The organism is Escherichia sp. GZ89 (genome assembly GCF_019366485.1).
Classification (GTDB): domain Bacteria; phylum Pseudomonadota; class Gammaproteobacteria; order Enterobacterales; family Enterobacteriaceae; genus Escherichia; species Escherichia fergusonii.
The window spans coordinates 805,242-862,912 of record NZ_JAEOHX010000001.1 but is presented as its reverse complement, the minus strand read 5'-3'; the positions used below and the strand labels follow the sequence as shown (position 1 = coordinate 862,912).

At 47.1% G+C, this 57,671-nt stretch carries 56 protein-coding genes and 2 pseudogenes (2 of these 58 cut by a window edge); 32 read left to right on the top strand and 26 right to left on the bottom strand.

Going from position 1 to position 57,671, the window contains the following annotated elements; translation table 11 throughout:
- The 12 genes from K0335_RS04160 to K0335_RS04105 all read left to right on the top strand — a co-directional run.
- On the top strand, window positions 1–688 hold the 3' portion of the coding sequence (locus K0335_RS04160) for a metal-dependent hydrolase (RefSeq protein ID WP_000480263.1). Its footprint begins 110 nt before the window's first position; 688 of the gene's 798 nt are visible here — the last part of the coding sequence; its start codon lies off the left edge, out of view; its stop codon occupies window positions 686–688.
- 293 nt (window positions 689–981) lie between these two features.
- Window positions 982–2,415, top strand: a complete 1,434-nt coding sequence (gene ptsG / locus K0335_RS04155; protein WP_000475694.1) for a PTS glucose transporter subunit IIBC — start codon at window positions 982–984, stop codon at window positions 2,413–2,415.
- A 335-nt stretch (window positions 2,416–2,750) separates the two neighbouring features.
- The gene (hinT, locus tag K0335_RS04150; RefSeq protein WP_002431499.1) at window positions 2,751–3,110 is read left to right on the top strand and encodes a purine nucleoside phosphoramidase; all 360 of its coding nucleotides are present in this window, start codon (window positions 2,751–2,753) and stop codon (window positions 3,108–3,110) included.
- Between the two features lie 2 nt (window positions 3,111–3,112).
- Window positions 3,113–3,487, top strand: a complete 375-nt coding sequence (locus K0335_RS04145; protein ID WP_000086289.1) for a YcfL family protein — start codon at window positions 3,113–3,115, stop codon at window positions 3,485–3,487.
- A 13-nt stretch (window positions 3,488–3,500) separates the two neighbouring features.
- Window positions 3,501–4,142, top strand: coding sequence for a penicillin-binding protein activator LpoB (lpoB, locus tag K0335_RS04140; RefSeq protein ID WP_000590813.1), 642 nt, complete (start codon window positions 3,501–3,503; stop codon window positions 4,140–4,142).
- Window positions 4,123–4,935, top strand: a complete 813-nt coding sequence (gene thiK, locus K0335_RS04135; protein ID WP_219393740.1) for a thiamine kinase — start codon at window positions 4,123–4,125, stop codon at window positions 4,933–4,935. The genes lpoB and thiK overlap by 20 nt, the downstream gene beginning before the upstream one ends.
- A gap of 21 nt (window positions 4,936–4,956) precedes the next feature.
- On the top strand, window positions 4,957–5,982 hold the full coding sequence (gene nagZ / locus K0335_RS04130; protein ID WP_219393739.1) for a beta-N-acetylhexosaminidase: 1,026 nt from the start codon (window positions 4,957–4,959) through the stop codon (window positions 5,980–5,982).
- A gap of 23 nt (window positions 5,983–6,005) precedes the next feature.
- Window positions 6,006–6,548 (top strand): alpha/beta hydrolase YcfP, encoded by a 543-nt coding sequence (gene ycfP / locus K0335_RS04125; RefSeq protein WP_000587924.1) that lies wholly within the window; start codon window positions 6,006–6,008, stop codon window positions 6,546–6,548.
- Between the two features lie 240 nt (window positions 6,549–6,788).
- Window positions 6,789–8,093, top strand: coding sequence for an NADH-quinone dehydrogenase (ndh, locus tag K0335_RS04120; protein ID WP_002431502.1), 1,305 nt, complete (start codon window positions 6,789–6,791; stop codon window positions 8,091–8,093).
- Between the two features lie 169 nt (window positions 8,094–8,262).
- Complete coding sequence (locus tag K0335_RS04115; RefSeq protein ID WP_104917359.1) at window positions 8,263–8,802, top strand: glycine zipper 2TM domain-containing protein; 540 nt, start codon at window positions 8,263–8,265, stop codon at window positions 8,800–8,802.
- Between the two features lie 202 nt (window positions 8,803–9,004).
- Window positions 9,005–9,643, top strand: coding sequence for a leucine efflux protein LeuE (gene leuE, locus K0335_RS04110; RefSeq protein ID WP_000457150.1), 639 nt, complete (start codon window positions 9,005–9,007; stop codon window positions 9,641–9,643).
- A gap of 165 nt (window positions 9,644–9,808) precedes the next feature.
- Window positions 9,809–10,057, top strand: coding sequence for a GlsB/YeaQ/YmgE family stress response membrane protein (locus tag K0335_RS04105; protein WP_000512150.1), 249 nt, complete (start codon window positions 9,809–9,811; stop codon window positions 10,055–10,057).
- A 52-nt stretch (window positions 10,058–10,109) separates the two neighbouring features.
- Here the strand turns inward: K0335_RS04105 and yoaJ are convergent, their stop codons facing one another.
- Genes yoaJ through K0335_RS04090 form a run of 3 tightly spaced genes read right to left on the bottom strand, consistent with a single transcriptional unit; the run spans window position 10,110 to window position 11,356 of the window.
- Window positions 10,110–10,184: a protein YoaJ gene (gene yoaJ / locus K0335_RS04100; RefSeq protein ID WP_072271652.1), complete on the bottom strand. Its 75-nt coding sequence runs from the start codon at window positions 10,182–10,184 to the stop codon at window positions 10,110–10,112.
- 2 nt (window positions 10,185–10,186) lie between these two features.
- On the bottom strand, window positions 10,187–10,285 hold the full coding sequence (locus K0335_RS04095) for a YoaK family small membrane protein (RefSeq protein WP_001219351.1): 99 nt from the start codon (window positions 10,283–10,285) through the stop codon (window positions 10,187–10,189).
- Window positions 10,286–10,315: 30 nt separating this feature from the next.
- The gene (locus K0335_RS04090; RefSeq protein ID WP_219393738.1) at window positions 10,316–11,356 is read right to left on the bottom strand and encodes a sensor domain-containing diguanylate cyclase; all 1,041 of its coding nucleotides are present in this window, start codon (window positions 11,354–11,356) and stop codon (window positions 10,316–10,318) included.
- A 195-nt stretch (window positions 11,357–11,551) separates the two neighbouring features.
- Between K0335_RS04090 and K0335_RS04085 the strand changes: the two genes are divergently transcribed.
- The gene (locus K0335_RS04085; RefSeq protein WP_000761968.1) at window positions 11,552–11,809 is read left to right on the top strand and encodes a DUF333 domain-containing protein; all 258 of its coding nucleotides are present in this window, start codon (window positions 11,552–11,554) and stop codon (window positions 11,807–11,809) included.
- Between the two features lie 18 nt (window positions 11,810–11,827).
- On the opposite strand, the gene K0335_RS04080 is transcribed toward K0335_RS04085, so the two are convergent.
- The 3 genes from K0335_RS04080 to K0335_RS04070 all read right to left on the bottom strand — a co-directional run bounded on the left by K0335_RS04080 (window position 11,828) and on the right by K0335_RS04070 (window position 13,971).
- Entirely contained in the window at window positions 11,828–12,175 is a 348-nt protein-coding gene (locus K0335_RS04080; RefSeq protein ID WP_001025382.1) for a DUF488 domain-containing protein, read from the bottom strand.
- Window positions 12,176–12,229: 54 nt separating this feature from the next.
- Window positions 12,230–13,417, bottom strand: a complete 1,188-nt coding sequence (locus tag K0335_RS04075) for a CynX/NimT family MFS transporter (RefSeq protein ID WP_000099315.1) — start codon at window positions 13,415–13,417, stop codon at window positions 12,230–12,232.
- A gap of 107 nt (window positions 13,418–13,524) precedes the next feature.
- A complete protein-coding gene (locus K0335_RS04070) occupies window positions 13,525–13,971 on the bottom strand; it encodes a DUF441 domain-containing protein (protein ID WP_000460717.1) in 447 nt (148 codons plus the stop codon).
- Window positions 13,972–14,175: 204 nt separating this feature from the next.
- Here K0335_RS04070 and yoaI point away from each other — a divergent pair, with 204 nt between their 5' ends.
- Entirely contained in the window at window positions 14,176–14,280 is a 105-nt protein-coding gene (yoaI, locus tag K0335_RS04065; protein WP_032242820.1) for a small membrane protein YoaI, read from the top strand.
- Here the strand turns inward: yoaI and K0335_RS04060 are convergent.
- The 5 genes from K0335_RS04060 to yeaG form a co-directional block, all read right to left on the bottom strand.
- Entirely contained in the window at window positions 14,240–14,791 is a 552-nt protein-coding gene (locus K0335_RS04060) for a YbaK/prolyl-tRNA synthetase associated domain-containing protein (RefSeq protein WP_000141321.1), read from the bottom strand. The two genes, yoaI and K0335_RS04060, sit on opposite strands and share 41 nt — an antisense overlap.
- A 42-nt stretch (window positions 14,792–14,833) precedes the next feature.
- Window positions 14,834–16,324 (bottom strand): diguanylate cyclase DgcJ, encoded by a 1,491-nt coding sequence (dgcJ, locus tag K0335_RS04055; protein ID WP_024256461.1) that lies wholly within the window; start codon window positions 16,322–16,324, stop codon window positions 14,834–14,836.
- Between the two features lie 182 nt (window positions 16,325–16,506).
- The gene (locus K0335_RS04050; protein ID WP_180492035.1) at window positions 16,507–17,853 is read right to left on the bottom strand and encodes a GGDEF domain-containing protein; all 1,347 of its coding nucleotides are present in this window, start codon (window positions 17,851–17,853) and stop codon (window positions 16,507–16,509) included.
- A gap of 278 nt (window positions 17,854–18,131) precedes the next feature.
- Window positions 18,132–19,415: a YeaH/YhbH family protein gene (locus tag K0335_RS04045; RefSeq protein WP_000219697.1), complete on the bottom strand. Its 1,284-nt coding sequence runs from the start codon at window positions 19,413–19,415 to the stop codon at window positions 18,132–18,134.
- A gap of 112 nt (window positions 19,416–19,527) precedes the next feature.
- A complete protein-coding gene (gene yeaG / locus K0335_RS04040) occupies window positions 19,528–21,462 on the bottom strand; it encodes a protein kinase YeaG (protein ID WP_001019857.1) in 1,935 nt (644 codons plus the stop codon).
- A gap of 435 nt (window positions 21,463–21,897) precedes the next feature.
- Between yeaG and mipA the strand changes: the two genes are divergently transcribed.
- Both mipA and K0335_RS04030 read left to right on the top strand, forming a co-directional pair.
- Window positions 21,898–22,644 (top strand): scaffolding protein MipA, encoded by a 747-nt coding sequence (gene mipA / locus K0335_RS04035; RefSeq protein ID WP_000163785.1) that lies wholly within the window; start codon window positions 21,898–21,900, stop codon window positions 22,642–22,644.
- 89 nt (window positions 22,645–22,733) lie between these two features.
- Window positions 22,734–23,588 carry an aldo/keto reductase gene (locus K0335_RS04030; protein WP_219393737.1) on the top strand — a complete coding sequence of 285 codons (855 nt, stop codon included), beginning with the start codon at window positions 22,734–22,736 and terminating at the stop codon, window positions 23,586–23,588.
- A gap of 47 nt (window positions 23,589–23,635) precedes the next feature.
- Here the strand turns inward: K0335_RS04030 and K0335_RS04025 are convergent, their stop codons facing one another.
- The 8 genes from K0335_RS04025 to rluE all read right to left on the bottom strand — a co-directional run bounded on the left by K0335_RS04025 (window position 23,636) and on the right by rluE (window position 31,479).
- A complete protein-coding gene (locus K0335_RS04025) occupies window positions 23,636–24,757 on the bottom strand; it encodes a cupin domain-containing protein (protein WP_002431504.1) in 1,122 nt (373 codons plus the stop codon).
- 89 nt (window positions 24,758–24,846) lie between these two features.
- On the bottom strand, window positions 24,847–26,307 hold the full coding sequence (gene phoQ, locus K0335_RS04020; RefSeq protein WP_000735365.1) for a two-component system sensor histidine kinase PhoQ: 1,461 nt from the start codon (window positions 26,305–26,307) through the stop codon (window positions 24,847–24,849).
- Window positions 26,307–26,978 carry a two-component system response regulator PhoP gene (phoP, locus tag K0335_RS04015; RefSeq protein WP_001265485.1) on the bottom strand — a complete coding sequence of 224 codons (672 nt, stop codon included), beginning with the start codon at window positions 26,976–26,978 and terminating at the stop codon, window positions 26,307–26,309. The genes phoQ and phoP overlap by 1 nt, the downstream gene beginning before the upstream one ends.
- A 166-nt stretch (window positions 26,979–27,144) precedes the next feature.
- Window positions 27,145–28,515, bottom strand: a complete 1,371-nt coding sequence (purB, locus tag K0335_RS04010; protein WP_000423737.1) for an adenylosuccinate lyase — start codon at window positions 28,513–28,515, stop codon at window positions 27,145–27,147.
- Window positions 28,516–28,518: 3 nt separating this feature from the next.
- A complete protein-coding gene (gene hflD, locus K0335_RS04005) occupies window positions 28,519–29,160 on the bottom strand; it encodes a high frequency lysogenization protein HflD (RefSeq protein WP_001297479.1) in 642 nt (213 codons plus the stop codon).
- Window positions 29,161–29,194: 34 nt separating this feature from the next.
- Window positions 29,195–30,301 (bottom strand): tRNA 2-thiouridine(34) synthase MnmA, encoded by a 1,107-nt coding sequence (gene mnmA / locus K0335_RS04000; protein WP_219393736.1) that lies wholly within the window; start codon window positions 30,299–30,301, stop codon window positions 29,195–29,197.
- A gap of 53 nt (window positions 30,302–30,354) precedes the next feature.
- Entirely contained in the window at window positions 30,355–30,816 is a 462-nt protein-coding gene (gene nudJ, locus K0335_RS03995) for a phosphatase NudJ (RefSeq protein WP_000476093.1), read from the bottom strand.
- A 9-nt stretch (window positions 30,817–30,825) separates the two neighbouring features.
- The gene (rluE, locus tag K0335_RS03990) at window positions 30,826–31,479 is read right to left on the bottom strand and encodes a 23S rRNA pseudouridine(2457) synthase RluE (RefSeq protein WP_046083206.1); all 654 of its coding nucleotides are present in this window, start codon (window positions 31,477–31,479) and stop codon (window positions 30,826–30,828) included.
- Window positions 31,480–31,650: 171 nt separating this feature from the next.
- Here rluE and icd point away from each other — a divergent pair, with 171 nt between their 5' ends.
- Window positions 31,651–32,901 (top strand): NADP-dependent isocitrate dehydrogenase, encoded by a 1,251-nt coding sequence (gene icd / locus K0335_RS03985; RefSeq protein ID WP_046083205.1) that lies wholly within the window; start codon window positions 31,651–31,653, stop codon window positions 32,899–32,901.
- 113 nt (window positions 32,902–33,014) lie between these two features.
- Here icd and K0335_RS03980 read toward each other — a convergent pair.
- A pseudogene (locus tag K0335_RS03980) lies at window positions 33,015–33,611 on the bottom strand (tyrosine-type recombinase/integrase); the annotation flags it as partial.
- A 92-nt stretch (window positions 33,612–33,703) separates the two neighbouring features.
- Here K0335_RS03980 and K0335_RS03975 point away from each other — a divergent pair.
- Window positions 33,704–34,495, top strand: a complete 792-nt coding sequence (locus K0335_RS03975) for a PhzF family phenazine biosynthesis protein (RefSeq protein ID WP_024256460.1) — start codon at window positions 33,704–33,706, stop codon at window positions 34,493–34,495.
- A gap of 337 nt (window positions 34,496–34,832) precedes the next feature.
- Here K0335_RS03975 and K0335_RS03970 read toward each other — a convergent pair whose 3' ends face one another.
- Both K0335_RS03970 and K0335_RS03965 read right to left on the bottom strand, forming a co-directional pair.
- Entirely contained in the window at window positions 34,833–35,429 is a 597-nt protein-coding gene (locus K0335_RS03970) for a glutathione S-transferase family protein (RefSeq protein WP_024256458.1), read from the bottom strand.
- 238 nt (window positions 35,430–35,667) lie between these two features.
- Entirely contained in the window at window positions 35,668–38,937 is a 3,270-nt protein-coding gene (locus K0335_RS03965) for an inverse autotransporter beta domain-containing protein (RefSeq protein WP_001005012.1), read from the bottom strand.
- 382 nt (window positions 38,938–39,319) lie between these two features.
- On the opposite strand from K0335_RS03965, the pseudogene K0335_RS22415 reads away from it, so the two are divergent.
- Both K0335_RS22415 and K0335_RS03955 read left to right on the top strand, forming a co-directional pair.
- A pseudogene (locus tag K0335_RS22415) lies at window positions 39,320–39,463 on the top strand (hypothetical protein); the annotation flags it as partial.
- Between the two features lie 625 nt (window positions 39,464–40,088).
- Window positions 40,089–40,805 carry a YebC/PmpR family DNA-binding transcriptional regulator gene (locus tag K0335_RS03955; RefSeq protein ID WP_000532935.1) on the top strand — a complete coding sequence of 239 codons (717 nt, stop codon included), beginning with the start codon at window positions 40,089–40,091 and terminating at the stop codon, window positions 40,803–40,805.
- A gap of 95 nt (window positions 40,806–40,900) precedes the next feature.
- Here K0335_RS03955 and pliG read toward each other — a convergent pair whose 3' ends face one another.
- Window positions 40,901–41,302, bottom strand: a complete 402-nt coding sequence (gene pliG, locus K0335_RS03950) for a g-type lysoyme inhibitor PliG (protein WP_000693754.1) — start codon at window positions 41,300–41,302, stop codon at window positions 40,901–40,903.
- Window positions 41,303–41,669: 367 nt separating this feature from the next.
- Here pliG and K0335_RS03945 point away from each other — a divergent pair, with 367 nt between their 5' ends.
- The 8 genes from K0335_RS03945 to K0335_RS03915 all read left to right on the top strand — a co-directional run bounded on the left by K0335_RS03945 (window position 41,670) and on the right by K0335_RS03915 (window position 51,392).
- Window positions 41,670–42,971 (top strand): M20 family metallopeptidase, encoded by a 1,302-nt coding sequence (locus K0335_RS03945; RefSeq protein ID WP_000773432.1) that lies wholly within the window; start codon window positions 41,670–41,672, stop codon window positions 42,969–42,971.
- 387 nt (window positions 42,972–43,358) lie between these two features.
- Window positions 43,359–46,097 (top strand): autotransporter outer membrane beta-barrel domain-containing protein, encoded by a 2,739-nt coding sequence (locus tag K0335_RS03940; protein ID WP_104920517.1) that lies wholly within the window; start codon window positions 43,359–43,361, stop codon window positions 46,095–46,097.
- Between the two features lie 185 nt (window positions 46,098–46,282).
- Window positions 46,283–46,528 carry a cell division-associated protein YmgF gene (gene ymgF, locus K0335_RS22595; protein WP_001038935.1) on the top strand — a complete coding sequence of 82 codons (246 nt, stop codon included), beginning with the start codon at window positions 46,283–46,285 and terminating at the stop codon, window positions 46,526–46,528.
- A 133-nt stretch (window positions 46,529–46,661) separates the two neighbouring features.
- Window positions 46,662–48,248 (top strand): ABC transporter substrate-binding protein, encoded by a 1,587-nt coding sequence (locus K0335_RS03935; protein WP_000626975.1) that lies wholly within the window; start codon window positions 46,662–46,664, stop codon window positions 48,246–48,248.
- Window positions 48,248–49,222 carry an ABC transporter permease gene (locus K0335_RS03930; protein WP_000984493.1) on the top strand — a complete coding sequence of 325 codons (975 nt, stop codon included), beginning with the start codon at window positions 48,248–48,250 and terminating at the stop codon, window positions 49,220–49,222. Before K0335_RS03935 ends, K0335_RS03930 begins: the two co-directional genes overlap by 1 nt.
- The gene (locus K0335_RS03925) at window positions 49,212–50,024 is read left to right on the top strand and encodes an ABC transporter permease (RefSeq protein ID WP_000966652.1); all 813 of its coding nucleotides are present in this window, start codon (window positions 49,212–49,214) and stop codon (window positions 50,022–50,024) included. Before K0335_RS03930 ends, K0335_RS03925 begins: the two co-directional genes overlap by 11 nt.
- Window positions 50,018–50,791, top strand: coding sequence for an ATP-binding cassette domain-containing protein (locus K0335_RS03920; RefSeq protein ID WP_000950215.1), 774 nt, complete (start codon window positions 50,018–50,020; stop codon window positions 50,789–50,791). Before K0335_RS03925 ends, K0335_RS03920 begins: the two co-directional genes overlap by 7 nt.
- Window positions 50,792–50,804: 13 nt before the next feature.
- Window positions 50,805–51,392, top strand: coding sequence for an ATP-binding cassette domain-containing protein (locus K0335_RS03915; protein WP_219393735.1), 588 nt, complete (start codon window positions 50,805–50,807; stop codon window positions 51,390–51,392).
- 371 nt (window positions 51,393–51,763) lie between these two features.
- Here K0335_RS03915 and minE read toward each other — a convergent pair whose 3' ends face one another.
- From minE to minC, 3 genes are read right to left on the bottom strand one after another with little or no spacing between them, the layout of a single operon-like run.
- On the bottom strand, window positions 51,764–52,030 hold the full coding sequence (gene minE / locus K0335_RS03910; protein WP_001185664.1) for a cell division topological specificity factor MinE: 267 nt from the start codon (window positions 52,028–52,030) through the stop codon (window positions 51,764–51,766).
- Between the two features lie 3 nt (window positions 52,031–52,033).
- Window positions 52,034–52,846 (bottom strand): septum site-determining protein MinD, encoded by an 813-nt coding sequence (gene minD / locus K0335_RS03905; RefSeq protein ID WP_219393734.1) that lies wholly within the window; start codon window positions 52,844–52,846, stop codon window positions 52,034–52,036.
- A 23-nt stretch (window positions 52,847–52,869) separates the two neighbouring features.
- Window positions 52,870–53,577 (bottom strand): septum site-determining protein MinC, encoded by a 708-nt coding sequence (gene minC, locus K0335_RS03900; protein WP_000072531.1) that lies wholly within the window; start codon window positions 53,575–53,577, stop codon window positions 52,870–52,872.
- Window positions 53,578–53,701: 124 nt separating this feature from the next.
- Between minC and K0335_RS03895 the strand changes: the two genes are divergently transcribed.
- The 4 genes from K0335_RS03895 to K0335_RS03880 form a co-directional block, all read left to right on the top strand.
- A complete protein-coding gene (locus K0335_RS03895; protein WP_000882813.1) occupies window positions 53,702–53,995 on the top strand; it encodes a YcgL domain-containing protein in 294 nt (97 codons plus the stop codon).
- A gap of 50 nt (window positions 53,996–54,045) precedes the next feature.
- Window positions 54,046–54,705: a fumarylacetoacetate hydrolase family protein gene (locus tag K0335_RS03890; RefSeq protein ID WP_000284290.1), complete on the top strand. Its 660-nt coding sequence runs from the start codon at window positions 54,046–54,048 to the stop codon at window positions 54,703–54,705.
- 102 nt (window positions 54,706–54,807) lie between these two features.
- Entirely contained in the window at window positions 54,808–55,254 is a 447-nt protein-coding gene (locus K0335_RS03885) for a YcgN family cysteine cluster protein (RefSeq protein WP_200754458.1), read from the top strand.
- A gap of 466 nt (window positions 55,255–55,720) precedes the next feature.
- Window positions 55,721–57,671 carry the 5' portion of an inverse autotransporter beta domain-containing protein gene (locus tag K0335_RS03880; protein WP_104920520.1) on the top strand. Its footprint extends 1,607 nt past the window's final position, so 1,951 of the gene's 3,558 nt are visible here — the first part of the coding sequence; it begins with the start codon at window positions 55,721–55,723; its stop codon lies beyond the right edge, outside the window.

Sequence of the window (57,671 nt, the reverse complement as noted above, 5' to 3'; positions counted from 1 at the left end):
CCTTGCGGTTGCCACAACATTACCGGGTTACCTTCATATGCGAGATCTGGTTGGCGAACGCGATAACGTTGTCTTTTCTTGTGGAGTACATCCGCTCAACCAGAACGATCCTTATGATGTTGAAGATTTACGTCGCCTGGCGGCAGAAGAGGGCGTTGTGGCTTTGGGTGAAACTGGCCTTGATTATTACTACACTCCAGAAACTAAAGTTCGCCAGCAAGAGTCATTTATTCAACATATTCAGATCGGTCGGGAGCTTAACAAACCCGTTATTGTGCATACACGAGATGCAAGAGCCGATACGCTGACAATTCTGCGCGAAGAAAAAGTGACGGATTGCGGTGGCGTACTACACTGTTTTACAGAGGACAGAGAAACGGCAGGTAAGTTGCTGGATCTAGGTTTTTACATCTCTTTTTCCGGTATTGTGACCTTCCGTAATGCTGAGCAGCTACGAGATGCTGCCCGTTATGTACCGCTGGATCGCTTATTGGTGGAAACCGACTCGCCGTATCTTGCTCCGGTACCGCACCGGGGTAAAGAAAACCAGCCAGCCATGGTGCGTGACGTTGCAGAATATATGGCCGTATTGAAAGGTGTTTCTGTGGATGAACTGGCGCAGGTCACCACTGAAAACTTTGCCCGCCTGTTTCACATCGAACCGTCTCGCCTGCAATCTGACCAATAATTGACTTATTTTAGTCCTCGTAATTAATACATAAAACGAGTAAAGTTCACCGCCGTAATTTGCGCGGTGAATAACCGCACTGAAACATTCAGACATGTTTTTTGTCCGTTTGTGCATCTTTGCTGGTTACGTGAATTTGAAACGTGATAGCCGTCAAACAAAATCTTACTGATTTATTTTACTCTGTGTAATAAATAAAGGGTACTTAGATGCCCTGTACAGGGCGAGGTTCTCCCCCCTCGCCAATGCGTGAGAACGTAGAAAAGCACCAATACTCAGGAGCACTCTCAATTATGTTTAAGAATGCATTTGCTAACCTGCAAAAGGTCGGTAAATCGCTGATGCTGCCGGTATCCGTACTGCCAATCGCAGGTATTCTGCTTGGCGTCGGTTCGGCAAACTTCAGCTGGCTGCCAGCAGTTGTGTCACATGTCATGGCAGAAGCAGGCGGTTCCGTTTTTGCAAATATGCCGCTTATTTTCGCTATCGGTGTGGCCCTGGGCTTCACCAATAACGATGGCGTTTCGGCGCTGGCCGCTGTTGTTGCCTATGGCATCATGGTCAAAACCATGGCTGTGGTTGCGCCGCTGGTTCTGCACTTACCCGCTGAAGAAATTGCCGCAAAACACCTGGCAGATACTGGTGTTCTTGGGGGGATTATTTCCGGTGCGATTGCAGCGTACATGTTCAATCGTTTCTACCGTATCAAGTTGCCTGAGTATCTTGGCTTCTTCGCGGGTAAACGTTTTGTACCGATTATCTCTGGTCTGGCTGCTATTTTCACCGGTGTGGTGCTGTCCTTCATTTGGCCACCAATCGGTTCTGCAATCCAGGCATTCTCTCAGTGGGCTGCTTACCAGAACCCGGTAGTCGCGTTCGGTATTTATGGCTTTATTGAACGCTGCCTGGTGCCATTTGGTCTGCACCACATCTGGAACGTACCTTTCCAGATGCAGATCGGCGAATACACCAACGCTGCAGGCCAGGTTTTCCACGGCGATATCCCGCGTTATATGGCGGGTGACCCGACTGCGGGTATGTTGTCTGGTGGCTTCCTGTTCAAAATGTACGGCCTGCCAGCGGCTGCAATTGCTATCTGGCATTCAGCTAAACCAGAAAACCGCGCGAAAGTGGGCGGTATCATGATCTCCGCCGCGTTGACCTCGTTCCTGACCGGTATCACCGAGCCGATCGAGTTCTCCTTCATGTTCGTGGCGCCGATCCTGTACATTATCCACGCGATTCTTGCAGGTCTGGCATTCCCAATCTGTATCCTGCTGGGTATGCGTGATGGTACGTCGTTCTCTCACGGTCTGATCGACTTTATCGTACTTTCTGGTAACAGCAGCAAACTGTGGCTGTTCCCGATTGTTGGTCTCGGTTACGCGATTGTTTACTACACTATCTTCCGCGTACTGATTAAAGCGCTGGATCTGAAAACTCCGGGCCGTGAGGATGCCACTGAAGATGCGAAAGCAGGTGCTACCAGCGAAATGGCACCAGCACTGGTTGCTGCATTCGGTGGTAAAGAAAACATCACCAACCTTGACGCTTGTATTACTCGTTTGCGTGTAAGCGTGGCTGACGTGTCGAAAGTTGATCAGGCAGGCCTGAAAAAACTGGGCGCAGCTGGCGTGGTTGTTGCTGGTTCCGGTGTTCAGGCTATTTTCGGTACTAAATCCGATAACCTGAAAACTGAAATGGATGAATACATCCGTAACAACTAAGCAGTAGGACGTTGGGGAGACTAAGGCAGCCGAATGGCTGCCTTTTTTAATATTTGAGCATCTACCAGATTTGCGCGGTGGGCTGAACAGGTCGTTCATATACTTTGCAAAGAGAAGTTTTTGTTTACTGGGTCACATGAAGAGAGCGTATTTACCTTGTTCTGTTCGAATTAAACGAAAGAAATGGTTATAAGAACACCGGTGAACAGACTTTCTGCTTAAAAAATCGGGGCTTAAGGTTGAAAGGGCGGGAAGAAGTCGCTCATACTCTATACTCGCATTATGGTTAGCGTAGCATGGCGCAACGCAGTGACTCTTTGAAGAAGGAAAATGTCGTGGCAGAAGAGACAATATTCAGCAAAATTATTCGTCGTGAAATCCCCTCCGATATCGTATATCAGGACGATCTGGTGACCGCATTTCGCGATATCTCACCGCAGGCTCCTACCCATATTTTAATCATCCCTAACATTCTGATCCCCACGGTTAATGACGTTACCGCTGAGCACGAACAGGCGCTGGGGCGCATGATTACCGTCGCAGCGAAAATTGCCGAACAGGAAGGTATTGCCGAGGATGGTTATCGCTTAATCATGAATACCAATCGTCATGGCGGGCAAGAGGTGTACCATATTCATATGCATCTGCTCGGTGGACGAGCCCTCGGCCCAATGTTGGCACATAAAGGTCTGTAATAATGTCCAGAGGATGCATTGCGCTATCTGTGATTTTTATGCTTCTGGCGGGCTGCCGATCGCATCCGGAAATTCCGGTTAATGACGAGCAGACGCTGGTAATGGAATCCACTTTACTGGCTGCAGGAGTGACGGCGCAAAAACCAGAGCTAAAAACGTCGGATATCCAGCCTTCTGCATCCTCAACACTTTATAACGAACGGCAAGAACCTGTAACCGTCCATTATCGGTTTTACTGGTATGACGCCAGAGGACTGGAGATGCATCCTCTGGAAGCGCCGCGCAGCGTGACTATACCGGCACGTTCGTCGGTAACGTTGTACGGCAGCGCCAGATATCTTGGGGCGCACAAAGTCAGACTTTATCTTTATTTATAAGGGGTGAAACTTGATGATAAAAATCAATCGCTACGCCATAGTTGCCGCGCTGGCGATGTTCCTCGCCGGTTGTACATTGCAACGAGAACCTGCACCAGTCGAAGAAGTAAAACCTACACCGGAGCAGCCAGTGCAACCACAACCACCTGTAACCACCGTGCCATCTGTGCCGACGATCCCGCAACAACCAGGGCCGGTAGAGCATGAAGACCAAACAGCTCCGCCAGCACCGCATGTCAGACATTACGACTGGAATGGGGCGATGCAACCAATGGTTGGTAAAATGCTGCAGGCTGATGGCGTAAGCGCCGGTAGCGTCCTGTTGGTGGACAGCGTCAACAACCGGACTAACGGTACGCTGAATGCGGGTGAAGCTACAGAGACCTTACGCAATGCTCTGGCGAATAACGGTAAATTCACCTTAGTGTCTGCCCAGCAACTTTCGATGGCAAAACAGCAGCTTGGTTTATCACCTCAGGACAGCCTTGGAACCCGGAGCAAGGCGATAGGTATTGCACGCAATGTAGGTGCTCATTATGTGCTTTACTCTAGTGCGTCTGGCAATGTCAACGCACCAACCTTACAAATGCAACTGATGCTGGTACAGACCGGCGAGATCATCTGGTCAGGTAAAGGTGCAGTACAGCAGCAATAATTCGCTAACGCGCGACGAGATACTGTCGCGCTATTTCCCGCAATATTATCTTGTGGAGTCCTGCCAGTGTGGGCTTAGCGGCAGTAGTGTTGTTATTGAAAATGATGAGCAGCGCTTAGTTTTGCGCCGTCCGCATGATCCCTCATCAGCTGAATCAATATTTCTGCGCCAGTATCATGTGCTTTCCCGTCTGCCAGAAACGCTGGCACCAAGGCCTCGGTTGTATCGCCCTGGATGGATGGCAGTCGATTATCTCGTGGGAGAAGTGCCTTCCTGCCTGCCAGATACCAACGAACTTGTGTGTTTACTGTATCATCTGCATCAACAACCGTGTTTTGGCTGGCGGATATTGCTGTTACCCCTTCTGGAACAATACTGGCAGGGAAGTGATCCTGCACGTCGCACGCCGTTGTGGTTACGTTGGCTTAAACGTTTACGTCATGTTCGTGAACCGCAACCATTACGATTAAGCCCATTGCATATGGATGTTCATGCCGCAAATCTGGTAATTACTGCAAAAGGACTGCGGTTGATTGACTGGGAGTATGCTGGTGATGGTGATGTGGCGTTGGAGCTGGCTGCGGTTTGGGTTGAAAAGGAACAACAGCAACGGGCACTAGTTAACGATTATGCGCACCTTGCCAGGATAGACGCCGGGCAGTTGTGGCGTCAGGTTAGACGCTGGCAACCATGGCTACAGATGCTGAAAGCAGGGTGGTTTGAGTACCGCTGGCAACAGACCGGCGAAGAACACTTTATCAGGCTGGCCGATGAAACCTGGCATCAGTTTTAATAGAAGAATAAGGAGAGCAGTGTGGGTCCAGTAATGTTGGATGTCGAAGGTTATGAACTGGACGCGGAAGAGAGAGAAATATTGGCACATCCACTGGTTGGTGGGCTGATTCTCTTTACGCGTAATTACCACGATCCGCAGCAATTACGTGAACTGGTACGGCAAATCCGCGCGGCATCACGCAATCATTTGGTGATTGCCGTGGATCAGGAGGGCGGTCGTGTACAGCGTTTTCGCGATGGTTTTACGCGATTACCTGCGGCCCAATCTTTTGCTGCACTGCTGGGGATGGACGAAGGGGGCAAACTGGCACAAGAAGCCGGTTGGCTGATGGCTAGCGAAATGATCGCCATGGATATTGATATCAGCTTTGCTCCAGTGTTGGATGTCGGGCACATCAGCGCGGCAATTGGTGAGCGTTCGTATCATGCTGATCCGCAAAAAGCGCTGGCGATAGCGAGTAAATTTATTGATGGTATGCATGAAGCAGGGATGAAAACGACCGGCAAACATTTCCCGGGACATGGTGCTGTGACGGCCGACTCGCATAAAGAAACGCCGTGTGATCCTCGTCCAGAAGAGGATATCCGTAATAAAGATATGTCGGTATTTAGTCAGTTAATCCGCGAAAATAAACTCGATGCCATTATGCCCGCTCACGTAATTTACAGTTCGGTTGATCCGCGCCCGGCAAGCGGTTCATCGCACTGGCTTAAAACCGTTTTGCGCGGAGAGCTTGGATTTGATGGTGTGATTTTTTCAGACGATCTGTCGATGGAAGGGGCAGCAATTATGGGGAGTTATGCCGAGCGTGGGCAGGCTTCACTTGATGCCGGTTGCGATATGATCCTGGTCTGCAATAATCGTAAGGGAGCAACCAGTGTTTTAGATAATCTGTCGCCGATCAATGCGCCACGTGTTACACGTTTGTATCATAAAGGTTCATTTTCGCGTCAGGAACTGATGGACTCGCCGCGCTGGAAAAACATTAGCGCCCAATTAAATCAGTTGCATGAACGCTGGCAGGAAGAGAAAGCAGGTCACTAACCCTGACTCAAGGTGAGGATGCGATGATAATTTATTTACACGGTTTTGACTCAAACAGTCCGGGTAACCACGAAAAAGTTTTGCAACTGCAATTTATCGACCCGGATGTCAGGTTGATAAGCTACAGCACCCGTCATCCAAAACATGACATGCAACATCTGCTGAAAGAGGTGGATAAAATGTTGCAGTTAAATGTGGATGACCGGCCACTGATTTGTGGTGTCGGATTGGGGGGATACTGGGCGGAAAGAATTGGTTTTTTGTGTGATATCCGCCAGGTAGTCTTTAATCCTAACCTGTTCCCCTATGAAAATATGGAAGGCAAAATTGATCGCCCGGAAGAGTATGCTGATATTGCCACCAAGTGCGTGACCAATTTCCGTGAAAAAAACCGCGATCGCTGCCTGGTGATTCTGTCACGTCATGATGAGGCCCTTAATAGCCAGCGTTCGGCAGATGAACTTCATCACTTTTATGAAATTGTCTGGGATGAAGAGCAGACTCATAAGTTCAAAAATATCTCACCGCATTTGCAGCGTATCAAAGCGTTTAAAACCCTCGGCTAAAACAGTCAAAAATGTTGCTATGAAACCAGTCTTCGGACTGGTTTTTTTGATCTAACCACATACCTTTGACTATCTTTTCAGCAAGAAAACTTGATTCATATCAATTTTGGTATGACCAATGCACCATTCGTGTTATTCTCAAATGCGAGGAACGTTTTCATTAGCGTAACCTATTGTTAATTAAAGGCTATTTTAATAACTTTTAGTTAACAATTGGTTAATCATTTTAAGGGGGTCACGTTGACTACGCCATTGAAAAGAATCGTGATTGTCGGCGGAGGCGCTGGCGGACTGGAACTGGCAACGCAGTTGGGTCATAAACTGGGGCGCAAGAAAAAAGCGAAAGTTACGCTTGTTGACAGAAACCACAGTCATTTGTGGAAGCCGCTGCTGCACGAAGTGGCGACGGGGTCTCTGGATGAAGGAGTAGATGCCCTGAGCTACCTCGCTCATGCCCGTAATCATGGGTTTGAGTTCCAGCTAGGCTCAGTGAAAGATATCGATCGTGAAGCGAAGACCATTACCATTGCCGAACTGCGCGATGAAAAAGGTGAATTGCTGGTACCGGAGCGCAAAATTGCTTATGACACACTGGTCATGGCACTGGGAAGCACCTCCAACGATTTCAACACACCAGGTGTTAAAGAGAACTGCATATTCCTTGATAACCCGCATCAGGCTCGTCGCTTTCATCAGGAGATGCTGAATCTGTTCCTGAAGTACTCCGCTAACCTTGGCTCTAACGGCAAAGTTAATATTGCTATTGTTGGTGGTGGGGCAACCGGGGTTGAGTTATCCGCAGAACTGCATAATGCAGTAAAACAGTTACATAGTTACGGCTACAAAGGGCTAACGAACGAAGCCCTGAACGTCACGCTGGTTGAAGCAGGAGAGCGCATTCTGCCTGCTCTGCCGCCACGAATCTCCAGTGCCGCGCATAACGAACTGACCAAACTGGGTGTGCGAGTGTTGACGCAAACAATGGTAACCAGCGCGGATGCTGGTGGCTTGCATACCAAAGATGGCGAATATATCGAAGCAGACCTGATGGTTTGGGCAGCGGGCATCAAAGCACCAGATTTCCTCAAAGATATTGGTGGCCTGGAAACAAACCGTATCAACCAACTGGTGGTTGAGCCGACGTTGCAAACCACGCGCGATGCAGATATTTATGCAATTGGTGATTGCGCGTCCTGTGCTCGCCCGGAAGGAGGCTTTGTACCGCCACGCGCTCAGGCGGCCCATCAAATGGCAACCTGTGCGTTACAGAATATTCTGGCACAAATGAACGGTAAGCCCCTGAAAAGTTACCGTTATAAAGATCATGGTTCATTGGTTTCGCTGTCAAACTTCTCGACAGTCGGTAGCCTGATGGGCAACCTGACCAAAGGTTCTATGATGATTGAGGGGCGAATTGCTCGCTTTGTGTATATCTCGCTTTATCGTATGCACCAGATTGCCCTTCACGGTTATTTCAAAACCGGATTAATGATGCTGGTGGGTAGCATTAACCGCGTTATTCGCCCACGACTTAAACTTCATTAATCTGCTGGTCAGACGGTGATGAATCTGCATCACCGTCTGACTCATCACTTGAGAAGAATCTCAAACTGCGGGTGATTTTAACCAGCTCATCTTTTTTCATCCTCTGTCTCATTGGCTTCTGTTATTTCTGGTTGCAATATTGTTACAACCAGAAAATAGGAGGTATCCCGTGAATAAATCAATGTTGGCGGGGATAGGGATTGGCGTAGTTGCTGCGCTGGGCGTGGCGGCGGTAGCCAGTCTTAATGTCTTTGAGCGTGGCCCGCAATATGCACAGGTTGTTTCTGCCACTCCTATTAAGGAGACGATTAAAATCCCGCGTCAGGAGTGCCGAAATGTGACGGTCACCCATCGGCGTCCTGTTCAGGATGAAAATCGTATCGCAGGTTCAGTGTTGGGGGCTGTCGCAGGTGGCGTTATTGGTCATCAATTTGGCGGTGGGCGAGGTAAAGATGTCGCGACTGTTGTCGGAGCATTAGGTGGGGGATATGCCGGAAACCAAATTCAGGGATCATTACAGAATAGTGATACTTACACCACCACCCAACAGCGCTGTAAAACGGTTTATGACAAATCGGAAAAAATGCTCGGTTATGACGTGACCTATAAAATAGGTGATCAGCAGGGCAAAATTCGCATGGATAAAGATCCTGGCAGCCAAATTCCACTCGATAGTAACGGACAGTTAATTTTGACTAACAAAGTATAAAAAAGCTGTACTCTGCAATTTGGCCCCTCATTCGCTCAGGCTGAGGGGCTTTTTTTCATCCCTTTTCCAGGAGTGTCTATACTTCCTGCTACGTATTGCGTTGCTGCATGGGTAATTCACCTGATTTTTCTTTCTATCAGAGTATGCATTGGTTAGCATATCGCCCTGCAGTTACGCATGGTTTTTTCAGGAAGAGGTTAACGTGTTCGCTGAATTCGGAGTTCTGAATTACTGGACTTATCTGGTTGGGGCAATTTTTATTGTATTAGTGCCGGGGCCTAACACGCTGTTTGTATTAAAAAATAGTGTCGGCAGTGGTATCAAAGGTGGCTATCTCGCTGCGTGTGGTGTATTTATTGGCGATGCGATATTAATGTTCCTGGCGTATGCGGGCGTCGCAACACTCATTAAAACCACACCGTTATTATTTAATATCGTTCGTTATTTGGGCGCATTTTATCTGCTCTGGCTGGGAGCAAAAATTCTCTATGCCACCCTTAAAGCAAAAGGCGGAGAAACAGCCAGCGAAGATGTGCATTTTAGCGCTATTTTTAAACGTGCATTAGTTCTCAGCCTGACCAATCCGAAAGCGATCCTTTTTTATGTGTCGTTCTTTGTGCAGTTTATTGATGTCAATGCGCCACATACCGGGCTGTCATTCTTTATTCTGGCGACGACGCTGGAAGTGGTTAGCTTCTGCTATCTGAGCTTCCTGATTATTTCCGGTGCCTTCGTTACACAGTATATTCGCACGAAGAAGAAACTGGCGAAGGTAGGAAACTCGCTGATTGGCTTAATTTTCGTCGGATTTGCCGCCCGCCTGGCAACCTTGCAGTCGTAATTCTCATCTCCGTTAGAAAAGGATGGCGGTTGTTCCGTCATCCATCATTCGTAAAACAAATAAATTATTTAAGTGATATTCATCACAGATATTTTTTTTTCAACCTTGTGCTATTCTTGTTTACGGCGACTAACCCGCTAATGGATAACAACAAGTGAGGAAATTATGGGCATTCTGTCATGGATTATTTTTGGTTTGATTGCTGGTATCCTGGCGAAATGGATCATGCCAGGTAAAGATGGTGGTGGCTTCTTTATGACCATCATTTTGGGGATTGTAGGTGCTGTTGTTGGTGGTTGGATTAGTACTTTCTTTGGCTACGGGAAAGTTGATGGCTTTAACTTCGGCAGCTTCGTGGTCGCCGTAATTGGCGCGATAGTTGTGCTGTTGATTTACAGGAAAATCAAAAGCTAACAGAAACGAAAAAAGGCTACCAGGTGTAGCCTTTTTCAGAAAACAGGGATGATCACCACCAACCCAGTTCAGTACCCAGGACGACGATCATCGCGACGCCCATCATAATAATCGTTGTTTTTTTCACCTTTACGCTCCCGGAGTTGCATAGCCGCCAATAAAAAACCACGCCAGAAATACAATAGCCGTGATGAATATGACAACGGGGAACATTATACCAATTCTCATGGTTCCACCTGAAGAGATACTGAGGACGCGTCAGGATAGCAGGGCTTCGTGAACGACAAAAGGAGTTTTCGCCCGCTGTTTTTTATCTTCATACATAACACGATCAGCCGCATTCAGTGCTGAATCTATATCTGTTATGGATGGATCAACTTCCAACACCCCCATACTGGCGCCAGGATAATAAAACGCAGCATCGGGAAGATAGTACTCACCGCGAATCTGTTGCTGAATGCGCATTTTCATCTGTTGACGTAGATTCAGTGAGTCATCATTTTTAATTTCAGCCAGGCAGGCGAGCAAAAACTCATCGCCACCAAGACGTCCGAGGATATCGTATTTATCGGGAATCGCCTTCAGACGTTCACCGATCTCAATTAAAAATCGGTCACCTGTACTATGACCAAAGCGATCATTTATTTTTTTGAAATTATCCAGATCGATGTAAGCCAGCAACACGTTGCGACCAAGTTTTTGTGCCAGTGTAAACAGTGTTGGTAAATGCTCAAAAATCGCCCGACGATTGGGTAAACCCGTTAGTGCATCCGTACAGGATTGCTGAACCAGTGCGGTATTAGCTTCATGCAGTTGCGTGACCAGCGATTCTTTCTGAATGTACTGTGCGATTAAACCGGCAAACAATTGTAAGACCTGCTCAGCGCGTTCACTCCAGGGCTTTTTCTCACTACTGGCGGCACATAAAGTACCGTAAAAAGAGCCATCTGGAAGATGTATTGGCGTGCTGAGAAAAGTGGTGATACCCAAAGTCGTTGCGGCGATACAATCCTTCCAGCGAACATTAACTTCATCGCTGTAAAAGCAGTTCTCATCAATCGCACGTTTACACAGTGAGTTATCCCACATTACAGAGTAATCCTCCGGGATACACATCTGCTGGCTATTATGGGCAAACAGAATATGCTGCAAGCGGGCATCAACATCGACTTTTGTCAGATACGTTGACTCCATATCGGTAACCATTTCAAGCATCTCAAGAAGCTGGCGGACCAGGCTTTCAAGTGATTGTTCTGAGGCTAATGATTGCGATACACGAGCGAGGATTTTATCCGACACGATTCTCTCCAGAGGGTGCCAAAGATTGTGCTGAAAATTTCAGCTTTGCTGACATGATAAAACATAAGCAACAAATATAATACCTGGCAAAATATTCATAAGGTAATTATATCTGGACGTTATGCTGAAAATTGATAGTGCTAAGAATCAGGCCGCGATACCCTGACAATCAAAAATCAGGAAGAGGAATTACCCATGAAATTAGCATCACTGGTATTGCCATGTGCATTACTACTATCTGCCTGCTCAACCGCGAATCAGCCTGAAGCACCAAAACCCCCCGTTGTTGGCATAGCGAATCCTGCATCGGTTTATTGTGATGAGAAAGGTGGTACACGGATTATCGTCAAAGAAGCCGCAGGGGAACGGGCAGACTGCAAGTTGCCCACAGGTGAAATTCTGGATGAATGGGATTTATGGCGTCGGGACCATCAGTCATCAGTAAACGAATGACTGATGACCGACCGAAAATTACAGAGTACGTAACCATTGAGCCAGCACAATCGCATGATTCTGCTGGCTATTTTTGGCGGAGTAGAGCAAGGTTAACGTTTGCTGGCGAGCGATTTTGGCCAGTCGTTCTCCTTCGTCTTTATGGCTTGCCAGTTCTTCCCGGTAAAGTTCACTAAAATGAGCGAAATCGATCTGTTCGGCGTGAAATAATTTGCGTAGCTCCGTGGATGGCGAGACGGTTTTATCCCACTCATCTAAAGCCAGATCCGTCTTTTTGATTCCACGAGGCCAAAGTCTGTCTACCAGCACCCGATAACCGTCGCTTTCTGATTTTGGGTCATAGACACGTTTGCACTGAATATTCATTTGTCACTCCTGATACCTTTTTACGGCAGACTAAACTATAGCAATAGCGAATGTTCACGATGCCTGGATTTCCTTGTCACGCCCGGCATACAGACCAAAAATAGCCATAATGGTTGAAAGCGCAGCGACAGCGATCAACGGGATATGCCAGTCGCCACTGCTGTCATGAATTTTACCCATTAGCGGCGGCCCACAAGCGGCTAACAGATAACCAACGGATTGCGCCATTCCCGAGAGTGCCGCCGCCTGATGTGCTGAACTGGCACGCAGGCCGATAAATGTCAGGCCGAGGATCATGGTTGCACCGGAGCCAAAGCCAAAAAGAATCGTCCAGAAGATAGCTTGCCCAGGGATAAACCACAGGCCAGCGGCGGCAACGGCACACATTAACGAGACTATAACCGCCACGCCGCGTTGATCCTTTACATGGTGAAGAAAAAGCGGGATCAGAAAACCTGGTGCTGCGGTTGCCAGCTGTAACAAACCATGGATTGAACCAGCCTGTGCCTCACTGAATCCTTGACTGAGTAAAATTGCCGGAAGCCAGCCAATAATAACGTAATAGATGAGTGAGTTAATGCCGAGAAAAAGTGTAACCTGCCAGGCAAGCGGAGAACGCCATATCCCACGTGGTTGCAGTGCCGGGGAATTTCCCAGCGAGGCGTTGTTCTGACTTTTCCATTGCGGCAGCCAGACGATAAAGGCCATTAACGGAAAAAACATCAGCATCAGCAATGCGCCACGCCAGCCAAAACCATGCAGTGCCAGCGGAACCACCAGTGTAGATCCTATTGCCGCTGCTGCGCCCATAGTGAGCGAATAAGCGCCTGTCAATTTGGCAACATACCCGGAAAAATCACGTTTAATCAGGCCAGGTAAGAGCACATTCCCCAGTGCAATTCCACAGCCAATAATGGCTGTGCCACAAAACAACAATGCCGCAGAGGGTAATGAACGAATAGCAATACCTGCGCAGATAAGCAGCAAGGCGGCAAACAGACTTCGCTCCATACCCCAGCGACGTGCTATCGATGCGGCAAGTGGAGACACCAGGGCAAATGCCAATAAAGGCAGGGTAGTCAACAGGCCGGTCTGGGCAGTTGTAAGACCGTAATCTGCACGAATCGCCTCCAGTAAAGGCGCTGCGCCAGTAAACGTTACGCGAAGAGTTGTGGCGATCATCAGCATTCCGGCAATCAAAAGAAAACCGTTTTTGCCACGTTGTATTGATGAAGAGGACATCGTCTTCCCATGAAATCAGTTGAGACATACCTTAACTACGGCAGTGGCTGACCCGCTGCGAGTTTTCGGAGGTATGACATAATTGGTTTGATTTGGCTAATCGAATGCTACTGTTTTCCGACAATAAGCGAGACCAGTCCTGCAGCAATCAACGGGCCAACGGGAACACCACGAAACAGTGCTACGCCAAGAACCGTACCCACAAGCAGACCGGCGACCAGTTGTGGCTGGCTGCCCATAAGAGTGACGCCACGACCGCCCAGCCAGGAAACAATCACCCCAACCGCAATTGCGACCAGTGATTTCCAGTTAAAAAATGAGTGAATTAACGTTGAGGGGGGCAGTGAGCCACTGGCGATAGGTGCCATTACGCCAATGGTCAGAATAATTATCCCAATCGTCAGGCCTTGTTTTTCGATCCACGGAAAGAAGGTACTCAGAGGCGTTACGCGTACGATAATCAGAACCAGAATTGAAACTGCGACAGTGGTGTTATGGCTAACAAAGCCCAGGGCAGCTAATCCCAACAGGATCAGCAGGGTGACATCAAACATCGTGGTTTCCTTGCCAAAATAATAAGCCTGCTTACTTTACAACTGTTGGCAGGCTTATTCAGATTTTTTTATCTTTTGTCCGTTTTTTGGTGGATGATGTGTGGTGAAAATATAACCATGACGAGCAAGTTGTCATCAAAGTGCCATCAATCAGCGCTATGAATATTCAGTGAGCTGTTCTCATTGTCATCACGGGGTGACACCATGAATGATCAAATGTTTGTTGAGACACTGATAATCACATCATCCTTTTTTGTCATTGCAGCAATTATTGTGCTTTCGGTGCTGATTCTTGAACGGGGAAGTTGAGGTCAGACTGCTGCACCTTACGAAAGGTAATCAGTTCTGGTTGCGCGATCCGTAGATAGTCAGCGGTGTTGAGAATGACCGATTTTGTCAGAACGCCTGCATTGAAAGCGATTTCGTCAAAACGTTCGAAGAGCAACGGATCGGCAACCAGCTTAAGCTCCGGGTGAAAACTGAAAGGCGGAATTGCGCCAAAAACACATCCGGTCAGCGCATCTACTTCCGCCGGGCTGGCAAGAGAAGCCCGTAGGCCACCGATATGTTTCGCAAGCTGGTCGAGGTCAGCTTGCTGGTCAGCGGCCAGAATCGCCAGCACATGTTGCTTAACACCGTTACCTTTTACTTTGCATACCAGTGCCTTTGCGCCCTGACCAAGGGCAGTGCCGCGAATTTCTGAAACTGCTTCGCATTTACCCACTGCTTCATGGCTGACCACGCGGTATTGCGCGTCTTTTTGTGTCAGCAAGGCAATCAACCGTTGGTGAGTCGCCATGCCTTTTACAACTTCAGTCATCGATAACTCCCGATTTTCCTACAAAAACAACCATCAAGGGTATCACGAAGACATGTGATGTTGATGTTTGTTGATATAGAGTTGTGCATCGGAAGCTTTATAAGCATCATTAAGCGTATCGCCTGGTTTCATCCTGTAATAGCCAGAAGAAAAGCGGAAATCTTTATCCGGCGCAATGCTATGCATTTTTTTCGCAATACGGTCAGCGAGGCCAGAGGCGGTCTCTTCGGTGGAATCGATCAAGATCACGCAAAATTCATCACCACCGAGGCGAATTGCATAATCACTCTTACGCACCGAGCTTTTTATTGCCTTTGCCAGCAGAGAAATAGCCAGATCCCCTTCATGATGACCCAACGTGTCATTAATCACTTTCAGGTTGTCTAAATCCAGCGAGATAAAAAATACGGCTTTTCCCGTTTCAGCTAATCGTTGCAAACGCTGCTCAAGGGATGAGGTCAGAATTTTGCGGTTATACAATCCCGTCATCGCATCGCTGATATTTTCACGCGTAACATTGAAGTAGAGACGAAAATGCATGCGTACCATATTTAGCAGCAGGGCAGTCGCCACTAAATAGAAAGCAAAGGCTTTCCAGGAAGAAGCAAAGAAATAGAGGATATCCAGCGATAAAGTGATGCGCATACCGCCAGGTAAATCCTGGACGTATTTAACGTAGGAAAAGAGATTGCTTTCACTTTTGTGAACGACAATATCCTGGCCAGAATCCAAATCACTCAGTGTGACATTGAGATATTGCCACGCCAGTGGGCGGTTTCTTGTATAGAAAATGTTATAAAGATTTTCGTTGTCAATATCGACCAGCACCATACCTTTCAACTGCCCGGCACGATAAACCGGGGTTAAAAAACTCATGATATTTTTCCCGGTAAGATTATCCTTATAAATACTGGAAAGCACCGTTCTGCCGGTAAAGACATTGTCGAGTATTTTATGGTCGATCCCCATGGTGCCCCGATGTAAAAAGGACCAGTTGTTCATGATGAAATTTTCGGAGTCGATCTGCTCGTAAAAATAGACATAACGATTACTGAGATCGAGGTAATAGTGAAACTTCTCTTCAGTGAGACCTAAGCCTTTACCATAATCATCCTGATGGCGATTTGCTTTTACGGCCTGGTCAAAAGCAGGCAGCAAGGAAATATCCTCGGCCAGATCATTACAATCTGCAGAAGTCGATTGCAGTGTACCGTGCAAACCTGGGTAGGTATGACGCACAAGGTTCATACCGTAAATGCCGTTCATGCTTTCCCAGGAACGGCAAATATCCTGTTTTTGTTCATCACTAATGGGTTCTCTGGGCGTGGCAAAGGCCCGCATCAGGTGCGCGGCTATGCTCTGGTTCTGATATTTATCATACAAAAAAGACGAATCAGCCCGCTGTACAATGTAGTGCAGATAAGCGGTCATTGCCCGATCGCTGGCAATGAGTTCATAAATAAGGAAGGAAGAAGTCAGTATAATGACACTTGCGGCGATAAAATGCCGGAGCATTCTATGGTGCAATTTCATGATATTTAGCACTCCTCCTGTCAGGGAAATGAGAAAATCAGATGAAATACGCGAAGCGAACGGCGCAAAGGCGGGTAATTATACTCAGCGCGCGGACAAGAAATAGGGAAATTTAGAGTTAGTTTGATAAAAAATGTATCAACAACCACGTCGTTATGACGTGGTTGTGAATAAAATCTCATTTATATCCGATGAATAATCACCTGATTGCCACCATTATGTTTGGCATCAGAAAGGGCGGCATCACTGGCTGTCATAATTTGCGAGACAGTGAGATTTTGGCATTCGGTATAGACAGCACCGATACTGATAGTCATTTGCTGAGGTATATCGTAAATATTGCCAGCGGCACTAAGAAATTCCACATTTTTTCGTATACGTTCAGTAATGATTTTTGTCTGTGCATGATTCAGGTCGGTGAAGATCAATGCAAATACTTCGCCTTCTAATCGTGCAAAGATATCATCCGGCCGGACGCTCTGCTGGATAATGTCGACGACCGATACCAGCACTTTATCGCCAACCTGATGTCCCCAGTGATTATTGATTTTTTTGAACTGATCAATGTCAATCATCATGACACAAATTGCGGGCAGTTGATGGCTGTTTAATAATCCATCGAGTTTATTAAAAAAATAGCGACGGTTATAAATATTTGTTAACACATCATTAATCGCCATTTTACTGGATAATTGCAACTCCTGAAAAATATTGTAAATCAGGAATGAAACAACAAAAAGTTTACTCGATACTTCTATACCACGGCTTATATACCAAATGGCGTAGTTATATTCATCCAGCGTCAATAATAAGAGGTTACAACATAGTGATGCCAGGCATAATAGGGCAATGCATGGCCAAACATCCGAAGTCAAACCAGTACGTGCTACGATAAAAAAAAGTAAAAATGCCCACAGGCATACTAAAATTTTGGTGTAATTAATTCCCCATGTCGCTGTATGGTTATTTGGGCAATAATCCACCACGTATAAAGCGTAATCGGGATTATAACTACTCAGATTGTGTGCTATAAAAGGGAAGACTAAAAATGGCACCATCGCTACCAGCAGAATGTAAAATTTTCTTTTATTATTAATTAGTGCTTGAGTTTTTTGATCTGAGCAAATGAGCGCTAATCCCACCAAAAAGATAAAGCTTAACTGACGGAAAACATAAAAAATAGACACATCATTCGATTTGGTTTGAATGAGTGTGCTTTCATTGATTGGGTTTTGAATAACTACAATAGTTTCAATAAGATAGATTAATCCACTTAAAAATGCCAGGCTTAAGATAAGCGTGGGAAGAATATCCTTATTGGTAAAATACTTCATCAACATGAAAAGGAAAATGATGGTGTTAAGAAACAATAATGCCACTACAACCATCAGGTAATTCATTTGGGGAATGAGTTTTACATTTGTATTTTCATTGTATAACGTGGTAATGCAAAAAAGGATGAGTGTCAATAACAACGTGAATATAAAAAAGCTTTGCGCTTTAACTTTTTGTGTGCCCATAAATACCATTAATAAGGGGGACTGTGAGGATTGGATTTTATTGATGCATCAAATTTGCAGTTTTGACGAAGATCAATTTTTCTTACTGCTATTTTAATAAATAAAATATAGCGCGAGAAAACCAGAGAGTATATGAAGTTTTTTCCGAATGATTGTTTTAACAATCAATTGTAAAGATAACGAAATTTATAATATCAGTATGTCATGATTTGTCTTTATAATAACGTATGAATTTACATAAAAGCTAATGATTCAGCCAGCGATCAATTGCTGGCTGAAATTAGTCATTAATCTTTAACAGTAGCGTTTTGCTTATGAAACAATTCGCGGAATACCGGATAAATATCGTCCTGATCGCGAATATGCTGCATTGCAAAGTTTTCGAAAGTTGATTGTAAATGCTCATATTCTCGCCATAACGTTTGATGAGCACGTCGGGTTATTTCGATATAGCTGTAATATCGCACAACGGGGAGTAGTTTTTTCGCCAGAATTTCATGGCAAAGTGGCGAGTCATCTGCCCAGTTGTCACCATCTGAGGCTTGTGCTGCATAAATATTCCATTGCGCCGGGTCATACCGCGCCTGGACGACTTCATCCATCAGCTTCAATGCGCTGGAAACGATAGTACCGCCGGTTTCTTGCGAGTAGAAAAACTCATGCTCATCAACTTCCTTCGCCTGAGTATGGTGACGTATATACACCACTTCCACGTTTTTATAGGTACGGCTTAAAAACAGATATAGCAGGATATAGAAGCGCTTAGCCATATCTTTGGTGGATTGGTCCATCGATCCTGAAACGTCCATCAGGCAGAACATAACTGCCTGACTGGAAGGGTCAGGGCGCTTCTCGTAGTTTTTGTAACGAAGATCGAAAGTATCGATAAATGGTACGCGAGAGATTTTCTCCCGCAGTTCAGCAATTTCTTTACGCAACCGCTCTTCTTCCAGAAGCTGAGCGGGTTCACTGTTGCTAATGATTTGCAGTGTTTCTTCCAAAGCATGTAGCTCACGTCGTTTACCTGCGGTCATAGCGGTACGACGTGCCAGTGAGTTCTGCAACGAGCGCACAACACTTATATTCGCCGGAACACCGTTAGCGGTATATCCTGCGCGATGCGTTTTATACTCTGTTAACTGTCGTTGCTGGTTACGCTTGAGATTAGGTAAGGCCAAATCTTCAAAGAGCAGATCAAGATATTCATCTTTCGAGATCTGAAAAACAAACTCATCCTGACCTTCACCGTCCTGACTGGCCTGGCCCTGACCGCTTCCTGAACCACCGCCACCGCCCTGAGGACGTTCGATACGGTCGTTCTGTACAAAATGGTCGTTTCCTGGATGCACACGATGGCGTAAACCACCACGCCCCTGATGAAACATCGGTTCGCTAATATCTTCCGTTGGAATGGATACGGACTCGCCGCTGTCGACGTCAGTCACCGAACGCTTATTAATGGCCTCGGAGATCGACTGTTTAATTTGCGCTTTATAACGGCGTAAAAAACGCTGGCGATTCACCATGCTTTTGTTTTTGCCGTTCAGACGCCGGTCAATAAACCAGGTCATATGCCCCCCGTACTACATTTGCCAACTGTTTGCTACGCCTGTGTTGCCGCTTCTCTGGCCCACGGTTCGCTGTCGTTGTAGGCCCGGTAGCATGCGTACCGGGCCATGGTTGTTAAGACGATTTACGTACGCGCAAATACCATTCGCACAGTAAACGCACCTGTTTACGGGTGTAGCCTTTCTCCATCATACGGTCGACAAAATCGTCGTGTTTCTTTTGCTCGTCGGTTGACGTTTTGGCGTTAAACGAAATCACCGGCAGCAGCTCCTCGGTATTAGAGAACATTTTCTTCTCAATAACCGTGCGCAGTTTTTCATAGCTGGTCCAGTTCGGATTGCGTCCGCTGTTATTCGCTCTGGCGCGCAGTACGAAGTTGACAATCTCGTTGCGGAAATCCTTCGGATTACTGATCCCCGCCGGTTTTTCGATTTTCTCCAGCTCAGCGTTGAGAGATTCGCGGTCAAACAACTGCCCGGTATCCGGGTCGCGATACTCCTGATCCTGAATCCAGAAATCTGCATAAGTGACATAACGGTCAAAAATGTTCTGTCCATATTCAGAATAGGATTCAAGATAGGCAGTCTGAATCTCTTTACCGATAAACTCGGCATATTTCGGAATCAGATAACCTTTCAGGAACTCCAGATAGCGTTCTGCCTGCTCCTGGGGGAACTGCTCGCGTTCTATCTGTTGTTCCAGTACGTAGAACAGATGAACAGGGTTTGCCGCCACTTCCACGTGGTCAAAGTTAAACACCCTGGAGAGGATCTTAAACGCGAAACGCGTGGACAGACCGTTCATCCCTTCATCAACGCCTGCGTAATCACGATATTCCTGATACGACTTGGCTTTGGGATCAGTGTCTTTCAGACTTTCGCCATCATAAACCCGCATCTTTGAATAAATACTGGAGTTTTCTGGCTCTTTCAGGCGCGAAAGAATCGAAAAGCGTGATAGTGTTTCGAGTGTGCCAGGCGCACACGGGGCGTGAGTCAGTTCACTATGATTAAGCAATTTCTCGTAGATTTTGATCTCTTCGGAAATACGCAAGCAATACGGTACTTTCACGATATAAACGCGGTCGAGGAAAGCTTCGTTGTTCTTGTTATTACGGAAAGTGACCCATTCGGATTCGTTCGAGTGGGCAAGAATAATTCCGTTAAACGGCAGGGCGGAGATACCTTCCGTCCCGTTGTAGTTACCTTCCTGAGTGGCGGTTAACAGTGGATGCAGCACTTTAATCGGTGCTTTAAACATCTCGACAAATTCCATAATCCCCTGGTTGGCGCGACACAGTGCACCGGAATAGCCGTAGGCGTCTGGATCGTTCTGCGCATAGTGTTCGAGTTTACGAATATCGACTTTGCCCACTAACGCTGAAATATCCTGGTTGTTCTCATCGCCAGGTTCAGTTTTAGCGATGGCGATTTGCTGCAGGATGGACGGCCAGACTTTTACCACCCGGAATTTAGTGATATCGCCGCCAAATTCATGCAGCCGTTTAGCTGCCCACGGCGACATAATAGTGCCAAGGTAGCGACGCGGAATACCGTACTCTTTTTCAAGAATCTGCGCATCTTCCTGTGGATTAAACAGACAGAACGGATGATCGTTCACCGGGCTTCGTTCACCGTTGGCGCTCAATACATAAATAGGCACGCGTTGCATTAATGATTTCAGTCGTTCAGCAAGTGACGACTTACCCCCACCCACAGGCCCCAGCAGATACAGGATTTGTTTCTTCTCTTCCAGCCCTTGAGCCGCGTGTTTCAGATAAGAGACAATCTGTTCAATCGCGTCTTCCATGCCGTAAAACTCTTCAAAGGCCGGATAACGTGCGATGACCCGGTTAGAGAAGAGCCGAGAAAGTCTGGGTTCCTGGGCCGTATCGACCATGACTGGCTCACCAATAGCCATCAGTAGCCGCTCTGCCGCATTGGCATATGCACTGCGATCTTGCCGACAAATGGTAAGAAACTCCTGCAGTGTGAACTCTTCGTCCTTGGCAGCTTCATAACGCTGGCGATAGTGATCGAATATATTCATGGTATGCCGTCCTTTCGTTTTTTAGCACAGGTTAAGAGCCGTTCATATGAATAGTAGAGGCTCCCGGAAGAGGTAAACTGAACGACGTCTGATGCTAATCAACAGCAACTCTCGTGCCACTTTCATGACGAAGAGAATAACGTGCTCCTGGATACGCCTTCTAAAATTAAGCGTAGATGGCAATTAAGAAAATTGCCTGTACTTGCAAATGCGTTTCAATGGCATAGGCGCGATTCAAGCGTAAAAAATGCATAACTAACATTCAGAAAAATGGTGTTGATCACATTATTGACATTCTGCTGTCATGTTCGCGTTATCACTGTCAGGGAAATTAGACAGTTACCTTGTTAAAGGAATACGCAAAATAGTTGGGTTTAAACATATTGCCGGGTAAACTTTGCCGCCCGTAAACATTGGTTTAAGGAATAATAGATTGTGACCAAACTCAAACTTCTGGCACTTGGTGTGCTGATCGCAACGTCCGCTGGTGTGGCGCAGGCTGAAAGCAACTTCTCTCTGGGCGCTGGGGTAGGTGTGGTTGAGCACCCATATAAAGATTATGACACTGACGTGTACCCGGTTCCGGTCATTAACTACGAAGGCGATAACTTCTGGTTTCGTGGTTTAGGTGGTGGTTACTACCTGTGGAATGACGCGACGGATAAACTCTCGGTAACTGCTTACTGGTCTCCGCTCTATTTCAAAGCGAAAGACAGTGGTGATCACCAAATGCGTCGTCTGGAAGATCGTAAGAGCACCATGATGGCAGGTCTCTCTTATGCCCACTTCACCCAGTATGGTTACCTGCGTACTACCATTGCCGGTGACACTCTGGATAACAGCAATGGACTGGTCTGGGATCTTGCCTGGCTTTATCGTTACACCAACGGTGGCCTGACCCTGACGCCGGGTATCGGTGTTCAGTGGAACAGCGAAAACCAGAACGAATACTACTACGGTGTTTCGCGCAAAGAGTCTGCCCGCAGTGGTCTGCGCGGCTATAACCCGAACGATAGCTGGAGCCCGTACCTCGAACTGAGCGCCAACTACAATTTCACGGGTGACTGGAGCGTTTACGGTTCAGCACGTTACACTCGCCTGTCTGACGAAGTCACCGACAGCCCGATGGTGGATAAATCCTGGACTGGTCTGATTTCTGCCGGGATCACGTACAAATTCTGATTGTGCTCCTCCAAAGCGCATTTTATGCATAAAAACAGGGCGTCATGCCCTGTTTTGCATTACGGTGGTGCATAAACAAGGAGGATGTGATGCAAAAGAAATCGATTCTTTTTAGTGGTGGAGCATCTTTGCCAGCAATGGGTCAGGGAACCTGGTATATGGGCGAGGATGCAGGCAAGCGCAAAGAGGAAGTCGCTGCACTGCGTGCGGGCATTGAGCTGGGGTTAACGCTGATTGATACCGCAGAAATGTATGCTGACGGCGGTGCCGAAAAGGTGGTTGGCGAAGCGCTGACGGGTCTGCGTGATAACGTATTCCTCGTTTCTAAAGTTTATCCGTGGAATGCGGGTGGCAAAAAAGCCATTGCAGCTTGTGAAAATAGCCTGCATCGTCTGAATACCGAATATCTTGATCTTTATTTGCTGCACTGGTCAGGCAGTTTCACATTTGAAGAAACTGTGGATGCAATGGAAACGCTTATCGCGCAAGGAAAAATCTGTCGTTGGGGTGTTTCTAATCTCGATTATGCTGATATGCAGGCGTTGTGGCAGACCACAGGGGGTAAGCAATGCGCCACTAACCAGGTGCTTTATCATCTCGGTTCACGCGGGATCGAATATGATCTCCTGCCATGGTGCCAGCAGCAACATATGCCAGTAATGGCGTACAGTCCATTAGCACAAGCCGGACGGCTACGAAATGGCTTGTTTAATCACCCCGTGGTTATTGATATTGCCCACAGGCATAGCGCCACGGCGGCGCAAATTTTACTGGCATGGGTGATCAGCCACCAGGGCGTGATGGCTATTCCGAAAGCGGCAACGGTTGACCACGTTAAACAGAATGCTGCGGCACTGGATTTGACACTTTCCAGTGAAGAATTAGCGTTATTAGATAAAGCTTTTCCAGCACCGAAAGGCAAAACGGCACTGGATATGATGTGACTGGAGATAAGATATGCCTGAGCCCAGTAAAGATGCTCAGGCATTTTTTACCCTTCGAAGAACCAGTAACCGCTATTTACCAGTGCTGCCAGCATGGCAAGAAAAGAGGGATCTTCCAGCGCATCGCCGAAGTTATCGGCTGTCAGGACAATATGACTGGCCAGAGCATCCAGTGCCTGGCGATGTGGAGTGTCAATTTTCTCGCCATTGGCAAAGACATCATCGCCAATACGTAATACCCGCAGACCACCAAGACGGACTAATGACTCGCCCTGGGAAAGCGCATCGTAAATCTCATCGGGTTGGTAAGGCGGTTCCGGCGGTGCAACATCCAACTCATGACGTGACTGAGAAATAAACTCACCAAACCACTGGGAGAAATGCTCCGGCTGATTGATGAGATCAAGCATCATTCCGCGCAGTTTATCCATCTCCTGAGGCAGGATATCGGCAGGGTGGCTACGGGAAGGCAGATCAGGATCACTGTAGTAATTACCGCCAAGATCACGTTGCAGTACATAATCAGCAAAACCGCTAATTAGCTCACGGGTATTTGGCGCACGAAAACCAACAGAGTAGTTCATGGCGTTTTCCAGCGCATAGCCTTCATGCGGAAATCCTGGTGGAATGTACAGGATATCGCCTGGTTCCAGTTCTTCATCAATAATCGCTTCGAATGGTTCCACCTGCAGCAGGTCAGGGTGTGGGCAATGTTGCTTCATCGGCAGTTTTTCGCCAACACGCCAACGACGACGCCCCGTGCCCTGAATGATAAACACATCATATTGATCGAGATGGGGGCCAACACCGCCGCCAGGCACCGAAAAGGAGATCATGAGATCGTCAATACGCCAGTCCGGTAGCTCGCGGAAGGGCCGCATCAGCGCGGCTGTAGGCTCATGCCAGTGGTTGACGGCTTGTACCAGCAGTGACCAGTTGGTTTCACCCAAATGATCATAGCTTTCAAAAGGGCCGTGACTGACTTGCCATTTGCCATCGAGATTATTTACAAGACGGCTATCGACTTCACTTTCCATCGCCAGCCCAGCCAGTTCGTCCGGGGAGATAGGATCGATGAAGTTATTAAAGCCGCGTTTTATCACCACCGGGCGCTTTTGCCAGTGATGTTGCAGAAAATCGGGCCAGTTGAGGGTTAATTGGTATTCCATAATGAGCATCCACAGACTGATATCTGTCAGCGATTATAACGGATGCTTAACCTTATTAGGGCAATCTGCTCATATTTATTACATGCAGGTTAATCATTTTTCTGACCTGCTTGCTGACGTCCAAAAATGACCTCCATTCTGGCACCGCCAGGTAGGCTTTCTCCGGCTATGATTTGCCCATCATACTGTTCGGTGATCTCGCGTGCCACAGCCAGTCCAACCCCCTGACCAGGACGAAGGGTATCGACTCGTTGCCCGCGATCAAACACCATTTCTCGTTTCTCAGGTGGGATACCAGGGCCATCATCTTCCACAATGATATGCAACGCATCATCAGTCAGGCGGGCGGAAATCTCAACAAACTCAAGACAATATTTGCAGGCGTTATCGAGCACATTTCCCATGACTTCGACAAAATCATTTTTCTCGCCAACAAAACTGATTTCTGGGGAAATATCGACAGTTATTGTCACCCCTTTACGCTGATAAACCTTATTTAATGCACAAATGAGATTATCCAACAGCGGCGCGACAGGATGTAGCTCCCGGCTGAGTAATCCGCCGCCGCGCATATTCGCTCGGTGTAAATAATAACCAATTTGCTGCGAAATACGGCTGATTTGTTCCAGCATTATGGGTTCAGCATCATTGACGGTCATTTTTCCGTTACGCAGAGAGCGCAAGGTGCTTTGTAAAACAGCGAGAGGCGTTTTCAGGCTATGGGTAAGGTCTGTGAGCGTGGTGCGGTATTTGTCATAACGTTCACGTTCGCTTTTTAACAGGCGGTTAAGATTGCGCACCAGACTGGTGAGCTCACGGGTGGTATCGGGATTGAGCATTTCGCGGTGATGCTCTTCCAGCTCATGCACCTCACGGGCCAGCGCTTCAATTGGACGCAAACTCCACCATGCGGCGACCCAAAGAAGAGGAATTACCAGTAACAGGTTTGCTATCAACACATAGACAAACCAGCTCCACACCATATAAGAACGTTTAAGTTCTACGGGAACAGTGTCCACCACCACAATCGTCAACTGCGGCATTTGCGCGGTTGCCGGATACACATTTACCGCCACCGAATGCGTCATTTCGGCGTCACTATCATCTTCCCGTACTTCATTAAGCTGCTCCTGAACGCTGTGATCTTTAGTCAGTAAACTGCTGGTGGAATTAACATCCGTTTCGATTTCATGAAAACCGTTTGTTTTTAACCACTCCGGTCGAATCTGTTTAATTAACCACGGTACATTGCGTTGCGCCCAAAGCAATTTGCCATTTTCATCATAAATGATCGACATCGTTGGACTTTGCCGGTCAATATTCTCCGGCAACTCAACATGCAACTGGTTGTCGTCCCATTTGGCAAGCGTATAGAAAAGATTACTTTCACCGCGCAACAGGCGGAAGGTCGTTTTATCGAAACTGACGCTATAGCCAATAAGTGCCACCATGCCATAAGCCAGTGAAAGCACCAGAACAACCGCTGCCGTTGCCAGCAAAAAACGCAGCCGTAACGACAGGGGAAAAATATGACGCAATAGTTTTTTCATCAGTGAAGTTCGAATAAATATCCCTGACCACGTACAGTGGTAATGACCTCATCCGGATACTGGGCCTGAATTTTTTTACGTAGTCGCCCCATTAATACATCAATAGTGTGGCTTTCACGTAATTCTGCATCCGGGTAGAGTTGCAACATTAATGAGTCTTTACTCACCACTTTGCCATTATTACGAATCAACGTTTCCATAATGGTGTATTCAAAAGCGGTAAGTTTAATGATCTCATTATTGATTGATAATTCCCGGCGGGAGAGATCAACCTGGAATGGTGGTAAGGAGATTACCTGAGAGGCAAGACCACTATTACGGCGCAGTAATGCCTGCATACGGGCAATCACCTCTTCAATATGAAACGGTTTGGTGACGTAATCATCTGCCCCGGCACTCAACACTTCCACTTTATCCTGCCAGCCTTCACGGGCGGTTAATACCAGAACAGGCAGTGAAATATCATTACTACGCCAGCGACGAATCAATGAAAGACCATCTTCATCGGGAAGACCAAGATCGATAATTGCGATATCTGGTTCATGCTCATTAAGGAAATAATCAGCCTCTTTAGCATCCTCCGCATCGTCGACCTGATGTCCGGCATCCTGAAGCTGTACTTTCAGGTGATGACGCAACAATGGATTATCTTCGACAACCAGCACACGCATTTTTATTTCTCCCTGTCTTAATTATGAAATTAGTGTAACGCGATTATGTGTTTGTGGGGGTAAACATTCAATAAACCAGCGGGGAGGGGAGGTAAAGTGAAAAAATAAAAAATGGATTTTTAATAAGCAGGCCGGACAGCATCGCCATCCGGCACTGATTTAAGGCTTATTTCAGTTCATCAACCATGGTGATGGCGCGACCAATATAGTTAGCCGGCGTCATCGCTTTCAGGCGTGCTTTTTCTTCTTCCGGCAACGCCAGACCGTCGATAAATTGCTTCATGCCTTCGGCGTCAACGCGCTTACCTCGAGTCAGCTCTTTCAACTTCTCGTACGGTTTTTCGATGCCATAGCGACGCATAACTGTCTGGATTGGCTCAGCCAGCACTTCCCAGTTGTGATCCAGTTCATCCAGCAGATGGTCACGGTTCACTTCCAGTTTGCTCACGCCTTTCAGGGTGGATTGATACGCAATCAGCGCATAACCGATACCCACGCCGAGGTTACGCAGCACGGTAGAGTCGGTCAGGTCACGCTGCCAGCGGGAAACCGGCAGTTTGCTTGCCAGGTGCTGCAATACCGCGTTGGAAAGCCCCAGATTACCTTCGGAGTTTTCGAAGTCGATCGGGTTAACTTTATGCGGCATGGTGGAAGAACCAATCTCACCAGCAATGGTTTTCTGTTTGAAGTGGTTAAGGGCGATATAACCCCAGACGTCACGATCAAAGTCGATCAGAATGGTGTTGAAGCGCGCAACGCAATCAAACAGTTCGGCAATATAGTCGTGTGGTTCGATCTGGGTGGTGTACGGGTTCCACTGAATACCCAGCGAGGTGACGAACTCTTCGCTGAACTGATGCCAGTCAACTTCCGGATAAGCGGCGATGTGGGCGTTATAGTTACCGACCGCGCCGTTGATTTTGCCGAGGATCTCCACCTGATTAAGCTGGCGGTACTGACGTTCCATGCGGTAGGCGACGTTTGCCATCTCTTTACCGATGGTTGACGGAGTGGCTGGCTGACCGTGGGTACGGGACAGAAGCGGGATATCGCGATACTGAACGGCGAGATCTTTAATGCCATCAATCAGTTGACGCCAGTATGGCAGGATCACTTCATCACGCGCGGTTTTCAGCATCAACGCGTGGGAAAGGTTATTGATATCTTCCGAAGTACAGGCAAAGTGGATGAATTCAGAAACTGCGTGCAGTTCCGGGATATCGGCCACTTTTTCTTTCAGGAAATACTCAACCGCTTTAACGTCGTGGTTAGTGGTACGCTCGATGGTTTTGATGCGTGCTGCATCTTCTTCGCTGAAACTGGCGACAATTGCATCAAGGTAACCGATTGCGTCGGCAGCAAAAGCAGGAACTTCCTTGATCGCTGCGTGCGCGGCCAGTTTTTGCAGCCAACGTACTTCAACTTGTACACGGAATTTCAGCAAACCATATTCGCTGAAAATCCCGCGCAGCGCGCTGACTTTATCGCCGTAGCGTCCATCGACAGGGGAAACGGCGGTCAGTGAGGATAATTCCATAGATCACAACTCCGGGGTTAAATGAGCAAGAATTTGTTTTGCCTGAGTGGTCAGGCGATTACGAGAAAACATCAGTTGCAGACGTCCGCCGCCGACCTGGTGCCAGAGCACGGCGGCGCGAATGCCTGCCAGCAGGGTGGCGCGGACTTTCGCCTGCACCTGTGGGCTTTGCAGTACAGCAGGAGATCCGGTGACCTGAATGCGCGGGCCTAGCGGGCTAATCACATCAACATAAATAGCGGCCATCGCGCTCATCAGCGTTTCGGACTGTAGATCGAAGTGTTCGAGCTGACGTTGCAGGCCGTTGATGCGGTTGCCCAGAGTGTCGAGCGCACCTTTCGCTGAGGAAAGTTTGCGCTCAAGCACCATCAGGCTAAGGGTGTAGCGGGTTAACTCAGCATTTAAGCCCTGGCGACTGCTGGCGTTGAGCACGCCGAGCAATGTTTCCAGCCCGACGCGCAGGTTAGCTTCGCTGCCACCAAAAACCGCCAGCGTGGAGCTGGGGTTCATATCGATAATACTGTTGAGTGAGACGTGTAGCGCATCGGCATCACAATGCCCCTGGTGAGCGAGTTGTTGCACCAGGCGTGCCGACTGACAAATACCGGCCAGGGCGAGGGTGATGTCATAGTAATTCTTTGCCACGTTCACTGCTTCCTTGTTTAAGTAAAGATAATAATCAGACCGGCAGCGGCAGACGCTGCTCAATAATACCGCCACCGAGGCACACTTCACCGTTATAGAAGACGGCAGACTGGCCCGGTGTCACGGCGGCAACGGGTTCATCAAAAATCACTTCAATGCGATCGTCGTCCAGCGCCTTGACGGTGCATGGGATGTCGGTCTGGCGATAGCGGGTTTTTACCGTGCAACGCATAGTGCCGGTGAATGGTTCGCGATCGACCCAGTGCAGCTGCTGGGCAATCAGACCGACAGACATCAGACGCGGGTGTTCATGGCCCTGCGCAACAATCAGAATGTTGTTTTCGACGTCTTTATCGACCACATACCACGGTTCTTCGGTGCCTTCTTTGGTGCCACCGATACCCAGACCTTTACGCTGACCGAGGGTGTGATACATCAGCCCCTGGTGCTCGCCAATTTCATCGCCGTCAACGGTAATGATTTTGCCCGGTTGCGCCGGGAGATAACGGCCCAGGAATTCGCGGAATTTACGTTCGCCAATAAAGCAGATCCCGGTAGAGTCTTTTTTCTTCGCGGTAACCAGACCGAGATCTTCAGCAATCTTGCGCACCTGCGGCTTTTCCAGTTCGCCGACCGGGAACAGACTTTGCGCAATCTGCTCATGGCTGAGCGTATAAAGGAAGTAGCTCTGGTCTTTATTGCTATCCAGACCACGCAGCAGGCGGCTCTTACCATCGACATCGGCACGACGAACGTAATGACCGGTAGCGATATAATCGGCACCTAAATCTTCGGCGGCAAATTCGAGGAAGGCTTTAAATTTGATCTCTTTGTTGCACAGAATATCTGGGTTCGGCGTGCGACCGGCTTTATATTCGACAAGGAACAGTTCGAAGACGTTGTCCCAGTACTCGGCAGCAAAGTTAACGGTGTGCAGTTCAATGCCGAGCTTGTCGCAGACAGCCTGGGCATCAGCCAGATCCGCTGCCGCTGTGCAATATTCCTCACCGTCGTCTTCTTCCCAGTTCTTCATAAACAGGCCTTCGACCTGATATCCCTGTTGTTGCAACAGCCAGGCAGAAACGGAGGAATCGACACCGCCGGACATGCCGACGATTACTTTTTTTGCGGTTTCAGACATTGGATCACTCACGACATTGAACTTCAAGGCGGCGTATTCTATCACGCAGCCTTTTAGATGACACCCTTTGTAAAAGGCCAGTTAAAATCGCCAATCATCTCCAGCGGATAGCGTTGCCCGCTTTGATAACAACGAATACTTTCCGCCACCAGCGGCGAACGAAGATTTGACGCCTGTAAAATTTCTTCGGCGCTGACCCAACGGCAGCAGTCGATATCGCTGTCATGAGGCTGCGTCGGGCATATTTGCTCAAGCTCAATGGCAAAGAGGAAACGCAAAAACGGCGTTTTATCAGGCGCAATCCACTGATGCATACGAATAAAGTGTTGCGGCTGCGCGCTAATGCCAGTTTCTTCCCACAGCTCACGGGCGGCGGCTTCCACTAAGGTTTCATCGGCTTCCAGGTGCCCGGCAGGTTGGTTCCATAACGCTTTACCATTAATCGTCTCTTCAACGACTAAAAATTTGCCTTCTGCGTGCACCACGCAGGCAACGGTAACGTGCGGTTTAAACATTTTGCATCCTTAATCTGTCACGTCTCGCCATTCGCCATTGGCAAGATTATCCAAAGAGTAATCATCCATCGCATAGCGAATCAGTCGCAGCGTGGGGAAACCAACATGGGCGGTCATGCGGCGCACCTGGCGATTACGTCCTTCATATAAGGTGATCTTAAGCCAGCTGGTGGGAATACTTTTTCGTTCACGAATTGGCGGATTACGGGGCCATAACCATTCCGGCTCCTCAACCATCTCCGCACCTGCGGGCAGGGTAGGGCCATCATTTAAGGTTACGCCATTGCGCAACGCTTCAAGGGCGTCTTCCGTGGGAATACCTTCTACCTGTACATAATAGATTTTCCCGGTACGTTTACCCGGCTGGGTTAAACGCGCCTGCAAAGCGCCGTTATTGGTCAGCACCAGTAACCCTTCGCTGTCGCGGTCGAGACGACCTGCCGCATACACTCCCTGAACCGGGATGAATTCTTTTAATGTTTTGCGTCCGGCTTCATCGGTGAACTGCGGAAGAACATCGTAGGGTTTATTGAACAGGATCACACGCGTGGGCTGGTTTTCAGGTTTTCGCCTGGTAGAACGTTGCGAGCTGAATCGCTTAACCTGGTGATTTCTAAAAGAAGTTTTTTGCATGGTATTTTCAGAGATTATGAATTGCCGCATTATAGCCTAATAACGCGCATCTTTCATGACGGCAAACAATAGGGTAGTATTGACAAGCCAATTACAAATCATTAACAAAAAATTGCTCTAAAGCATCCGTATCGCAGGACGCAAACGCATATGCAACGTGGTGGCAGACGAGCAAACCAGTAGCGCTCGAAGGAGAGGTGAATGGAAAGTAAAGTAGTTGTTCCGGCACAAGGCAAGAAGATCACCCTGCAAAACGGCAAACTCAACGTTCCTGAAAATCCGATTATCCCATACATTGAAGGTGATGGAATCGGTGTAGATGTAACCCCAGCCATGCTGAAAGTGGTCGATGCTGCAGTCGAGAAAGCCTATAAAGGCGAGCGTAAAATCTCCTGGATGGAAATTTACACCGGTGAAAAATCCACACAGGTTTATGGTCAGGATGTCTGGCTGCCTGCTGAAACCCTTGATCTGATTCGTGAATATCGCGTTGCCATTAAAGGCCCTCTGACCACTCCGGTTGGTGGCGGTATTCGTTCTCTCAACGTAGCTCTGCGCCAGGAACTGGATCTCTACATCTGCCTGCGTCCGGTACGTTACTATCAGGGCACCCCAAGCCCGGTTAAACACCCTGAACTGACCGATATGGTTATCTTCCGTGAAAACTCGGAAGATATTTATGCGGGTATCGAATGGAAAGCTGACTCTGCCGACGCTGAGAAAGTGATTAAATTCCTGCGTGAAGAGATGGGCGTGAAGAAAATTCGCTTCCCGGAACATTGCGGTATCGGTATCAAGCCGTGTTCTGAAGAGGGCACCAAACGTCTGGTTCGTGCCGCGATCGAATACGCAATTGCTAACGACCGTGACTCTGTGACCCTGGTGCACAAAGGTAACATCATGAAGTTCACCGAAGGCGCGTTTAAAGACTGGGGTTACCAGCTGGCGCGTGAAGAGTTTGGCGGTGAACTGATCGACGGCGGCCCGTGGCTGAAAGTCAAAAACCCGAACACCGACAAAGAGATCGTCATTAAAGACGTGATTGCTGACGCATTCCTGCAACAGATCCTGCTGCGTCCGGCTGAATACGACGTTATCGCCTGTATGAACCTCAACGGTGACTACATTTCTGATGCTCTGGCAGCGCAGGTTGGCGGTATCGGTATCGCCCCAGGCGCAAACATCGGTGACGAATGCGCGCTGTTTGAAGCCACCCACGGTACTGCGCCGAAGTATGCTGGTCAGGACAAAGTTAACCCAGGCTCTATCATCCTCTCCGCTGAGATGATGCTGCGCCATATGGGTTGGACTGAAGCAGCTGACCTGATTGTTAAAGGTATGGAAGGCGCAATCAATGCGAAGACCGTAACCTATGATTTCGAACGCCTGATGGAAGGCGCTAAGTTGCTGAAATGTTCAGAATTTGGTGATGCGATCATCAAGAACATGTAATCTCTACATGTGTTAAATATTGAAACGGGCGTATAACACGCCCGTTGTTTTATGATGATGTAAAATTTTCCCCCAAACTTTCCCCAAAACCCTTCCCCAAAACTGGCTATTTTCTATGCTGTTTTGATATCTACGATAACCCAGTCTTTACCACGATCATCATTGTATCGGTCGGTCATTTCTCTGGATTTATGACCTGGTAACTTTTGCGTATCCAGACCCTGTTCCCGATATAACCGTTCTGACAGAGATCGCTGCTCATGAAATGTGGGCGCAGTTCCTTGCTCCCATTTTATGCCACATTTTTCCCTGGCCTTTTTAAAAGCCGTTGTCAGAGTATTTGCAGAAACCTGGTCTCCTCTGTTTGCTTGAGAGGTAGTGTGACGGTAATGGACCAGATATTTACTAACAACAGCATCCCTGCACTGAGATATAACTTCACGAAGGGTAATATTCAGAGCATCGCATTTCAGGTTAAGCGGAATAGCAAGTTTTGAACCGGTTTTTTCCTGAGTAATGTGCAACATGTCGTCCCAGATATCAGAGAATTTCAAATTGCAGATATCGCCTAAACGTTGTCCAGTAACAAGAGCAAGTAGCATCCCGCATTTTAAATAGGGCTGCCGTCTGCTTACGCTGTCAAATATTGCCTGCCATTCGGGCAGTGATAATCTTTGGCGGTTTACTCGATTTCGCGGTTGTTTTGTCGCGTTCTCTGCGGACGTTGAAAGAATTCAAAAAATACGTTGTTAACACATGGTAAGGTATGGGCTATTCCGGTGGCGATCCAGAGGTTTTTGTAATGCGACAAATCGATTTTTACATGGTAGATGCTTTTGCTACTTCCACATTTGAAGGTAATGCCGCAGCTGTTTGTCCTCTCACAGAATGGTTGCCCGATGAGACATTACTGAAAATGTCTAAACAGCATAACCAATCAGAAACCGCTTATTTTGTCCCGACTGAAAAAGGTTTTGAGCTGCGCTGGTTCACCACTCAGGCGGAAATCAATCTGTGCGGACATGCAACATTGGCCGCTGCTCACGTCATCTTTGAACATCTGAACCATCCGGGCGAGACTATCCAGTTTGATACCCGGTTTGTTGGTCCATTGACGGTGACACGCAACGGTGAATGGCTGACGCTTGATTTTCCTGCCTGGAAAACTGAACCCGTCACACCACCGTCATTACTGCTGGAAGCGTTAGGTATTACAGAATACATAGAAGTGCGCGTGGCGCGTGATTACATGGTGGTGCTGGAGAATCAACAGCAGGTTGAAGCAGTACGACCGAATATTAATGCCATGCTGCCTCTGGGAAAAATGGTTTGTATCACCGCTCCGGGGGAAGGGGAATACGATTTTGTCAGCCGTTTCTTCTGTCCGGGTGAAGCCGTAGTGGAAGACCCCGTCACAGGTTCAGCGCACAGTATGCTCATTCCGTACTGGGCGGAAAAACTTAATAAGACACAAATGATGGCGTATCAGGGCGCCGAGCGCGGCGGGGATTTACGCTGCCAGCAAGTCGGGGAACGTGTCCACATCGGCGGGCAGGCAACAACGTACCTGGCGGGTAAAATACTGTTGCGCTAGAACATACGGGATGTTGTTCGAAAGTCAGGTCTGCTGTTTGATCATGGCAGACCTGATGGTGGGGCTGGCAGTTCGCTCCGTGTCAGGAGCGGATGTTGCTTTTCAACTTTTATTGTCCTAAAAGTTAATGATCCAATGTAATAGTTGAGCGGATTTGCGTTTGAATTCAGGACTAAAATTTCTTCTTTTCATTTGTGCACCTGGATTGTTCTGAGGTCGCATATCACCTCTGTTCAGGTGGGCAAATTCAGTAAATTACTACAGTTTGTCCCCTCTGTGCCAGGAACGGAATTTGGGAATACAACTGTGCTTAAATACCATAATGTTACAAACTTTATTAAAGATTATTCTTTTCACAAGCTTTCACGAAAGTTGGTCGGCTCTGGGTTCTAACTATATAGCAGTTAGTTTCTGTGTTAACGTCTAATCCGCACAGTTTTGCCCATTGCAACGTGTGTGAGAGAAAAATGTCAGCTAGAGTAAAATTATTTCCCGCGATCCAAGTATGAGCCGTGTTGAAGTGAATTTGGTTGATAACCTTGGCTGCTTCTTCTCTAAGATAATTCATTAAGTTTGTGGAGCGTTGATTTTCTGGAGTGAATGTGATGTGTTTGAGCAACCCCCATACCGGAGCTTCTAAATCGGTGAGGGTGAAGCTTAACCAGGAATTAACAGAGGCTTTTTCAACCAAGTTTGCGGGGTAAAGAGTGACATTTTGATGTTTTTCACACAGGTAGGTACATATGGCTAAAGTCTCACTTATTGAAACTTCTTCGTCTATCAAAAAAGGAACTTTCCCAAAAGGGTGTGGTGATTTCACTTTAGAATCTGGATTAAAAAGATCAACTCTTACGGTATCGTAAGATATTCCAATTTCTTCAAGTGCCCAAAGTACTCTGAGAGATCTACTTTTAGGGTAAGTATAAATCTTTATTTCAATACTCCTTTATTTACCAACTTGTATAAAGAAACGATTAGTTGATGTCAAAAAGTCTATACATGACTCAAAGCGAACTGTCAGAGTTGATAGTTCTGGCTACGTATACTGTCAGTTCGAGTCTGAGTGGGTACAAGTTAACTGAAGTGCTATATGTACAACTATATACGTAGGGCTGAGTAACAAGTACTGTTCCTCAGTCCTACATTTTATCCTCAGCTACTTACTATTACCTCTAAAGTTCAAAAACACACACGCGACCATAAATATTGGCACTTGTAAGTTCGCCATCAAACTCATTAAACTTACCTTCTTGTATGCCAGGGAATACATTGTTTTCGATACTAAGAAGCGCCCAGCCACTCGCTGCTTGAGCACTGGGGGTCCATATGGTTGGATGGCTAACCAAACCTTCGCTTACTAATGTTTTTCCCCACTCTGCCCATAACGTCCCAACCTTAGGTATATTTGCTTCATTATTCAGTTCAGATTTCTCTGGCACTTTTCCGTTGGCTGTTATACAGGAGTCAACGAGTCCGACAGGATTCCCAATAGAGTTACTGTCCGGTTTAAACCATTTCCTAATTTGAAATTCGTACATAAGTGTTAACGCTCCTTCGACTGTGGGGATTGCGGTTATTCTAACTTTAGACCCGGAGGTAGGATTTGAAATAAATTTAACAATAGCAGAATCGCTCTGTTTATTTACTGTGACCCAATCACAATCTTTTGTTTTGTCACCACACGTGACTCGTAGATTATAATTATTAACACCTACAATGAAATTATTGCCAGTTATTGTAAAGGTTGCCCCTCTGAAACCTGTGGTTGGGAACCTTGGCGTTTGAGAACTAGCAAAACCCACCCCTCCAACAATTATAGAGCCATCCATGTTTCTCGGTTGCGCAGTGATATTATATGTGGCTGTTTTCTCGTTCTTCCATGACATAAGTTTTAGTGATGCCATCAGTCCATTGCCCACACTATCAGCTATATATTCTATTGTGTATTCACCGGCTTCCCCGGTTTCTGTCCAGCTATTTTTCTGCAAGGCATGTTCAACAGACAACAGGGCATCTTTATTCAGGCTTCCTGCCATCCCACTGATCGGCTTTCCATCCTTATCTTTCAGTGACAGTTTCAGAATTATAGGTTCTTCGTCTTCGTACTCACTGTAATTGGTAGTAAAAGATGATTTTGTCTCATCGAATGTCCTGCTCAGCGTCACCTTCACCGCGTCACGCGCCGCATTCTCTCCGCCAACCTGCGGCATGATACTCACCTCACCCTGCGATGTCCCTTTCAGGGTTGCTGTATAGACTCCTTTTTCCGCACCTTTCACGAAATCCTGCAGGGCTATAGTCATTCCCACAGGCATATCAATCGCTGCTTTTACATCCAGGTTGTCTATCGCATTACCATAGCTGTCCTGCGCGTTGTAGGTGATTATCGCTTCCTCCTGACCATCTGCAGCAATCTCTTCCTTGTCGCTGCCAAGTGTCGATTTATCGATATTAACGTCACCTGGATGGATGGTATACGGGGCAGTGGTTTTGTTTCCGTCGGTAAGCTTCAGCGTCGCTCTGTGACCTTCCTTCGCTCCCTGCGCGACATAAAGCATCTTGTAAGTACCATCTTCCTCTTCCTGCCACTCCGCACCGTCTTTTGATGACATCCCTTCCACAGTCACCACTTCTCCCTGCAGCAGGGCTTTCTGGTCACTCACAGGATGCTGCAGCGTATCTTTCAGCATTACCGTCACGAATACTTGCTCCCCTGCGTGGAAATTCTGTCCGGCCTGGTCTGCCCTGGTGGCGGCTGATGACAGGGTTATTGTTGAATACTTTGCCACTGGCACAACATCACTGAGCGTCACTGTGACCGGTGCTTTAGTCGCAGGTTTACCGTCCACCAGGGGCATCACGCTCACCGTCCCCTTCATGCTGCCTTTCAGCCCGGCGGTGTATTCACCGGGGGTTTTCGTCTCCGTGAAGAACTCACTCAGGCTGAAATTCAGTCCCTCCGGCGCCGTGAATCCGGCAGTCACCTTCAAACCACTGACCGCCTTACCGTCCGTGTCCCGGGCGAGGAAGGTCAGGTGTGCCGTGTCCACCCCGTCCGGCTTCAGTATGGGTTTGTCACTGGTCACTTCCGAGTCCTCTGCGCTCAGTTGTGGCGCCTGCACCACCACGGTACTCTCTTCCCGGTTACTGCGGTTGCCTTTCACATCCTCCGCCGTCACCGCCACCCGGTAGGTGTTATCGGTGTCCGGGGTGGCTGTGTAACGGTACGCCGGCAGGGTCACTGTCACTTGGTTGTCCGCGGTACTGATAACACCTCCGGCTGCCGTTAATGTTGCCGCATCGGTCTGCAATGTCTTCAGGGCATACTTACTCTGCAGCGAGGCCACCAGAGGTTTCTGCTCGCCGCCTTTACCGGTCACCGGGTCGTTAAGCTGCAGCTTCACCAGCTCCTTCTTGCGGTACTCCAGCACAATGTTGTTGTTACGCTCCACCAGGTCATGGCGGCTGCCGGAGAGGCTGCGGCGGTATGCCACCGCGTCCGGGTCAAGCTGGCGGGCCAGGCTCACCCCCGGCGTGTAGCTCAGGTTCAGGCCAAAACGGGTGTCGTTCTCACCCCCCTTGCCCTGACGCTGCTCCGCACTCAGGGAGACCAGCGGCACCGGGGTGTAACTCACCCCGGCGGTGAAGGCATGCGGGTCTTTCTGCCGGTGGTCACGACCAAACAGCGCCACCTCATCCCCGTAGTACTGTTCATACATCAGCTTCGCCCCCAGCTGCGGGTACGCGGGTAAATATCCTTCCGCCCGCACATCCCAGCCGTTCGCCGGACGGGCTTCATAGTCGTAATCCAGCTCTGGTGCATCCCGCCAGCCGGTGAGACGCAGGTAACCGTTAGCCCCGAGCTTCAGGTTATCGCGCCAGTATTCACCCCCGAGGCCCATCCGGCTGTGGTAACGGGTCAGGTCGTGGTCGAAAAACAGGTTCACCCCGGTCATGTAATCCGGCATAAAGTGACGCCAGCCGGTGCCGGTGTTGAGCTGGTTGCGGTCATCAGTGCGGTGAATGCTGTGCTGGGTGAAGATGATATTTTCCGGGGTGTCGTACCAGGGCAGCAGCAAATCAAGGGCCGAGCCTTTGAGGGTGAAGTGCTCATCAGCGCTCAGTGTCACCCGGGCAGTCCCCCACTGGCTCAGCCATTCCTGAAAGGCCGCCTGTGCCGCGCCGGTGGCATAACCCCGGGCCATGTCAGCCGCCTGGTCGCCACTGACTCCGCTGGTGAGCATACTGCCGGCCTGTGAGGCGAGTCCGGCCAGCCGGGCATCCTCATCCGCAGTCGCTGCGGTGGTGGTGTCTGCCACCGGTGCTGTCACCCGGAAAGTCCCGGTGGCTGTCGCCGCCACCGGAAAGGCCACCTGGGTGGCGATACACAAAAAAGCCACCGCCCGTGTCAGCGGTCTGTGGCGAAACGTGTTTTCATTCATAAAACATTCTCCATGTCATCTGTTCTGATATCCCGCAGCCACCGGCAGACGGTCTTCCTCTGCCCTTAACAAGGGGCACAGGAAGAGCGTCCGGCAGTCGGCGCAGAAAAACGGGGCAATAAAAAACGGTCAGACAGCAGGGGTAAGGGCAGGGCAGAGGTGCTGCCGGGAAAAAAATGTGTCGGCCGGGAGGCGGGTTGCCGGAAGTACCATGCATAGCAGGCTCATCGTATCAGAGGAAAGAGGATCCCAGTCTGCCGGGCGTTATGCCTGCTGAAAATCCGGTAAACACCGTATCCCCCTGTATTATGGGAGGCAGATGACAGAATCAGCCCGTTAAGGCGTTACTGTGGATTTGACGATACTGCTTACTGGCCTCCTCCGAATTACCAAAGACTCAATGCTGGATATCGACCGGGCTATGCCAGTGAAAATCCGCATCGAGTGCCATATGCCAGATCGCCGTCGCCGTGATCTGGTCAATCTGCAAAAGGCTGCTTTCGACGCACTCACCAAAGCCGGTTTCTGACCGAATGATGTGTAGATAAGAAGCAAAAGATCCGCAGGTGGCCTTTTTGATCCCTTTTTTGATCAGATTTGCAAGCTTGCTAGCCAGTTCCGGGCTGTCACCTGTTTGCCAGGCATCTGCTCCTGGATAATTCATTTTTACTTGCTCAACCGTAATCATTAAAAGTTCTTCTTAATCGCTGGTGAAAAGAAACGTTATTTTGATATAAATGATAGTATAACCCCCTAAAAATGAATGGAAATATCAATTAAATCAGATGGTTGTAAAAATATGATTTCAACTAATAAAAGGACAATTTAATGATACTTATCATTAAATATCAGTTGATTAAGAATAAAACTGTTTTTAAAACGCTTTCCAGATGGTTAGTAGGGATTATCACATTATTATTGTCTTAGATATTATTACAGCGTTTCAATTATTAAGAATAAATAGCAAAAATCAAATCAGAAAAATAATCGGGTAATATTATTAATTAATGAAAAATTAAAGTGCCGCTTTACATTTAACTTATATTTAATTCTCATAGACGAAAATTTTTATGTTGTGATATAATATGCTGAAAAAATGCAGGTTATCAATCTGTTAGTAATGTAAATAAATTTCCGAGGAGATTATTCCAGTGGGACGTAAATGGGCCAATATTGTTGCTAAAAAAACGGCTAAAGACGGTGCAACGTCTAAAGTATATGCAAAATTCGGTGTGGAAATCTATGCTGCTGCCAAACAAGGTGAACCGGACCCAGAATTAAACACATCTTTAAAATTCGTTATTGAACGTGCGAAGCAGGCACAAGTCCCAAAACACGTTATTGATAAAGCTATTGATAAAGCCAAAGGTGGTAGCGATGAAACGTTCGTACAAGGACGTTATGAAGGCTTTGGACCAAATGGCTCAATGATTATCGCTGAAACGTTGACTTCAAATGTTAATCGTACGATTGCAAATGTTCGCACAATTTTCAATAAAAAAGGCGGGAACATTGGTGCGGCAGGTTCTGTCAGTTATATGTTTGACAATACTGGCGTGATTGTATTTGAAGGAACAGATCCTGACCATATTTTTGAAATTTTACTTGATGCTGAAGTTGATGTTCGTGATGTGACCGAAGAAGAAGGAAACATCGTTATTTATACCGAACCTACAGACCTTCACAAAGGCATTGCAGCTCTAAAAGCAGCGGGTATTACTAAATTCTCAACAACAGAATTAGAAATGATTGCTCAATCAGAAGTTGAACTTTCACCAGAAGATTTAGAAATCTTTGAAGGGCTTGTTGATGCCCTTGAAGATGATGATGATGTTCAAAAAGTATATCATAACGTTGCAAATCTCTAATTATAAATTAAAGAAGTCTGTCTTTATGGCAGATTTCTGAATCTTTGATTAAAGTTAGCAGAAATAATGACGGGGCTGTCCCCGTCAGTTTCGATTTATTTGATCTGTATGTTTATATTGTATTTTTTAGTTTTATCTTTACGGGCATCATTACGTGTTTGAAGCACTCTCAGTTCATATTTTCCCGTTGCGGGAAGGGTGTATTGACCATTGTTATCAAGTTCAGTGGAATATCTTGAGAGATCAACTGAGTCGCTGATGCCTGACCCGAAGAGGATAATATCAGCCCCCTCATTAGAAATACTGACGTGTACTTTCTGACCTTTATGGGCATAAAAGTTATATGTGTCGTAATCGTATCCTTTTATTTCGCCTGAGTACTGGGCGCTGCTATGACCTTTCCTGAACTCGACATTGACATCCTTACCTGAAGCAAAGCCCGTTGAGGTCAACAGTGCAAAAAGAAAAGCGGCTTTGCTAATGCCCTTGATTTTCATGTGTGCTCTCCTTTGTCAGGGTTATAACGATGAATTATTATAATATAATAAGTTGTGGTGGATGTGTTTCATTTCTTAGTAACTAAATTCTTCTCTCAACAAACAAATAGCCAGCCATCATCTCAGCAACCTTACAGATGAGTTTACGCTCTCTAAGCTTATCGCAAACAACGCGGGTAATTTCTTTTAACAACTCTTGAATCAACTAAATTCATACGTTATTAAAATATGTCATAAAGTCATTAAAAAGTTAATAATCATCAATGTTGATATTTGCATGTCGTGTTTAATAATTTGATTTTTATTGACTATTTTCAGGTTTTACGCAAATCTCAATTGCACAATAAAATAACCATCTGGAGATTATGTGAAACTTAATAAAGCCACACTGTTTACCTCGTTATTATTCTGTACGGGATTATCGTTTGCATCAACAACATGGATGGAAGAGGGCATCAATAAAAACTACGCCGAAACTGTTCAGTTGCGCAGAGATATACACCGGCATCCAGAGTTGGGTAATCAGGAAATAAATACCCAACAAAAAGTGGTTAATTACCTTAAACAACAAGGTATAGAGGTCGTAACCGGTTGGAAAAATGCACCTACCGCTGTGATTGGCATCATTAACCCTGATAAAAAGAACACAGTTGCTCTGCGTAGTGAGCTTGACGCTTTGCCGATTAAAGAAAACACCGGTTTGTCATTTGCGAGTCAGAGTACCGGGCAATTTATGGGGCAAGAAGTGCCGGTATCACATATGTGTGGTCACGACGTGCATATGGCAATGTTGCTTTCTGCAGCAAAAATATTGCAACAGAACAAAGACAAGTTTAATAACCGGGTAGTGTTAATTTTCCAGCCAGCGGAAGAGGGCGACAGTATCCATGATCTTTTTGATGAGAATCTTCCTGTAAGCGGGGCCAATGCTCTTGTGCAGGATGGCTTAATGGAAAAATATGCCATTAAGCGCGTGTTTGGTATTCACGTTATGGCAAGGCTACCTGCAGGGAAAATGTGGATTGCGCAAGGACCGGCGTTGAATAGTGTCGATGATTTCATTATTAAGGTTGAAGGTAAACAGTCTCATGGTGCGATGCCGTGGGCCGGAAGTGATGCCACGCTTACAGCTGCAAACATTGTTGTCGCGTTACAACAGATTGTCAGCCGTAATGCTGATTTATCCTCGGGAATGGGCGTAATCACTGTGGGCAAATTGACCGCAGGTGAAACCGCAAATGTGATGAGCGGGAAAGCGGAGATGGTTGGTACAATTCGCAGTAATAATGCCGATATTCGTCAAACCTTGTTAACGCGCATTCCTCAGGTTGCCGAAGGTATTGCGGACGCGGCCGGAGCGAAAGCTATAACGCAAATTGTGAAAATATATCCAGTGACAATGAATAATCCGCAGTTGGTCGAGACGATGGTTCCGTTGCTGCAAAAACAGGGCATTGATGCTGAGATCAACAACTGGAATCCTGGCGCATCTGAAGACTTCAGTTTTTATGCCCAAAAAGCACCGGGTATGTTTATGTTTCTCGGTGCTGATGCTGCCGGAACGTCTGATGTACAAAATAATCACAGTGATAAATTTAACGTAGATGAAACCACCATGCGCACGGGGGTGATGGCTCATCTGGTAGCAGCAACGTCGGAGCTTGAGTAACATCTGTTGACACTACATTAAAATACAGTAATACCTGCCGAGAAATTCGGCAGGTTACTTTTCAGAGCTCTCAGAGATTTATATTTCAACAGTATAGTTATTACAATATATTTAATATGTTGGCATAATGGTTTCATGGTGAAATGATTAGTGTGTGTAAAGTTTGTTTATTTCAGTATAATCCATAACTCTGTTATTCAGTTATGTACAGTGTCAGAAGAAATAAAAATTATTAAGTGTTACTGATTATATTATTATTTCTTACGTATATTAATGTATTTAGATTTCTTGTTTTTTTGTTTTTGCCTTTACAGTCAGTTTTGGTAGTCTGGGCTTATAGGTTACGTAATCAGGAATGTTTTTATCCAATGAATGGATGGCTAATCTATGAAACAAAATAAATTACCAGGGTTTAGCCTGGGATTAATCGCTCTGGCTGTGAATAGTGCATATGCTGATATTGTGATAACGCCTTCAGATGATAATCAGCATGCAGTGATAATAAATTCAGATACCGTCAATAAGAAGGTGTCAAATTCCATAGTCTATACTAATAGTAATTCAAGTTATGGGGTTTCTGTTAGTGATGTTGGAGTTGAGGCAACTATAGAGAACTCATTAATAGTAACATCTGGGGGGCAAGGAGAAAATGGGATTACCTCCAGCGCTGTCGTTAGTGAGTATGGTGCAACAACCACTATGGATGGGGTTAATATTGTATATACATCAGGCGATTATTCAGCAGGACTATTAAGCCAGGTTAATGATAAAGATTTCGATAACTCTGATGTCGCTGATCAAAACACTATAATCAAAGCAAATGGCTTGAATATCATTATTACAAAAGGAAAAAATGCGTCAGGCGTTTTGGCTTGCTCCAATCCTGGCGATAATCGAACCTGTGTTGATGAAGTGGATGATGTTAAGGATGAGCAGAATGATCATGAAATTGTTAGCCGTGCAGACTTAAAAATGACAGGGGGGGTAATACAGACCACAGGAGATAGAAGCTATGGTGCATATGCTAACGGGGAAAAATCTTTTATCCAGTTAGATGATGTAATGCTTGCCACTCATGGTGAAGAAAGTCATGCAATTGCTATCAGGCAGGGGAGTATAACGTTTGAAAATAGCCTGATATCTACGGAAGGAGAAAGCGCAAGCATTGCCAAAATCCATAATGGTGGCACGTTGACTTTAACAAATGTCATCGCAACCACAGATAAAGGAACAGGGTTGTCATTCTCAGGAAATATAAATTCTGCTGATGTCACACTGTCAAATACACAGCTTAACAGTTCCTCAGAAGTTATAGAAGTTAATAATTCTTTAGCTTCGATTGAGATAGGAAATCAGAGTATATTGTCATCAGCTAATAATGTTTTAATCAATAACACTGAAAGTGAACTGGTAGTTAAGGCTTCTGATTCGACCCTCTATGGTGCGGCGTTAATAAATAATGAGACGGCATCAGAGATTAAAACTGATCTTTCACTTTCTGCAGGTACTCGATGGTATATGTCAGATTCCTCTACAGTAACCAATCTGACAAACTCTGAGAGTAAAATCTATCTGTCAAACTACGAGAGTCAAACCTTTGATAAAGGTCGTGAGTTAATAGTTAATGGTGACTATCATGGTGATAATGGTTCGCTCTATTTTCGAACGGTATTAAATGGAGATGATTCGCCAACAGATAAACTAGAGGTCAAAGGAAATACATCTGGTTCAACGAATGTTTATGTCACAAATGCCGGCGGTACAGGTGAAGCAACAATCAATGGTATTGAGCTGATCACAGTCGGCGGTGATTCCAGTGGTGTATTTAATCAGGTTGGCAGGATCACCGCCGGAGCTTACGAATATGAGTTAAACAAAATCAATAAAAACTGGTATCTGACAAACTTCCTGATTGATGACGCCCCATCAGGTGATGATGATGTAACTCCGCCAGACTCAGATGATGATACTCCGCCAGATACCGGCGATGAGGACATTACTCAACCGGATTCCGACGATGAAGATGTTACTCCGCCGGACAGTGGTGATCCTGTACCAAATCCCGACGAAGGTAATGACGACAGTGTTCTCCCGGATACGGACTCCGGTAACAACATCAACCCAGCCGGAAACAGCATTCCTGTTTTGCGCCCGGAAGGGGGAAGTTATGTTGCCAACCTGGCAGCGGCAAACACTCTGTTTTTGATGCGCCTGAATGATCGAGCAGGTGAAACGCGTTATATCGATCCTGCCAGAGAACAGGAACGCACAAGCAGATTATGGCTACGCCAGATCAGTGGGCATAACGCATGGCGTGATAGTAGTGGACAATTAAAAACCACTTCACATCGCTATGTAACACAGCTTGGCGCGGATCTGTTCACCGGTGCATTCTGCGAAAAAGGTAGCTGGCGCTTTGGTGTGATGGGAGGCTATGCCCGTGACTATAACTCAACTCATTCCTCGATTTCCGGTTACCGTTCAAAGGGTAGCGTTAGAGGTTACAGTGCCGGTCTGTACGCCACATGGTTTGCTGATGAGGTCAGCAAAAAAGGGGCTTACCTCGACACCTGGGCGCAGTACAGTTGGTTTAAAAACAGTGTGAAAGGCGATGAGCTGGCTTACGAAAGTTACAGTTCGAAAGGGGCAACTGCATCTATAGAAGCAGGATACGGTTTTTCCCTGAATAAACACACAGGTTTAGAAAACGCGAAATATGAATGGATCTTCCAACCCCAGGCTCAGGCTATCTGGATGGATGTTGATCATAACGCCCATACTGAAGCCAATGGTACTCGTGTCGAAAACGAAGCGAGCAACAACATTCAGACCCGATTGGGATTTCGCACCTTTATCCGCACGCAGGATAAAAACAGTGGTCCGCATGGTGATGACTTCGAACCTTTTGTTGAGATGAACTGGATCCATAACAGCAAAGATTTCGCCGTTTCCATGAATGGCGTGAAAGTTGAGCAGGAAGGGGCGAAAAACCTGGGCGAGATAAAACTCGGTGTTAACGGTAATCTGAGTCCTTCCGCCAGTGTCTGGGGTAACGTCGGCGTGCAGCTCGGTGACAATGGTTATAATGACACCGCCGTTATGCTTGGTTTCAAATATAAATTCTAACCTGTAGAAGGTTGTGCCGTGGTGAAAAATACACCACGGCACAAGTCATTGATCAAATATTCAACGAATATAAATCAATACTGAATCATTTCAGAGATTCAGTAACATTTCCCGTCTGTATTCTTCTTACATTTGCTTGCTAGAATATTAACAAGCTTTAAGATAGGGTTGTTAATTGCAGTAATATGAACAAAAACAAACCGTTAGACATTGTCAGGCTTTACGCCATTATCTCGGCATTCTTTATTATCCTCACCTTTCTGGTGATTTTATTTGGCGCCCATGGCTCATGGTTTGCCAATTTCCTGGTTGTGGTCAATTTCATTAACGCAGTGATGTGGTTCTTAATTAACCTTATTAACCGGCTGCGTATGAAATTAGCGCACAAAGACTACAGAGTGTCGATGAAAACACCAGACAGAAGGGTATGACGTTTTTATAAAATGATCATACTTTTCTGTCCTGTGTCATATTTTCTATTGACCGGGTCAATCATAATGCCTTCCCAGGCGCCCCGGACATCTGTTGTCAGGGGGATGAATTGACGATTGATCGGGAAAAAAAATGATTACGGCTAAACGGGCACTGGTGGCATGTGCGCTGACTTTCGCACTCACTTCCTCACTCTACGCAGCAGAACAACCTCAAGATGGACGTACTCTTAAACTGGCGATTGGTGCTGAACCAACCGAAGGTTTTGATCCCATGCTTGGCTGGAGCCACGGCAGTTATTTCCTGCTTCATGGCCCGTTGTTAAAGCAGAATGCCGATATGAGTTGGGGGAATTTACTGACTGAGAAAGTTGCAACCAGTGATGACGGTAAAACCTGGACCCTGACATTAAAGCCCGATCTTCGCTTCTCAGATGGTTCTCCGCTCACTGCCGAAGACGTTGTTTTTACCTACAATAAAGCAGCGAAAAGCGGTGGGAAAATCGATATGGGGAACTTTAGTAATGCTCGCCAGATCGATAAACGCACAGTCGAAATCACGCTTAGCCATCCGCAAAGTACCTTCGTAAATGTGCTGGGTTCGTTGGGCATTGTTCCGGCAAAAGAATATGATGAGAAAACGTTCGCTCAGAAACCTATTGGTGCAGGCCCATATCGACTCGTAAGTTTCCAGCCAGGACAACAATTGATTGTTGAAGCCAACCCCTGGTATGCCGGAAAGAAAAACGACTTTAATCGACTGGTATTTGTTTTCCTGGATGAAGATAACGCCTGGGCTGCAGCACGCAGTGGTCAACTGGACCTCGTGCGTATTGCCCCGTCAATGGCTGCCTCGCCACAGCAAAAAAATCTCAAACTCTGGGTACGTGATAGTGTAGAAAACCGTGGCATTGTTTTTCCAATGGAGCCTGCCGGCAAAAAAGATGCGAATGGCTATCCTGTTGGTAACGATATCACCGCTGATGTCGCCATCCGTCGGGCGATTAACTACGCCATTGACCGCAAGCAACTCGCCCAGCAGGTCATGGAAGGTCATGCCATTCCGGCTTATAGCGCAGTTCAGGGACTACCATGGCAGAATCCTGTCAGCACATTCAAAGATGGCGACCTCAATAAAGCCCGGGCAATTCTCGATCAGGCTGGCTGGAAAATGGGTAAAAACGGCGTACGAGAGAAAGACGGGAAGGCAGCAAATCTTACATTATGGTACGCCAGCGGTGACAGTACCCGTCAGGATCTGGCGGAAGCCGTCCGCGCAATGCTGCAACCACTGGGGATTGCGGTTTCGTTACAGTCAGGAAGTTGGGAAACGGTAGAGCGGAATATGCATGCCAATCCGACGCTTTTCGGCTGGGGAAGCCTCGACCCTATGGAGCTGGTTCACCACTATAGTGGACAGGCTGCGGGTGTCGAATATTACAACCCCGGTTATTACCGCAATACCACCGTTGAACAGCATTTAAAACAGGCGCTGGATGCACCGGACTGGCAAAAAGCCGTTCCATTCTGGCAGCAGGTTGAATGGGATGGTCAAACCGGTGCGGGGGTACAGGGGGATGCAGCGTGGGCGTGGTTACTCAATATTCAACACACTTATCTTGCTAATCCATGTATCGACCTGGGTAAAGGCGCACCGGAAATTCATGGTAGCTGGTCACTGCTAAATAACTTGTCTGACTGGAAATGGACTTGTCGTTAATGATGCGTATTGCCCATCATTTGCTGCGGTTGGTAACTCTGCTAATGCTGGTGGCGGCAGGTACATTTATGCTGCTAAGTTTCTCGCCCGTTGACCCCATCCGTGCCTATATCGGTAATGATCTGCTGCATGTGCCACCAGAACAATATGCCCGTATTGCCGCACGTTGGGGGCTTGATCAACCATTATGGCAGCGTTTTGCTCACTGGTTTTTCCGTCTGTTACAGGGAGATTTAGGTTATTCGATGCTGTATAACGCCCCGGTTGCGAAAGTGATCGGCGAGCGTTTTGCTACCTCCTTTGCCTTGTTGGCCGGCGCATGGCTGTTGTCGGGCTTGCTGGGAATTTCAGCGGGATTTCTGGCCGGGCGCTATTTGCACCGCTGGCCCGATAAACTGATCTGTCGAGCGAGTTATCTCCTGTCATCATTACCTACATTCTGGATAGGGCTGCTACTGCTGGCCTTATTTGCCGTTCGCTGGCCCGTCTTGCCGGTTTGCTGTGCCTGGGAACCTGGTAACAGTGGCGATGTCGCTACTGTTACCGAACGAATACGCCATTTGATCTTACCTGTATCTGCTCTCAGCCTTTTGGGTATGGGGCAGATCGCACTACATACTCGTGAAAAAATAGCCAGTGTAATGGGCAGTGAATTTGTCCGCTTTGCCCGTGCACAGGGTGATGCTGGCTGGTCACTATTGGGTCATCATGTGCTGCGTCATGCCATTACGCCTGCTCTGTGTTTGCAATTTGCTTCTTTGGGGGAGTTGCTTGGCGGAGCGTTGTTGGCTGAAAAGGTTTTTGCTTATCCTGGCCTTGGTCAGGCAACTATCGATGCCGGATTGCGTGGTGATGTGCCGTTGTTATTGGGCATTGTACTCTTTAGCACGTTGCTGGTTTTTGTGGGGAATAGTCTGTCTGCATGGCTGGTGAATCGGCTGAATTATGCGTTGGAGCGGCCAGATGCTTTATAACCCAGCTCCAGTTCTCCTTCGGCTCTTCGTATCTGCCTCTTTGCTGCTCATCATAACCTGTTGTGGCGTGCTGGCATTACAGGACCCCCTGGCAGTTAATCTGTTGGCTCGCCATTTGCCTCCCGATACACAACACTGGTTTGGAACGGATAACCTTGGGCGTGATTTATGGATCCGATGCTTTCAGGGAGCATTAACCAGCTTACAAATTGGTGTTGGCGCTGCGTTATGTAGCGGATTCATTGCGTTAATGATGGCGGCAATTTCGCGGATAAATCGACACTTCGATACACTCGTTCGCCTGCTTACTGATGCAATGTTGTCGATGCCGCATCTACTGCTGTTAATCCTAATTTGCTTTACGTTGGGAGGGGGGAAAAACGGTGTGATTATGGCCGTCGCGTTTACTCACTGGCCGCGCCTGGCATTGATCCTGCGGGCGGAGGCAGAACGGGTGGCGCAGAGTGATTACCTGATGTTAACCCGACGAGCAGGTCGCCGTGCGTTGTATTGCTGGCGTCATCACTATCTTCCCGCATTACTGCCGCAGTGGCTGACAGGCACTTTGCTTATGTTTCCTCACGCAGTCTTGCATTCGGCAGCCCTGAGTTTTCTGGGATTTGGCCTCGCACCACATGAACCTTCGCTTGGTTTACTGCTGGCAGATGCATTGCGTTTTATCAGCTACGGTAACTGGTGGCTGGTTTTATTTCCTGGTTTGATGCTCTTTATTCTGGTGATGTTATTTGATCAACTGGCAAGAGCAGTTCAGCAGTTATGGTTAAGGAACGATAAATGTTGAGTTTGCAACAAGTGACTCTGGAAGTCGCACGCTATCGTTGGTTTGGTGCCAAGCGCTGGTCTCCTTTACTGGAGGATATTTCTTTTGAGCTCGCGCCAGGTGAGTTGGTGGCGTTAGTGGGTGGCAGTGGGGAAGGGAAAAGCCTGTTATTGCAGTCACTACTCGATTTGCTGCCAGACAATATCCGCTTAACGGGGAAGATATCCCTTAATGGCTCACCTGTGGATAATCATCGTTTGCGACAACTGCGTGGCAAAACATTCAGTTATGTGCCGCAGGGCGTGCAGGCGCTAAATCCGATGTTGGATGTGCAAAAACATTTGCAACGGGCGTATCAATTAACGGGTAAAAACTGGAATATCCACCATGTGACGCAACTGCTGGCACAAAATCAACTGGAATCCTCCGTTCTTCGGCGTTATCCACGACAGCTTTCTGGCGGTATGGCGAAACGTGTCCTGGCCTGTCATGCAGCGTTAAGCGATTGCCGGTATATACTGGCTGATGAAATTACTGCATGGCTGGATGCACCACTGGCGCATCAGCTCATGCAACAATTGCAGGGCTTGTGCAAACAAGGTTATGGGGTGCTATGGGTGACACACGATTTAATGCTGGCCGGGCAGTATGCTGACCGCATTGTCTCGCTTCATCGGGGGCGAGTCAGCGATAACCTTAGTCGGGAACAACTTCTGCAAGGCGAGATGAGCGAACAATTAAAGCGTCAGTGGCAGGCATTGCCAGAAAAAAATCTGCTTTTTGTCTGAATGGGGAAGAAGAATGCTTAGCTGTCGTGATCTGCTCATTCGTCAGGGGGAGAAAGTCCTTTGGCAGAATCTGTCATTTTCCTTAAGACCGGGCGAGCGGCTGGGGCTCAGTACTCCAAGCGGCAGCGGAAAAACCACACTCGGCAGAGTTCTGGCTGGCTGGCAAAAACCGTTGTCAGGGGAGGTCCTGGTTGATGGTAAGCCGCTTGCGAACTGCGGTTATTGCCCGGTACAACTTGTACCACAACATCCGGAATTAACGTTTAATCCCTGTCGCAGCATTGCCGACTCTTTACAGGATTTCTGGTCACCGGATGCTGAAATGATGGCGCGCTTACATATTGCACCTGAATGGCTAACGCGGCGTCCGGGTCAACTTTCTGGCGGTGAGCTTGCCCGACTGGCGTTGTTACGAGCACTCGATCCACGTACGCGCTTTCTTATTGCTGATGAAATTACCGCACAACTAGATCCGGCAACTCAGCGTGATGTCTGGACGTTCTTGCTGGAATTGTGTCAGCGTCGTGCATTGGGCATGGTGGTAATAAGTCACCAGAAAGCGTTAGTGGCGCAAGTGTGCTCATCATTACTGGTTGAGTGAATTATGCGCGCTAAGTGCAAAAAACAGGCAATTATTCCTTCTGATGTATTTATGTAAACTATAGTTATTGCATGGACAATCTGTCTTGTGTATTATTCGCTCCGGTCACAAGGGGGATGAGTTAGCTACCCTCAGGCAAATTGCCGGTGACGAATATTACCGCCATTAGCTCATCAGGAAGAGCAAACGACAAACGACAAAAGGATTGTTGGAAGGTACGGGGTTCGAGGCCTCGATGGCGGTCCAAATTTTAAGGCCCAGGCATTTTGTCTGGGTTTTTTATTGGCTGAAAAGCGCTAAAAATATAAAAATTGAGTCACAAAAAAAGGCAGAAATAATCTGCCCTTCTTTGAGAATATTCTTATCGAACGTTATTTCAGCTCTTCGGCTTCCGGCAATGTCACGTTAAGTTCGAGGATGGAAATATCACCATCTTTTTGCTCAAGCTGTACAGTGACCATTTCAGGATCGATTTGTACGTATTTACAGATCACATCAAGAATATCTTTGCGCAATTGCGGTAAGTAATGTGGCTCAGCATCGCTGCGGCGACGTTCAGCTACAATAATCTGCAGGCGTTCTTTAGCGATGTTCGCTGTGTTCTTTTTCCGCGAGAGAAAGAAATCAAGTAAGGCCATAACTTATCCTCCGAACAGGCGTTTGAGGAAACCTTTCTTTTCTTCTTCAATGAAGCGGAAAGGACGTTCTTCTCCTAACAGGCGCTCAACGGTGTCGGCATACGCTTTACCCGCATCGGCTGTGGCGTCGAGGATCACTGGCTCACCCTGGTTAGAGGCGCGGAGCACAGACTGATCTTCAGGGATCACACCAACCAATTTAATGCGCAGGATCTCCAGCACATCTTCCATACTCAGCATATCGCCTCTGCTCACACGGCCCGGATTATAACGGGTCAGCAGCAGGTGCTCTTTAATCGGTTCTTCACCATTTTCAGCACGGCGTGATTTTGAGGCCAGAATACCTAAAATTCGGTCAGAGTCGCGCACTGAAGAAACTTCCGGGTTAGTGGTGATAATGGCTTCATCAGCGAAATAGAGCGCCATCAGTGCACCTGTTTCGATACCGGCGGGGGAGTCACAGACAATAAATTCGAAGTCCATCGCTTTAAGATCGTCGAGAACTTTGGCGACACCTTCGCGGGTGAGTGCGTCTTTATCGCGTGTTTGCGAAGCAGGAAGAATAAACAGGTTATCAGTACGTTTGTCCTTAATTAACGCCTGATTTAATGTAGCATCACCCTGAATGACGTTAACGAAGTCGTATACGACGCGGCGCTCACAACCCATAATCAGATCGAGATTACGCAGGCCAATATCAAAATCGATAACGACAGTTTTCTTTCCCTTCTGGGCCAAACCAGTAGCGATGGCCGCGCTGGAGGTGGTTTTGCCGACGCCACCTTTACCCGAAGTAACAACAATAATGCGTGCCATAGAAATTCCTTGTTAAAAAGGGATCAATTTAACGGTTGAACTGACAAAGCGTTATCTGCCAGCCGCAGACGTGCCGCTTTGCCATAAAATTCTGCCGGGATTTTATCACTCAGCCAGTAAACACCTGCAATAGATACCAGTTCTGCCGTCAGGTTGGTACAAAATATTTGTGCTTCACGATCACCCGCTGCTCCCGCAAGCGCACGACCACGCATCATGCCATACACATGAATATTGCCATCGGCGATGAGTTCTGCACCAGCACTGACGTGATTAGTCACTATTAGATCACATTGTGGAGCATAAATTCGCTGACCGGAACGTACGGGAACATCTATTAATCGCGTTTTTGTGATGGGGTTAGCGTTTTGCACCGGAGTGGCTGGGGTAATAACCTCAGCAGGGCGGGAACGCGCAACTTTCTCTTTACCTTCAGTCAGTAAGGGAAGCCCCATCTCATCAATTTCAGCTTTCAGTGAGGCATCTTTACAGCCGCTGACGCCAATAATGCGCAAACCTGTGGATGACACTGCTTTTTGTAGCGCAGACCAGTTAACCGGGCTTTCAAGGTCACCGACATTGATAACCACTGGTGCATGTCGTAAAAAAGCAGGAGCTTGCGCGATTTTGTCTTCCAACGCCTGACGAATAACCTCTGGTTCAGCCTCATGTAAATGAACCACTGATAAGGTGAAGCTGCTGCCTTTAAGCTCGATTGGCGTGTTTGACATCCTGGCCTTACTCAATTAGCTAATTATCTTCCCGGTATGGGGAGATATTCCGAAGTCCAGAAGGCATGTTATAGTCACTATTATATTCAGGCAAGTCACCATCCCATTAATTCAGAGTAAATGTATGCTTTGTGTGATCTATAGAAGTAGTAAACGTGATCAGACCTATTTATATGTCGAAAAAAAAGACGATTTTTCACGTGTTCCCGAAGAGCTGATGCAGGGATTCGGTAAACCACAACTGGCGATGATTCTGCCGTTGGACGGGCGTAAAAAATTAGTCAATGCTGATATTGAAAAAGTGAAAAAGGCGTTAACCGAGCAGGGATATTATTTGCAGTTACCGCCACCACCAGAAGATTTACTGAAACAGCATCTTTCTTTGACCGGGCATATCCGTACAGAGAGTGATCAATAACGGGTAGTCTCCAGGTCATTCCTGAATATCACTTAGCGTAGGGGAAAACTATGTACCAACATCATAACTGGCAAGGTGCGCTGCTCGATTACCCGGTAAGTAAGGTTGTTTGTGTCGGCAGTAATTATGCCAAACACATCAAGGAGATGGGCAGCGAGACGCCAGAGGAACCGGTGTTGTTTATCAAACCGGAAACGGCATTGTGCGATCTCCGTCAGCCGCTGGCTATCCCGAGCGATCTTGGTGCTGTCCATCATGAAGTTGAACTGGCTGTACTGATTGGTGCGACCCTGCGTCAGGCCACAGAAGAGCATGTACGCAAAGCCATTGCGGGTTATGGCGTTGCGTTAGATCTGACGCTGCGTGATATTCAGGGAAAAATGAAAAAAGCAGGGCAACCGTGGGAAAAAGCGAAAGCCTTTGATAATTCTTGCCCAATTTCGGGGTTTATCCCTGTTGGGGAATTTGACGGTGATCCCCAGAATACATCATTAGGTTTGAAGGTGAACGGTCATGTGCGGCAGCAGGGAACTACTGCTGATATGATTCATCAAATTGTTCCGCTTATCGCTTATATGAGTAAGTTCTTCACCCTGAGAGCGGGGGATGTCGTACTGACTGGAACGCCAGAAGGCGTAGGTCCCCTGGTGAGTGGCGATGAGCTGGAAATCAACGTCAATGGTCATTATTTGATCACTCGCGTATTGTAATATCTTGTATACAGATTCTGCCGCTCTTTGGGGCGGCAATACTTGCATCGATCTTACGAAGTGGTTATAAGAAGCGCCTTTATAGCAATGGTGGATACCCTGATGAGCGACATACCTTTTTGGCAAACTAAGACCCTGGAAGACATGACTGATGCCGAATGGGAGTCGTTGTGCGATGGCTGTGGTCAATGTTGCCTGCACAAACTGATGGATGAAGATACCGACGAGATCTATTTCACCAACGTCGCCTGCCGCCAGTTGAACATCAAAACCTGTCAGTGCCGCAACTACGAACGTCGCTTCGAATATGAACCAGACTGCATTAAATTAACGCGGGAAAACCTGCCCACATTTGAATGGCTACCTGTGACGTGTGCTTACCGACTGCTTGCAGAAGGTCAACCGTTGCCGAAGTGGCATCCACTGATTGTCGGTTCGAAAGCAGCAATGCACGCAGAGCGTATTTCTGTTCGTCATATCGCAGTAAAAGAAAGCGAAGTTGTCGACTGGCAGGACCACATCTTAAATAAACCTGACTGGGCGCAGTGAATTCGCCCGTCCATTATTTCCTCTCTTGATATAATCAGAAATCTATTTTCACTTCAGGGATGGTTTATGGTGGAAATAGATTTTTATTTTCTGAAAAACACATTTTTCTTAATGATATTTTGGTTGTTGAAATATAAACTGCTTATCATTAGCTTGCTTATATTTGTCATGCATCAGGTTGCATTTTCTGTATCTGCAGAGTATTTGGCCTTAGGCTTCCTCCCATTCACGACCAACGAAAACATTGTTTAAATGTCACTGATGCTCTGTCCTGCAACGTGAATTATTTAGAGCATAATAAATTGCATAAATAAATTTTCATCTATTTTGCATATATATCACGAAATTTGGCGTATACCTCTTTGGCATTAACCCTATTGCTTTTTATTTAAAATTTAGTATATTTCTTCGCCTTCTTGTCTTACCAGTTGATTTTTTAGTTATTTTCAATGAGTTACTATTTTAAATGACTATGGTGAATAAGAAATTCAAACGAAAAGCTACCGACGCAATCACATGGTCGGTTATTGCGACGCAAATATTATCTCCAGTTTCTCTTTCTCTGATTCCGGCAAACAGTTTTGCATCGTCTGGTAATGCAGATATTGCACAAACTTATGCTAATGATGAGCACGCAAATAAACTGGCTTCATTTGCAGCAAGTGCTGGTCAGAGCCTGACGAATAATAATGCAAGTAGTTTTGCGGTTAATACTTTATCGGCTCAGGCGACAAAAGAGGTTGTTGACTGGCTACAGCAATATGGCAATGCGCGTATCAAACTTAATGTTGATGACTCCTTCTCTTTGAAAGACGCTGAGTTTGATTTTTTATATCCCTGGATGGATACCAAAGATTATGTTCTGTTCAGTCAGACGTCACTGCATCGTACAGATGATCGCAATCAGGCCAATATTGGTGTCGGTGTTCGTCATTTTACCCCGGACAATGCCATGTTGGGGGCGAACATCTTTTACGATTATGACTTAACGCGTAGTCACTCCCGTGCCGGTTTTGGGGTGGAATACTGGCGGGATTATCTGCGTTTTGGTGCGAACACCTATTTCGGACTCTCTGACTGGAAAAACAGCCGCGATATGGCGGACTATCTTGAGCGTCCGGCGAATGGCTGGGATGTTTCTGCTGAGGGTTGGTTGCCTGCATACCCGCAGTTAGGGGCCTCAGTTCAGTTCGAAAAATATTATGGTAAGAATGTTGGCTTGTTTGGCAGTGACAATCTGCAGGAGAACCCTTACGCGGTAACGGGGGAGATTTCTTATACCCCTGTTCCGTTGGTGAAATTCTCTGCCCAGCACAGGCAGGGGCAGAGTAATACCCATGACACGCGTTTTGGTGTTGAAATCAACTACCGCCCGGGTGTTCCGTTATCGAAACAGCTGGACAGCGACAATGTTGCTGCAATGCGAGAGGTACAGAATCGTCGCTACGATTTTGTTGAACGTAATAACAACATTGTTCTGGAGTATAAAAAGAAGAGTACTTTGCGTATTAGTCTGCCTGATGCCATTGAAGGCGAAAGTGGGGCAACTATTCCTGTCACGTTAAATGTCTCTCATGCCAGCAATGGTATCCAGTCCGTTCAGTGGTCTGACAGCGCATTTGCGGCAGCTGGTGGCAAGATTACCGGAAGTGGTACGTCGTGGCAGTTTACTTTACCGGCTTATCAGAATGGCGGTGTTAACACCTGGACTGTTGGGGCGACAGCGCGTGATAGCAAAGGTAATGCTTCTAACCATGCAGTAATGACGATTAGTGTCACCAGTAGCAATGTCTCTGCTGGCGATTCTTCCTTTACTCTGGATGGAAATAATAATGCTCAGATCTCGGCTGATGGGCAATCTACTTACCCGGTTACGCTTAATCTGAAAGACAGTAACGGTAAGCCATTAACGGGGCTTGAAAATGACATTGAGATGTCACTTGAGTTTACGCCTGATAATAATACTCAGCGCAGCAGAAGTGTCAGCGGACCGCAATTAGGCAAAGTTCAGGAGATCTCTGCGGGTGTATATCGCTCAATGCTTACCGCAGGCTCACAATCCGGGACGGCGCGTGTAACGGCAAAAGTACTGGGAAAAACCTTCACACTGAATATTAAGCAGACAGTTGCTGAAGAAGGCGAAACTGAAACTGACGCTGTATTAACCGCAGCACCTGCTGAGCAGGTGGTTGGTTACAACATCAATCTACAACTGGTTGCGAAAGATGCCAAGGGAAATGCCATTACAGGCGATAAAACATTGCGTTTTTATGCCCTTGACCAGGCAGAAGGTGTTGATTTTGGGGCGGTCACAGAAAAAGAGGGTGTTTATAGCGCTACTGTAACAGCAAAACGAGCGGGCAAGATTCGGATAGGTGTTAAATCTGATAGCCACGATTTCTCCGGTATTGAGAAAG

What these genes read in the sequence shown, in the direction of transcription:
- ptsG (WP_000475694.1), top strand. Translation starts at nt 982, where the DNA reads ATGTTTAAGAATGCATTTGCTAACCTGCAAAAGGTCGGTAAATCGCTG.
- K0335_RS04145 (WP_000086289.1), top strand. Translation starts at nt 3,113, where the DNA reads ATGTCCAGAGGATGCATTGCGCTATCTGTGATTTTTATGCTTCTGGCG.
- lpoB (WP_000590813.1), top strand. Translation starts at nt 3,501, where the DNA reads ATGATAAAAATCAATCGCTACGCCATAGTTGCCGCGCTGGCGATGTTC.
- ycfP (WP_000587924.1), top strand. Translation starts at nt 6,006, where the DNA reads ATGATAATTTATTTACACGGTTTTGACTCAAACAGTCCGGGTAACCAC.
- K0335_RS04105 (WP_000512150.1), top strand. Translation starts at nt 9,809, where the DNA reads ATGGGCATTCTGTCATGGATTATTTTTGGTTTGATTGCTGGTATCCTG.
- K0335_RS04095 (WP_001219351.1), bottom strand. Translation starts at nt 10,285, where the DNA reads ATGAGAATTGGTATAATGTTCCCCGTTGTCATATTCATCACGGCTATT.
- K0335_RS04085 (WP_000761968.1), top strand. Translation starts at nt 11,552, where the DNA reads ATGAAATTAGCATCACTGGTATTGCCATGTGCATTACTACTATCTGCC.
- K0335_RS04080 (WP_001025382.1), bottom strand. Translation starts at nt 12,175, where the DNA reads ATGAATATTCAGTGCAAACGTGTCTATGACCCAAAATCAGAAAGCGAC.
- K0335_RS04075 (WP_000099315.1), bottom strand. Translation starts at nt 13,417, where the DNA reads ATGTCCTCTTCATCAATACAACGTGGCAAAAACGGTTTTCTTTTGATT.
- K0335_RS04070 (WP_000460717.1), bottom strand. Translation starts at nt 13,971, where the DNA reads ATGTTTGATGTCACCCTGCTGATCCTGTTGGGATTAGCTGCCCTGGGC.
- yoaI (WP_032242820.1), top strand. Translation starts at nt 14,176, where the DNA reads ATGAATGATCAAATGTTTGTTGAGACACTGATAATCACATCATCCTTT.
- K0335_RS04060 (WP_000141321.1), bottom strand. Translation starts at nt 14,791, where the DNA reads ATGACTGAAGTTGTAAAAGGCATGGCGACTCACCAACGGTTGATTGCC.
- dgcJ (WP_024256461.1), bottom strand. Translation starts at nt 16,324, where the DNA reads ATGAAATTGCACCATAGAATGCTCCGGCATTTTATCGCCGCAAGTGTC.
- K0335_RS04050 (WP_180492035.1), bottom strand. Translation starts at nt 17,853, where the DNA reads ATGGTATTTATGGGCACACAAAAAGTTAAAGCGCAAAGCTTTTTTATA.
- K0335_RS04045 (WP_000219697.1), bottom strand. Translation starts at nt 19,415, where the DNA reads ATGACCTGGTTTATTGACCGGCGTCTGAACGGCAAAAACAAAAGCATG.
- yeaG (WP_001019857.1), bottom strand. Translation starts at nt 21,462, where the DNA reads ATGAATATATTCGATCACTATCGCCAGCGTTATGAAGCTGCCAAGGAC.
- K0335_RS04030 (WP_219393737.1), top strand. Translation starts at nt 22,734, where the DNA reads ATGCAAAAGAAATCGATTCTTTTTAGTGGTGGAGCATCTTTGCCAGCA.
- K0335_RS04025 (WP_002431504.1), bottom strand. Translation starts at nt 24,757, where the DNA reads ATGGAATACCAATTAACCCTCAACTGGCCCGATTTTCTGCAACATCAC.
- phoQ (WP_000735365.1), bottom strand. Translation starts at nt 26,307, where the DNA reads ATGAAAAAACTATTGCGTCATATTTTTCCCCTGTCGTTACGGCTGCGT.
- phoP (WP_001265485.1), bottom strand. Translation starts at nt 26,978, where the DNA reads ATGCGTGTGCTGGTTGTCGAAGATAATCCATTGTTGCGTCATCACCTG.
- purB (WP_000423737.1), bottom strand. Translation starts at nt 28,515, where the DNA reads ATGGAATTATCCTCACTGACCGCCGTTTCCCCTGTCGATGGACGCTAC.
- mnmA (WP_219393736.1), bottom strand. Translation starts at nt 30,301, where the DNA reads ATGTCTGAAACCGCAAAAAAAGTAATCGTCGGCATGTCCGGCGGTGTC.
- nudJ (WP_000476093.1), bottom strand. Translation starts at nt 30,816, where the DNA reads ATGTTTAAACCGCACGTTACCGTTGCCTGCGTGGTGCACGCAGAAGGC.
- rluE (WP_046083206.1), bottom strand. Translation starts at nt 31,479, where the DNA reads ATGCGGCAATTCATAATCTCTGAAAATACCATGCAAAAAACTTCTTTT.
- icd (WP_046083205.1), top strand. Translation starts at nt 31,651, where the DNA reads ATGGAAAGTAAAGTAGTTGTTCCGGCACAAGGCAAGAAGATCACCCTG.
- K0335_RS03975 (WP_024256460.1), top strand. Translation starts at nt 33,704, where the DNA reads ATGCGACAAATCGATTTTTACATGGTAGATGCTTTTGCTACTTCCACA.
- K0335_RS03965 (WP_001005012.1), bottom strand. Translation starts at nt 38,937, where the DNA reads ATGAATGAAAACACGTTTCGCCACAGACCGCTGACACGGGCGGTGGCT.
- pliG (WP_000693754.1), bottom strand. Translation starts at nt 41,302, where the DNA reads ATGAAAATCAAGGGCATTAGCAAAGCCGCTTTTCTTTTTGCACTGTTG.
- K0335_RS03940 (WP_104920517.1), top strand. Translation starts at nt 43,359, where the DNA reads ATGAAACAAAATAAATTACCAGGGTTTAGCCTGGGATTAATCGCTCTG.
- ymgF (WP_001038935.1), top strand. Translation starts at nt 46,283, where the DNA reads ATGAACAAAAACAAACCGTTAGACATTGTCAGGCTTTACGCCATTATC.
- K0335_RS03935 (WP_000626975.1), top strand. Translation starts at nt 46,662, where the DNA reads ATGATTACGGCTAAACGGGCACTGGTGGCATGTGCGCTGACTTTCGCA.
- K0335_RS03930 (WP_000984493.1), top strand. Translation starts at nt 48,248, where the DNA reads ATGATGCGTATTGCCCATCATTTGCTGCGGTTGGTAACTCTGCTAATG.
- K0335_RS03925 (WP_000966652.1), top strand. Translation starts at nt 49,212, where the DNA reads ATGCTTTATAACCCAGCTCCAGTTCTCCTTCGGCTCTTCGTATCTGCC.
- K0335_RS03920 (WP_000950215.1), top strand. Translation starts at nt 50,018, where the DNA reads ATGTTGAGTTTGCAACAAGTGACTCTGGAAGTCGCACGCTATCGTTGG.
- K0335_RS03915 (WP_219393735.1), top strand. Translation starts at nt 50,805, where the DNA reads ATGCTTAGCTGTCGTGATCTGCTCATTCGTCAGGGGGAGAAAGTCCTT.
- minE (WP_001185664.1), bottom strand. Translation starts at nt 52,030, where the DNA reads ATGGCCTTACTTGATTTCTTTCTCTCGCGGAAAAAGAACACAGCGAAC.
- minD (WP_219393734.1), bottom strand. Translation starts at nt 52,846, where the DNA reads ATGGCACGCATTATTGTTGTTACTTCGGGTAAAGGTGGCGTCGGCAAA.
- minC (WP_000072531.1), bottom strand. Translation starts at nt 53,577, where the DNA reads ATGTCAAACACGCCAATCGAGCTTAAAGGCAGCAGCTTCACCTTATCA.
- K0335_RS03895 (WP_000882813.1), top strand. Translation starts at nt 53,702, where the DNA reads ATGCTTTGTGTGATCTATAGAAGTAGTAAACGTGATCAGACCTATTTA.
- K0335_RS03890 (WP_000284290.1), top strand. Translation starts at nt 54,046, where the DNA reads ATGTACCAACATCATAACTGGCAAGGTGCGCTGCTCGATTACCCGGTA.
- K0335_RS03885 (WP_200754458.1), top strand. Translation starts at nt 54,808, where the DNA reads ATGAGCGACATACCTTTTTGGCAAACTAAGACCCTGGAAGACATGACT.